This window comes from Streptomyces sp. CNQ329 (genome assembly GCF_000482585.1).
This window is the reverse complement of the sequence record NZ_AXVU01000016.1, coordinates 56,595-112,373: the sequence shown is the minus strand read 5'-3', so window position 1 is coordinate 112,373 and position 55,779 is coordinate 56,595. Positions and strand designations below refer to the sequence as shown.

The 55,779-nt window shown below is 74.3% G+C and carries 53 protein-coding genes, 1 tRNA gene, 2 pseudogenes and 1 riboswitch (2 of these 57 running past the window's edge); of the genes and pseudogenes, 26 read left to right on the top strand and 30 right to left on the bottom strand.

The features are described 5' to 3' along the window. On the bottom strand, window positions 1-104 hold the 5' end (the start) of the coding sequence (aceE, locus tag I003_RS0113305; protein WP_027771985.1) for a pyruvate dehydrogenase (acetyl-transferring), homodimeric type. Its footprint begins 2,644 nt before the window's first position; only the first 104 of its 2,748 coding nucleotides appear in the window; the start codon lies at window positions 102-104; its stop codon lies beyond the left edge, outside the window. A 374-nt stretch (window positions 105-478) separates the two neighbouring features. On the opposite strand from aceE, the gene I003_RS0113300 reads away from it, so the two are divergent. The 4 genes from I003_RS0113300 (at window position 479) to I003_RS0113285 (ending at window position 3,809) form a co-directional block, all read left to right on the top strand. After that, a complete protein-coding gene (locus tag I003_RS0113300) occupies window positions 479-919 on the top strand; it encodes a DUF3052 domain-containing protein (protein WP_027771984.1) in 441 nt (146 codons plus the stop codon). Window positions 920-1,069: 150 nt separating this feature from the next. After that, window positions 1,070-1,555: a peroxiredoxin gene (locus I003_RS0113295; protein ID WP_027771983.1), complete on the top strand. Its 486-nt coding sequence runs from the start codon at window positions 1,070-1,072 to the stop codon at window positions 1,553-1,555. Between the two features lie 282 nt (window positions 1,556-1,837). Next, a complete protein-coding gene (locus tag I003_RS0113290) occupies window positions 1,838-2,986 on the top strand; it encodes a DUF475 domain-containing protein (RefSeq protein WP_027771982.1) in 1,149 nt (382 codons plus the stop codon). Window positions 2,987-3,074: 88 nt separating this feature from the next. After that, window positions 3,075-3,809 carry a Tellurium resistance gene (locus I003_RS0113285; RefSeq protein WP_027771981.1) on the top strand — a complete coding sequence of 245 codons (735 nt, stop codon included), beginning with the start codon at window positions 3,075-3,077 and terminating at the stop codon, window positions 3,807-3,809. Between the two features lie 15 nt (window positions 3,810-3,824). On the opposite strand, the gene I003_RS0113280 is transcribed toward I003_RS0113285, so the two are convergent. Beyond that, window positions 3,825-4,619: a TerD family protein gene (locus I003_RS0113280; protein WP_027771980.1), complete on the bottom strand. Its 795-nt coding sequence runs from the start codon at window positions 4,617-4,619 to the stop codon at window positions 3,825-3,827. Window positions 4,620-4,811: 192 nt separating this feature from the next. Here I003_RS0113280 and I003_RS0113275 point away from each other — a divergent pair, with 192 nt between their 5' ends. The 4 genes from I003_RS0113275 to I003_RS0113260 all read left to right on the top strand — a co-directional run bounded on the left by I003_RS0113275 (window position 4,812) and on the right by I003_RS0113260 (window position 10,445). Further along, entirely contained in the window at window positions 4,812-5,993 is a 1,182-nt protein-coding gene (locus tag I003_RS0113275) for an HpcH/HpaI aldolase/citrate lyase family protein (protein ID WP_027771979.1), read from the top strand. A gap of 239 nt (window positions 5,994-6,232) precedes the next feature. Continuing rightward, window positions 6,233-8,962, top strand: a complete 2,730-nt coding sequence (locus I003_RS0113270) for a phosphoribosyltransferase (protein WP_027771978.1) — start codon at window positions 6,233-6,235, stop codon at window positions 8,960-8,962. Next, on the top strand, window positions 8,959-9,768 hold the full coding sequence (locus I003_RS0113265; RefSeq protein WP_027771977.1) for a hypothetical protein: 810 nt from the start codon (window positions 8,959-8,961) through the stop codon (window positions 9,766-9,768). The genes I003_RS0113270 and I003_RS0113265 overlap by 4 nt, the downstream gene beginning before the upstream one ends. Continuing rightward, window positions 9,765-10,445, top strand: coding sequence for an O-methyltransferase (locus I003_RS0113260; protein ID WP_027771976.1), 681 nt, complete (start codon window positions 9,765-9,767; stop codon window positions 10,443-10,445). Before I003_RS0113265 ends, I003_RS0113260 begins: the two co-directional genes overlap by 4 nt. On the opposite strand, the gene I003_RS32130 is transcribed toward I003_RS0113260, so the two are convergent. The 3 genes from I003_RS32130 to I003_RS0113245 form a co-directional block, all read right to left on the bottom strand. After that, window positions 10,423-11,067, bottom strand: coding sequence for a DUF4383 domain-containing protein (locus I003_RS32130; protein ID WP_078563982.1), 645 nt, complete (start codon window positions 11,065-11,067; stop codon window positions 10,423-10,425). The two genes, I003_RS0113260 and I003_RS32130, sit on opposite strands and share 23 nt — an antisense overlap. Before the next feature lie 113 nt (window positions 11,068-11,180). Then, window positions 11,181-11,399, bottom strand: a complete 219-nt coding sequence (locus I003_RS0113250) for an FmdB family zinc ribbon protein (RefSeq protein ID WP_027771975.1) — start codon at window positions 11,397-11,399, stop codon at window positions 11,181-11,183. 467 nt (window positions 11,400-11,866) lie between these two features. Then, window positions 11,867-13,132: a hypothetical protein gene (locus tag I003_RS0113245; protein WP_027771974.1), complete on the bottom strand. Its 1,266-nt coding sequence runs from the start codon at window positions 13,130-13,132 to the stop codon at window positions 11,867-11,869. A 141-nt stretch (window positions 13,133-13,273) separates the two neighbouring features. Here I003_RS0113245 and I003_RS0113240 point away from each other — a divergent pair. Next, window positions 13,274-13,345, top strand: a tRNA-Val gene (locus I003_RS0113240). A gap of 262 nt (window positions 13,346-13,607) precedes the next feature. Here I003_RS0113240 and I003_RS34790 read toward each other — a convergent pair. Then, window positions 13,608-13,956, bottom strand: a pseudogene (locus I003_RS34790) (Scr1 family TA system antitoxin-like transcriptional regulator); the annotation flags it as partial. A 411-nt stretch (window positions 13,957-14,367) separates the two neighbouring features. On the opposite strand from I003_RS34790, the gene I003_RS36035 reads away from it, so the two are divergent. Beyond that, entirely contained in the window at window positions 14,368-14,814 is a 447-nt protein-coding gene (locus tag I003_RS36035; protein ID WP_158688970.1) for a hypothetical protein, read from the top strand. Window positions 14,815-15,103: 289 nt separating this feature from the next. Here the strand turns inward: I003_RS36035 and I003_RS32120 are convergent, their stop codons facing one another. Together I003_RS32120 and I003_RS0113220 are read right to left on the bottom strand one after the other, a co-directional pair. Continuing rightward, window positions 15,104-15,469 carry a hypothetical protein gene (locus I003_RS32120; RefSeq protein ID WP_051368224.1) on the bottom strand — a complete coding sequence of 122 codons (366 nt, stop codon included), beginning with the start codon at window positions 15,467-15,469 and terminating at the stop codon, window positions 15,104-15,106. Between the two features lie 103 nt (window positions 15,470-15,572). Next, a complete protein-coding gene (locus I003_RS0113220; protein WP_037720794.1) occupies window positions 15,573-16,232 on the bottom strand; it encodes a glycoside hydrolase family 25 protein in 660 nt (219 codons plus the stop codon). Window positions 16,233-16,525: 293 nt separating this feature from the next. Between I003_RS0113220 and I003_RS0113215 the strand changes: the two genes are divergently transcribed. The 3 genes from I003_RS0113215 to I003_RS0113205 all read left to right on the top strand — a co-directional run bounded on the left by I003_RS0113215 (window position 16,526) and on the right by I003_RS0113205 (window position 17,907). Further along, window positions 16,526-16,849, top strand: a complete 324-nt coding sequence (locus tag I003_RS0113215; RefSeq protein WP_486584206.1) for a hypothetical protein — start codon at window positions 16,526-16,528, stop codon at window positions 16,847-16,849. Then, the gene (locus I003_RS0113210; protein WP_027771970.1) at window positions 16,846-17,052 is read left to right on the top strand and encodes a hypothetical protein; all 207 of its coding nucleotides are present in this window, start codon (window positions 16,846-16,848) and stop codon (window positions 17,050-17,052) included. Before I003_RS0113215 ends, I003_RS0113210 begins: the two co-directional genes overlap by 4 nt. Window positions 17,053-17,139: 87 nt before the next feature. Beyond that, complete coding sequence (locus I003_RS0113205) at window positions 17,140-17,907, top strand: MBL fold metallo-hydrolase (RefSeq protein ID WP_027771969.1); 768 nt, start codon at window positions 17,140-17,142, stop codon at window positions 17,905-17,907. Between the two features lie 188 nt (window positions 17,908-18,095). Here I003_RS0113205 and I003_RS0113200 read toward each other — a convergent pair whose 3' ends face one another. Next, entirely contained in the window at window positions 18,096-19,502 is a 1,407-nt protein-coding gene (locus tag I003_RS0113200) for a pyridoxal-dependent decarboxylase (protein ID WP_027771968.1), read from the bottom strand. Between the two features lie 434 nt (window positions 19,503-19,936). Between I003_RS0113200 and I003_RS0113195 the strand changes: the two genes are divergently transcribed. Next, window positions 19,937-20,887 (top strand): SGNH/GDSL hydrolase family protein, encoded by a 951-nt coding sequence (locus tag I003_RS0113195; protein WP_027771967.1) that lies wholly within the window; start codon window positions 19,937-19,939, stop codon window positions 20,885-20,887. Between the two features lie 67 nt (window positions 20,888-20,954). Here I003_RS0113195 and I003_RS0113190 read toward each other — a convergent pair whose 3' ends face one another. Next, window positions 20,955-21,554 carry a VTT domain-containing protein gene (locus tag I003_RS0113190; protein ID WP_037720773.1) on the bottom strand — a complete coding sequence of 200 codons (600 nt, stop codon included), beginning with the start codon at window positions 21,552-21,554 and terminating at the stop codon, window positions 20,955-20,957. Window positions 21,555-21,913: 359 nt separating this feature from the next. Further along, entirely contained in the window at window positions 21,914-23,998 is a 2,085-nt protein-coding gene (locus tag I003_RS0113185; protein ID WP_027771965.1) for an MDR family MFS transporter, read from the bottom strand. 352 nt (window positions 23,999-24,350) lie between these two features. On the opposite strand from I003_RS0113185, the gene I003_RS0113180 reads away from it, so the two are divergent. Further along, entirely contained in the window at window positions 24,351-25,433 is a 1,083-nt protein-coding gene (locus tag I003_RS0113180) for a peptidoglycan-binding domain-containing protein (protein ID WP_486584205.1), read from the top strand. 147 nt (window positions 25,434-25,580) lie between these two features. Here the strand turns inward: I003_RS0113180 and I003_RS36030 are convergent, their stop codons facing one another. After that, on the bottom strand, window positions 25,581-26,120 hold the full coding sequence (locus I003_RS36030) for a hypothetical protein (protein WP_158688969.1): 540 nt from the start codon (window positions 26,118-26,120) through the stop codon (window positions 25,581-25,583). A gap of 234 nt (window positions 26,121-26,354) precedes the next feature. Here I003_RS36030 and I003_RS0113165 point away from each other — a divergent pair, with 234 nt between their 5' ends. Together I003_RS0113165 and I003_RS0113160 are read left to right on the top strand one after the other, a co-directional pair. Beyond that, window positions 26,355-26,801, top strand: coding sequence for a nitroreductase family deazaflavin-dependent oxidoreductase (locus I003_RS0113165; protein WP_027771961.1), 447 nt, complete (start codon window positions 26,355-26,357; stop codon window positions 26,799-26,801). A gap of 206 nt (window positions 26,802-27,007) precedes the next feature. After that, window positions 27,008-27,670: an HAD-IA family hydrolase gene (locus I003_RS0113160; RefSeq protein WP_027771960.1), complete on the top strand. Its 663-nt coding sequence runs from the start codon at window positions 27,008-27,010 to the stop codon at window positions 27,668-27,670. A 45-nt stretch (window positions 27,671-27,715) separates the two neighbouring features. Here the strand turns inward: I003_RS0113160 and I003_RS0113155 are convergent, their stop codons facing one another. Together I003_RS0113155 and I003_RS32115 are read right to left on the bottom strand one after the other, a co-directional pair. Beyond that, a complete protein-coding gene (locus tag I003_RS0113155; protein WP_027771959.1) occupies window positions 27,716-28,297 on the bottom strand; it encodes a TMEM165/GDT1 family protein in 582 nt (193 codons plus the stop codon). A 193-nt stretch (window positions 28,298-28,490) separates the two neighbouring features. Further along, window positions 28,491-29,380: pseudogene (locus I003_RS32115) on the bottom strand (ABC transporter permease). A gap of 148 nt (window positions 29,381-29,528) precedes the next feature. Between I003_RS32115 and I003_RS0113140 the strand changes: the two are divergent. From I003_RS0113140 to I003_RS0113130, 3 genes are all read left to right on the top strand, one after another. Then, window positions 29,529-30,191: an HNH endonuclease family protein gene (locus I003_RS0113140; protein WP_037720771.1), complete on the top strand. Its 663-nt coding sequence runs from the start codon at window positions 29,529-29,531 to the stop codon at window positions 30,189-30,191. A 219-nt stretch (window positions 30,192-30,410) separates the two neighbouring features. Further along, window positions 30,411-31,142, top strand: a complete 732-nt coding sequence (locus I003_RS0113135; protein WP_037720769.1) for a hypothetical protein — start codon at window positions 30,411-30,413, stop codon at window positions 31,140-31,142. After that, a complete protein-coding gene (locus tag I003_RS0113130; RefSeq protein WP_486584204.1) occupies window positions 31,139-31,825 on the top strand; it encodes a hypothetical protein in 687 nt (228 codons plus the stop codon). The genes I003_RS0113135 and I003_RS0113130 overlap by 4 nt, the downstream gene beginning before the upstream one ends. A gap of 641 nt (window positions 31,826-32,466) precedes the next feature. Here I003_RS0113130 and I003_RS0113125 read toward each other — a convergent pair. After that, window positions 32,467-32,817: an antibiotic biosynthesis monooxygenase family protein gene (locus I003_RS0113125; protein ID WP_027771955.1), complete on the bottom strand. Its 351-nt coding sequence runs from the start codon at window positions 32,815-32,817 to the stop codon at window positions 32,467-32,469. A 42-nt stretch (window positions 32,818-32,859) separates the two neighbouring features. Next, window positions 32,860-32,997 carry an antibiotic biosynthesis monooxygenase family protein gene (locus I003_RS32110; protein WP_486584203.1) on the bottom strand — a complete coding sequence of 46 codons (138 nt, stop codon included), beginning with the start codon at window positions 32,995-32,997 and terminating at the stop codon, window positions 32,860-32,862. A 325-nt stretch (window positions 32,998-33,322) separates the two neighbouring features. On the opposite strand from I003_RS32110, the gene I003_RS0113115 reads away from it, so the two are divergent. Beyond that, window positions 33,323-34,228, top strand: coding sequence for an NADP-dependent oxidoreductase (locus I003_RS0113115; RefSeq protein ID WP_027771954.1), 906 nt, complete (start codon window positions 33,323-33,325; stop codon window positions 34,226-34,228). Between the two features lie 71 nt (window positions 34,229-34,299). On the opposite strand, the gene I003_RS0113110 is transcribed toward I003_RS0113115, so the two are convergent. Beyond that, entirely contained in the window at window positions 34,300-34,710 is a 411-nt protein-coding gene (locus I003_RS0113110) for a DUF2000 domain-containing protein (RefSeq protein WP_027771953.1), read from the bottom strand. A 76-nt stretch (window positions 34,711-34,786) separates the two neighbouring features. On the opposite strand from I003_RS0113110, the gene I003_RS0113105 reads away from it, so the two are divergent. Next, window positions 34,787-35,632: an AraC family ligand binding domain-containing protein gene (locus tag I003_RS0113105; protein WP_027771952.1), complete on the top strand. Its 846-nt coding sequence runs from the start codon at window positions 34,787-34,789 to the stop codon at window positions 35,630-35,632. A gap of 41 nt (window positions 35,633-35,673) precedes the next feature. Here I003_RS0113105 and I003_RS0113100 read toward each other — a convergent pair whose 3' ends face one another. The 9 genes from I003_RS0113100 to I003_RS32105 form a co-directional block, all read right to left on the bottom strand. Continuing rightward, window positions 35,674-37,203, bottom strand: coding sequence for a UDP-N-acetylglucosamine 1-carboxyvinyltransferase (locus I003_RS0113100; protein ID WP_027771951.1), 1,530 nt, complete (start codon window positions 37,201-37,203; stop codon window positions 35,674-35,676). Between the two features lie 47 nt (window positions 37,204-37,250). Next, the gene (locus I003_RS0113095) at window positions 37,251-38,093 is read right to left on the bottom strand and encodes an ECF transporter S component (RefSeq protein WP_051368223.1); all 843 of its coding nucleotides are present in this window, start codon (window positions 38,091-38,093) and stop codon (window positions 37,251-37,253) included. Beyond that, entirely contained in the window at window positions 38,090-39,748 is a 1,659-nt protein-coding gene (locus tag I003_RS0113090; RefSeq protein WP_027771949.1) for an ABC transporter ATP-binding protein, read from the bottom strand. The genes I003_RS0113095 and I003_RS0113090 overlap by 4 nt, the downstream gene beginning before the upstream one ends. Next, window positions 39,745-41,004, bottom strand: a complete 1,260-nt coding sequence (locus I003_RS0113085; RefSeq protein WP_027771948.1) for a CbiQ family ECF transporter T component — start codon at window positions 41,002-41,004, stop codon at window positions 39,745-39,747. The genes I003_RS0113090 and I003_RS0113085 overlap by 4 nt, the downstream gene beginning before the upstream one ends. Further along, window positions 41,001-41,768 carry an SCO2322 family protein gene (locus tag I003_RS0113080; RefSeq protein ID WP_486584202.1) on the bottom strand — a complete coding sequence of 256 codons (768 nt, stop codon included), beginning with the start codon at window positions 41,766-41,768 and terminating at the stop codon, window positions 41,001-41,003. Before I003_RS0113080 ends, I003_RS0113085 begins: the two co-directional genes overlap by 4 nt. Before the next feature lie 47 nt (window positions 41,769-41,815). Continuing rightward, entirely contained in the window at window positions 41,816-43,117 is a 1,302-nt protein-coding gene (locus tag I003_RS0113075; protein WP_027771946.1) for an SCO2321 family membrane protein, read from the bottom strand. A 194-nt stretch (window positions 43,118-43,311) separates the two neighbouring features. Next, window positions 43,312-43,364: riboswitch (cobalamin riboswitch) on the bottom strand. 192 nt (window positions 43,365-43,556) lie between these two features. After that, window positions 43,557-44,627 (bottom strand): prenyltransferase, encoded by a 1,071-nt coding sequence (locus I003_RS0113070; protein WP_027771945.1) that lies wholly within the window; start codon window positions 44,625-44,627, stop codon window positions 43,557-43,559. Further along, window positions 44,624-45,349, bottom strand: coding sequence for a methyltransferase domain-containing protein (locus tag I003_RS0113065; RefSeq protein ID WP_027771944.1), 726 nt, complete (start codon window positions 45,347-45,349; stop codon window positions 44,624-44,626). Before I003_RS0113065 ends, I003_RS0113070 begins: the two co-directional genes overlap by 4 nt. A gap of 291 nt (window positions 45,350-45,640) precedes the next feature. Further along, window positions 45,641-46,972, bottom strand: a complete 1,332-nt coding sequence (locus I003_RS32105) for a glycosyltransferase family 4 protein (protein ID WP_051368222.1) — start codon at window positions 46,970-46,972, stop codon at window positions 45,641-45,643. A gap of 161 nt (window positions 46,973-47,133) precedes the next feature. On the opposite strand from I003_RS32105, the gene I003_RS0113055 reads away from it, so the two are divergent. Then, window positions 47,134-47,802 (top strand): TetR family transcriptional regulator, encoded by a 669-nt coding sequence (locus I003_RS0113055; protein ID WP_027771943.1) that lies wholly within the window; start codon window positions 47,134-47,136, stop codon window positions 47,800-47,802. Between the two features lie 72 nt (window positions 47,803-47,874). After that, complete coding sequence (locus I003_RS0113050; protein ID WP_027771942.1) at window positions 47,875-48,669, top strand: maleylpyruvate isomerase family mycothiol-dependent enzyme; 795 nt, start codon at window positions 47,875-47,877, stop codon at window positions 48,667-48,669. 74 nt (window positions 48,670-48,743) lie between these two features. On the opposite strand, the gene I003_RS0113045 is transcribed toward I003_RS0113050, so the two are convergent. The 3 genes from I003_RS0113045 to I003_RS32100 form a co-directional block, all read right to left on the bottom strand. Continuing rightward, entirely contained in the window at window positions 48,744-49,616 is an 873-nt protein-coding gene (locus I003_RS0113045; RefSeq protein WP_027771941.1) for a hypothetical protein, read from the bottom strand. A gap of 211 nt (window positions 49,617-49,827) precedes the next feature. Beyond that, window positions 49,828-50,745 carry an N-acetylmuramoyl-L-alanine amidase family protein gene (locus I003_RS0113040; RefSeq protein WP_027771940.1) on the bottom strand — a complete coding sequence of 306 codons (918 nt, stop codon included), beginning with the start codon at window positions 50,743-50,745 and terminating at the stop codon, window positions 49,828-49,830. A 30-nt stretch (window positions 50,746-50,775) separates the two neighbouring features. Beyond that, entirely contained in the window at window positions 50,776-51,372 is a 597-nt protein-coding gene (locus I003_RS32100; RefSeq protein WP_051368229.1) for a class I SAM-dependent methyltransferase, read from the bottom strand. 378 nt (window positions 51,373-51,750) lie between these two features. Here I003_RS32100 and I003_RS0113030 point away from each other — a divergent pair, with 378 nt between their 5' ends. Next, window positions 51,751-53,205, top strand: a complete 1,455-nt coding sequence (locus I003_RS0113030; protein WP_027771939.1) for an MFS transporter — start codon at window positions 51,751-51,753, stop codon at window positions 53,203-53,205. A gap of 301 nt (window positions 53,206-53,506) precedes the next feature. Here I003_RS0113030 and I003_RS0113025 read toward each other — a convergent pair whose 3' ends face one another. Next, entirely contained in the window at window positions 53,507-54,697 is a 1,191-nt protein-coding gene (locus I003_RS0113025; protein ID WP_027771938.1) for a CapA family protein, read from the bottom strand. 429 nt (window positions 54,698-55,126) lie between these two features. On the opposite strand from I003_RS0113025, the gene I003_RS0113020 reads away from it, so the two are divergent. Beyond that, window positions 55,127-55,779 carry the 5' portion of a MaoC/PaaZ C-terminal domain-containing protein gene (locus tag I003_RS0113020; protein ID WP_027771937.1) on the top strand. Its footprint extends 226 nt past the window's final position, so only the first 653 of its 879 coding nucleotides appear in the window; the start codon lies at window positions 55,127-55,129; the stop codon falls past the right edge of the window.

The window sequence follows — 55,779 nt, the reverse complement described above, 5'->3', positions numbered from 1 at the left end:
TCGAGCGAGTCGAGCCACTCCTGGGTCTCCTCGGGATCGAAATCCGGGACCTGGCTGGGAAGGCCGCCAATGATGATCGGGTTGCGATCGGATCCGGAAGCCACGCTGCCCCTTTGCTGTACGTATCGGTAATCGGACTGCTCGCAGATGAAGAGGGTCTCGCGCTGATTCCCATCGTCCACCGCTGTTGCGGCTACGTCATCTCTACTGTTTGGTAACCCTGCTCCGCTTCCACCGAACCTCCACCGGGACGCCCCCGGAAGGCCCGTACGGGCTGATCGCCAGCGTACCGGCAGGCAACCCGGCCGACTGCGCCCCCTGGTCCAGGGGTGCCCTCCATAGGGCGGGATCGACCGCCGGGTACTTGCGCGATTCGCCCGGCACGTGTGGACTACGCCCATCGCCTCGCGTGCGCGCGGGTGTGATGCTGATTTCGGAAGACGTCGGAAGACACAGGCACACGAGCAGGAGGCAATCCGTGAGCGCGACCGCGGACCACGCGGAGGAGCGGACCAACCCCGCCGCCAGGCTGGGTTTCCAGACCGGAGAGGTGGTCCAGGAGATCGGTTACGACGACGACACCGATCAGGAGCTTCGCGAGGCCATCGAATCGATCACCGGGCAGAACCTCGTCGACGAGGACTACGACGACGTCGCCGACGCCGTCGTGCTCTGGTTCCGCGAGGAGGACGGTGATCTGACGGATGCGCTGGTGGACGCCACCACCATGATCGACGAAGGCGCCCCGGTCTGGCTCATGACGCCCAAGACCGGCCGTGACGGCTACGTCGAGCCCAGCGACATCGGCGAGGCGGCGCAGACCGCCGGCCTGGCCCAGACCAAGAGCATCAACGCGGGCAAGGACTGGAGCGGAAGCCGCCTGGTCACCCCGAAGGGGGCCCGCTCGACCAAGCGCTGACACGCCCTTCATCGGGACCGCCCCGGCGGTCCCGCGTTACCACGCGGTCGGAGTCCCGGCCGGCGCGACGGGATGCCCGCGCGCGGGTCGGCGCACGCCCTCGCCGTACGCTCGTGACCTCGCACTGGTTCGACGCACCGGAGGTCACGTATGGCACTGGACGGGATCGAGGCACTGGCGCCCGGCGCCGAGGCGCCCGGCTTCGCGCTGCGCAACGAGCACGGCGAGACCGTGCGGCTGACGGACTACCGCGGCGAGAAGGCGGTCGTCCTGCTCTTCTTCCCGTACGCCTTCACCGGCGTCTGCACGGGTGAGCTGTGCGCGCTGCGCGACCGCCTGCCCGCCTTCGTCAACGACGAGGTCCAGCTCCTCGCCGTCTCCTGCGATACGCCGTTCGCCCTGCGCGTCTTCGCCGACCGGGAGGGCTTCGGCTACCCGCTGCTCAGCGACTTCTGGCCGCACGGCGCCACCGCGCGCGCGTACGGCGTCTTCGACGAGCAGAAGGGCTGCGCGGTCCGCGGCACGTTCATCATCGACACCGCGGGCACCGTGCGCTGGACGGTCGTCAACGACCTGCCCGACGCCCGGGACCTGGAGGAGTACGTGACGGCGCTGAAGGACCTCACCTCCGTGTGACGGGCCGTGGCGCCTCCGTGTGACGGGCCGTGGCGCCGGACAGGAGTTCGTTCGGGTGTTCGGCATGGAGGGTGTCCGGGACCGGATTCCGGCACTATCCGGCAGTGGCGCGCCTCCGGACGCTTCCGGACCCGGGAAGTGTGGGGGCTTGACACCGCCGGGGAAGATGGGGGGCACGACGTACGTGCCGGGTCCGGGGGAGCCGTGCGGGTACGGTGACGACAGCCCGGTACCGTGCAGCGCCGCGGAGACGGACGGACACACGATGAGAATGGACTGCCAGTGTTGCTGAAAACCTTCGGCTGGTCTTTCGCGGTGACCGCCGCGGGCCTCGCCTTCGCCGCGATCTTCTGGGGGTGGGAGGCGTTCCTCCTGGTGGCGATTCTCTCCATCCTGGAGATCTCGCTCTCCTTCGACAACGCGGTCGTCAACGCCGGCGTGCTGAAGAAGATGAACGCCTTCTGGCAGAAGATCTTCCTCACCGTCGGCATCCTCATCGCCGTCTTCGGCATGCGTCTGGTCTTCCCCGTGGTGATCGTCGCCATCACCGCCAAGGTCGGGCCGATCGAGGCGATCGAGCTGGCCGTGGACGATCCCGACCACTACGAGCAGCTCGTCACCGACGCGCATCCGTCGATCGCCGCGTTCGGCGGGATGTTCCTGCTGATGATCTTCCTTGAGTTCCTCTTCGACGAGCGGGAGCACAAGTGGATCCCGTTCATCGAAAAGCCGCTCTCGCGCGTCGGCCGCATCGACGCGATCTCCGTGTGCATCGCCCTGATCGTGCTGCTGACCACCGCGATGACGATCGCCACCAGCGCGGTCCAGCACACCGGGGGACATGTGGACAAATCGGGGACGGTCATGTCCGCCGGCATCGCCGGCCTCATCACGTACCTGATCGTCGGCGGCCTGTCCGGTCACTTCGAGGACAAACTCGAAGAGGAGGAGGAACGGGAACAGGAGGCCGAGGAGGCGGCGAAGCGCTCCGGCCAGCAGCCGTCCGCCGTCGGGCTCGCGGGCAAGGCCGCGTTCTTCATGTTCCTCTACCTGGAGGTACTGGACGCCTCGTTCTCCTTCGACGGCGTCATCGGGGCCTTCGCCATCACCAACCACATCTTCTGGATGGCGCTCGGCCTGGGCATCGGGGCGATGTACGTCCGGTCCCTGACGGTCTACCTGGTCAGGCAGGGCACCCTCGACGAGTACGTGTACCTGGAGCACGGCGCGCACTACGCGATCGGCGCCCTGGCCACCATTCTGCTGATCACCATCAAGTGGCACATCCACGAGGTCATCACCGGCCTCATCGGCGTCGCCTTCATCGCCCTCTCCCTCTACTCCTCCATCCGCCGCAACCGGCGCCTCGCGGACGGTGGCGGAGACGAGGACGGTGAACCGGCCGAAAAGGAGCTTCCCTCCCGCGTGTAGGTTCCGCGGGCACCCCGATGCGGAAGGATTCCCCTCGGGGCCGGTCGTCCGGCCGGTCCCGAGGGGTTGTCACGTCTGGGGGTGCGAGGTGTCGTTCTGGGGCAACTGGCGGCGGGAGGGGGTGCCGCAGTTCGACAGCGCGGGTGCGTCGTACGCGGTGCAGCTCACCAAGCGCAAGCCGCTGCTCTCGCTGACCAAGCAGGGATCCGACACCGGCAACCTGCGCATCAACCTCTCCTGGCGGATGCGCACCTCCGACATCGGCGGTCGCACCCGCAGAAGCGGCGGGACCCTGCTGCACCCCGCCAAGCTCTTCCGGCCCGAGATGGTCCAGGCCCAGGGCCCGGCGCTGGTCAACGTCGACCTCGACCTGGCGTGCCTGTACGAGCTGGCCGACGGGACCCGCGGCGTGGTGCAGCCGCTCGGCAACCTCCTCGGCGACATCAACGACCCGCCCTACGTCAAGCTCAGCGGCGACGACCGGTTCGGGTCGGGCTCCGGCGAGACGGTGTACGTCAACCTCGACCACAAGGACGACTTCCGGCGGCTGCTGGTCTTCGTCTACATCTACGACGGCACGCCCGCGTTCGACCGCACCCAGGCGGTCGTCACCCTCTACCCCTCCAACGGCCCGCGCGTGGAGATCGCCCTCGACGAGCGGGCGCCGGAGGCGCGCTCGTGCGCGGTGCTGCTCATCGAGAACAAGAAGGGCGAGCTGACGGTGCGGCGCGAGGTGCGCTACGTCTACGGGTTCCAGTCGGAGCTGGACCGGCTCTACGGCTGGGGGCTGGTGTGGGGCCGGGGCTACAAGACGAAGACGTGAGCCTCCGGGCGGCGCTCACCGGCCGATGAACTGAGGCCCCTGCGGCGGGAGGGTGAACGCCGGGGGGTAGCCGTAGGCGATGGGGGGCGCGGGCTGCGGCTGGGAAGGCGCCGAGGGCTGAGCGGCGGGCGGCTGGGCCGCCGGCGGCTGCTGGGCGGCGGCGGGCTGGGCGCTCTGCGGGTTCGCGGCGCCGGGCGCGGGCCGGCCGCCGGACGCCGGGTCGTTCGCGGACTCCGGCGTCGGGTGGTGCCCGGTGTCGGTCTCGTCGACGGAGATGCCGAACTCGCCGGCGACGCCGACCAGGCCCGTGCCGTACCCCTTCGTCACCGCCCGGAACTGCCAGCCGCCCCCGGCCCGGCGCAGCTCGCCGCAGATCAGCGCCGACGACGTGCTGCCGTCCGGCTGGATGTCCAGGTACGCGAAGGGCTCACCGCCCGCCGCGTCGCCGCCGCCGGCGTCGTGCAGCTCGACCCGCAGGTTCCGTACCCGCGCGAGGGTGCCGCCGTCGGCCGAGGCGATCAGCACCATCCGCTCGACCGTCGGGTCCTGCCGGGTGAGCTGCGCCTCGACCGAGTCCGTCAGCCCCTCGCCCTGCCGCTTCTTCGGCAGCTTGCGGGCGAGCCCGGAGGGGTGACGCGGCTGGTTGTAGAAGACGAAGTCGGCGTCCGAGCGCACCCGGCCCTTGTCGTCGAGGAGGATGACGCAGGCGTCGACGTCCGGGACTCCGGCGCCCGGGGTCCAGCGCAGCACCGCCCGTACCGCAGAGACGGATACGGACATGTCGGATCCCTGCGCCATGGCGTGCGTCATGCGAGCTATCCTGCCCTGTCGCCCGCGGCGGCCACAATGCGGGGCGATCGGGGAACGGTGCAGCGCTCCCGGACGTCCCTTTTACCGAATCATCGCCTTCCCCCGACCTTCCTTTACCTCCATCTCTTCACCCGCGTCCCTTGACCCACGTCGGCCCCGCCCCGGCCGCGACGACCCCCCCGGGAGCACCGTATGCGCCATTTCGGGCACGTCTCCCCGGACGTGCGTGCCGCGCTGTTCCACCGCGAGCCGGCCGAGTTCACCGCCGACGCCCCGCCGGCCGAGCTGGCCATGGCCCTCGGCGCGACCCTCTACAGCCCCGCCACCCGCCCGCACCTGGCGCGCGACATCCGCGTCCAGGCGGCGCGCGGGGTGGTGTCGATGGTGCTGTGCCTGGAGGACTCCATAGCGGACGACGAGGTGCCGGAGGCGGAGGCCAACGTCGTACGGCAGCTCCGTGAGCTGGAGCGGCAGGACACCGGCGGTGTCCTGCCGCTGCTGTTCGTCCGCACCCGCGAGGCGGGCCAGATCCCGGACTTGGTGGCGCGCCTCGGCCGCGCGGCGCGGCTGCTGTCGGGGTTCGTGCTGCCGAAGTTCACCGCGGTGCAGGGCGTCTCCTTCCTGGAGGCGGTGATCAAGGCCGAGCAGTCGGCGCCGACGGGAGGCCGGCGGCTGTACGCGATGCCGGTGGTGGAGTCGCCGGAGGTGCTGCACCTGGAGTCCCGGGCGGCGGCGCTGCGGGGCATCGCGCGGGTGCTGGAGCAGTACCGGGAGCGGGTGCTGGCGGTACGGCTCGGGGTCACGGACTTCTGCGCCGCGTACGGGCTGCGGCGCTCGCCGGACATGACGGCCTACGACGTGCAGTTGGTGGCGGCGGCGATCGGGGACGTGGTCAACGTCTTCGGACGGGCGGACGGGAGCGGCTTCACGGTCACGGGGCCGGTGTGGGAGTACTTCCGCCAGCAGGAACGATTGTTCAAGCCGCAGTTGCGGAGCAGCCCGTTCGCGGCCGGCCGGGCGGAGGAACTGCGGGCGGCACTCATCGAGCATGACATGGACGGGCTGTTGCGGGAAATATCGCTGGACCGCGCGAACGGACTGCAGGGCAAGACGTGCATCCACCCCAGCCATGTGGCGCCGGTGCACGCGCTGTCGGTGGTGAGCCACGAGGAGTACGTGGACGCGACGGACATCATGCGCAAGTCCGGGGCCGGGGGCGGGGTGATGCGGTCGGCGTACACGAACAAGATGAACGAGGCCAAGCCGCACCGGGCGTGGGCGGAACGGACGCTGCGGCGGGCGCGGGTGTTCGGGGTGGCGCGGGAGGACACGACGTTCGTGGAACTGCTGGCGGCGGCGGGGCAGGAGAACTGATGGGCGCGGACACGGAAGCCGCCGTCGGCGGGGGCACGGGTGCCGTCGGCGCCGAGGGCGCGGACACGGGTGCGGGCCCCGCTGGCGGCGGTGCCGGCGCGGGTGCGGACGCGGGTGCTGGGGCCGATGCTGTGGCCGGTTCCGGTTCCGGTGCCGGCACCGGGACGGCCGCGGGGGCGGGTACCGCCACGGGCGCAGGGGCGGGTACCGGCACGGGGGCGGTCTGGTCCGGGGAGTGGGTGGAGAGCAGGCTCGGGATCGAGCTGTCGGGCCCCGCGGAACTGCGGGACCTGGTGGGCCTGGCGCTGCGCCGCAACCCGCGCCGGGCACATCTGCTGGTCTCCACCGTGCTGGGCAAGCACGTCCCGCAGACCCCGTCGCGTGTCCACGGCGCGGGGCTGCGCCTCGGCGGCCTCGCGCGGGACCTGCTGGGCGCGGAGGCCGCGGCCCGGTCGGTGGTCCTCGGCTACGCCGAGACGGCGACGGGCCTGGGCCACTGCGTGGCGGACGGCCTGGGGGCGTCCGCGTACCTGCACTCCACCCGCCGGGAGGTGGCGGGAGTGCCGCGGGCGGCGGGCTTCGAGGAGGAGCACAGCCACGCGACGGAGCACCTGCTGCTGCCGGCCGACCCGGGCCTGTTGACGGGGGACGTGCCTCTGGTGCTCGTGGACGACGAACTGTCGACGGGCCGCACCCTGCGCAACACGATCGCTGCCCTCCACGCGGCCCGCCCGCGGGCGCGGTACGTGGTGGCGGCGCTGACGGACATGCGGTCGGAGGCGGACCGCAGGGCGCTGGAGAAGGCGGCGGCGGACCTGGGCACGCGCGTGGACGTGGTGTCACTGGCGGCGGGAACGGTCCGCCTGCCACCGGACGTACTACGCCGGGGCGCGGATCTGGTGGCAACCCACGAGCCCCCGACGTCCCCTGCGCAGGGCGCAACGGGGGGAGCCTCGCCGGGGCCGGAGACCGGGCCCGCGGCGCCTGCCGTGCCCGCTGCACCCGCCGGGTCCGCTGCGCCCGCTGCCGCGGGCGGGGGTTCCATGGAGCGGTCGGGCGGCGGCCCGTCCGGCTCCGGTGCCGGGGTGCACGGGGATCCGGGGGGCTCGGGGGCGGAGCCCTCGGGGGGCGGGGAGGGGCGGGGGGCAAACCCCGCAGCCGTACGGCGCGTTGCGCTCCGGTGGCCTGCCGGTCTTCCCGACGGGGGGCGGCACGGGTTCACCGCCGCGCACCGGGACCTTCTCGACGAGGCCCTGCCCGGCATGGCCGCCCGGCTGGCCCGCGGCCTCGGTCTTCCCGCCTCCTCCGCGGAGCCGTCCCGCGTGCTCGTTCTCGGCACCGAAGAGCTGATGTACGCTCCCCTCCGGCTCGCCACCGCCCTCGAAGACCACCTCCGCGGCGAACGCGCCGACGCCGTCGTCCGGTTCTCCTCCACCACCCGTTCGCCCGTGCTCCCCGTCGACCACCCCGGCTACGCCATACGCAGCCGCATCGCCTTCCCCGCCCACGACACTCCCGCCGACGCCCACACCGGCACCCCCGGCGGCACCCGCTACGCCTACAACGTCACCGGCGACCACGCCTACGACGCCGTCGTCGTCGTCACCGACTCCGCCGCCGACACCCCCGCCCTGCACGCCCCCGGCGGGCTCCTCGACGTGCTCGCCTCGCACATCCCCCGGGTACTTCTCGCCGTGATCCCCTCGTACGTGCCCCACACCGCCGCACCCCTCCGCGGGCCCGGTTTCTCCTCCTACGCCCCCGACGACGTCGGCTGGCTCCTCCAGGACCTCTCCGCCGTCGCCCTCGAAGCGCCCACCGAAGAGCGCGAGGAGGCCATCCAGCGCGGCGGCGCGCACTACGCCGAGTCGCTGCCCGTCGAGTACCAGCCCAGCCCCGACTACGTACGCCTCTTCCACGCGGCCCTCGACACCACCGCCGGCCGCATCGCCGACGCCGTCGCCACCGTCACCGAGACCGTGCTGGCCGAACGGTCGGCCACCCCCGTGCTCGTCTCCCTCGCCCGCGCCGGGACCCCGGTCGGCATCCTGATGCGCCGCTGGGCCCGGCACGCCCGCGGGCTCGACCTGCCGCACTACGCCGTGTCCATCGTCCGCGGACGCGGCATCGACACCGCCGCCCTGCGCTGGCTCGCCGCCCACCACGACCCCGCCGACGTCGTGTTCGTCGACGGCTGGACCGGCAAGGGCGCCATCGCCCGCGAACTCGCCGCCGCCCTGCGCGACTTCCCCGCCTTCGACCCGCGGCTCGCCGTCCTGGCGGACCCGGGCCGCTGCGTGGACACGTACGGCACCCGCGAGGACTTCCTCATCCCCTCGGCCTGCCTCAACTCCACGGTCTCGGGCCTGATATCCCGCACCGTGCTCCGCGCCGACCTCGTCGGACCCGCCGACTTCCACGGCGCGAAGTTCTACCGTGAGCTGGCCGCCGACGACCTCTCCGGCCACTTCCTGGACGCCGTCACCGCCCGCTTTCCCGACCCCGCCGGCGTCCGCCCCATGCCGGCCGCGCCGGAGCGCGTGCCGACGTGGGCGGGGTGGGCCGCGGTGGAGCGGATCAGCGAGGAGTACGGGATCGGGGACGTGAATCTCGTCAAGCCGGGCGTCGGCGAGACGACGCGGGTCATGCTGCGCAGGGTGCCGTGGCGGGTGCTGGCGCGGCGCGGCGCAGGCGCGGACCTGGACCACGTACGGCTGCTGGCGGAGCAGCGGGGGGTGCCGGTGGAGGAGACGGACGATCTGCCGTACACGTGCGTGGGGTTGATCCATCCCCGGTACACGCGGGGTGCGACGGGCGCGGACGGCACCGCGGCCGGGAGCGCCACGACGGTGGGCGGGACGGCGACGCGCGGGACAGCGGCCCGTACGACGGCCGCCGACGTGACGTACCCCGAGACCGGGACAGCCCCACCCCCAGCGCCCGACGCCCCCGGGAGGTCCGCCCCGTGACCATCGTCGCCAGCGACCTCGACCGCACCCTCATCTACTCCCCGGCCGCCCTCGCCCTCGCCATGCCCGATGAAGCCGCGCCGCGCCTGCTCTGCGTCGAGGTCTACGAGGCCAAGCCGCTGTCCTTCATGACCGAGACCGCCGCCGCGCTGCTCGCCGACCTCGCCGGCCGGGCGCACTTCGTCCCCGTGACGACCCGCACCCGCGAGCAGTACCGCCGCGTCCGGCTGCCCGGACCGCCTCCGCGGTACGCGATCTGCGCCAACGGCGGCCACGTGCTGGTCGACGGCGAGGCCGACGCCGGCTGGCGGGCGCGGGTGGACCGGGAGCTGGCCGCGGGGAGCGCGCCGCTGGCCGAGGTCCGCGCCCACCTGGCGCGGGCCGCGGACCCGGCGTGGCTGCGAAAGCTGCGTACGGCGGAGGATCTGTTCGCGTACCTGGTGGTGGAGCGGGCGGCGGTGCCGGAGGAGTGGCTGAAGGAGCTGGGGGAGTGGGCCGAGGGGCGGGGATGGTCCGTATCGGCGCAGGGACGGAAGATCTACGCGGTACCGCGACCACTGACGAAGAGCGCGGCGGTGGCAGAGGTCGTACGGAGGGTGGGCGAGCCGGAGGGGCGGGACGTCCTCGCCGCCGGTGACTCCCTCCTCGACACCGACCTCCTCCTCGCCGCCGACCGGGCCTGGCGCCCCGGGCACGGCGAGCTGGCCGCCCGGGGCTGGACCGCGCCGCACGTCACGGCGCTCGGCGAGCGGGGCGTGGCCGCGGGTGAGCTGATTCTCCGGCAGATGGAAGGATGCCTTTCATGACCACTCCCTCTCCCGCGGGCGGCCGGGACAAGCGGCCCGAGCAGACCCCGGAGCTGTACCGGTACGTGCTGGACCACAACCCGCCGCTGGACCCGGTCCAGCGCGACCTCGTGGAGCTGACGCACAGCCGCTTCCCCGACTCCGCGAGCATGCAGTCCGCGCAGGAGCAGGGCCCGCTGCTGGCGTTCCTCGTACGGCTGGTCGGTGCCCGGCACATCGTGGAGGTGGGCACCTTCACCGGGTTCTCGTCGCTGTCGATGGCGCAGGCCATGGACGCCGGCGGCAAGCTGGTCGCGCTGGACGTCTCCGAGGAGTGGACCACGTACGCGCGCGAGGCGTGGGAGAAGGCCGGCGTCGCGGACCGCGTCGAGCTGCGGCTCGGGCCGGCCGCCGACTCGCTGCGGGCGATGCCCGCGGAGCCGCACATCGACCTGGCGTATCTGGACGCGGACAAGCAGGGCTACATCGCGTACTGGGAGGAACTGGTGCCGCGGATGCGGCCCGGAGGGCTGATCGTCGTCGACAACGTCCTCTACCACGGCCAGGTCGTCGACCCGGACGCGACGGGCGGGGCGGCGGCGATCCGGGCGTTCAACGACCACGTGGCCGCGGACGCCCGGATGGACTCGGTGCTGCTGACGGTCGCGGACGGACTCACCGTGGCCCGGCGCCGGTAGCGGACTCCTCGCGCTCCGCCTCCTCCCTGTTACGCATGCGCCAGTACGGGTTGTCGTAGGGGAGCCGGCCGCTGACGCGCCCGTACATCCCGAACACCGCCAGGACCACGCCGAGGATGAAGCTGAACAGCACGTTCTGCATCCGGAAGGCGAGGAAGTTGGCGCTGGTGTCCAGGAGGGCGAGGTTGACGAAGCCGCTGAGGACGAAGAGCCCGCCGAGGACCATGTTGAGCGTCGAGGCGAAGTTGCCACCGCGGATCATGCCGTAGAGCAGCAGCGCTCCGACGGCGATGGACAGGGCGCTCAGCGCGCCGTTGGTGTTCAGGCCGAGGGTCTGGTCGCCGCCGGTGTCGAAGAACCCGATCCGGTCGATGAGCCCGAGGATGCCGAACACCAGCAGGAAGAGGCCGGCCAGGCCGGCGCCGGCGCGGTAGACCCTGCTGAGGTGGTGGTCGACGGGCAGATGCTCGTCGAGCCTGGTGTGCTGGTGGGCGGGATGCCCGACGTGGACGATCTCCCCGAGGGCTTCGCGGCTGCCGGGCACGTCGCCCTCGGGCGGCTCGGCCAGGGGATGCGGCAGGGGCTCCAGGAGGTGCTCCTGCTCCTGCTGCGGCTGGGCCATGGCATGACCTCCTTACGGCGGTCGTACATCGGTGCCGTAAATCCAGGATCCGCCCGGGCCCCATACCGGGGCAAGTCGCCCGCGTGTGCGCCGTACGCCACGGCGCCCGGCGGCTACGCGCAGCAACCGCCGCCGCAGCACCCGCCACCGCCGCCCCCGCCGGCCTGCGGCGCGGCGGCACCGGCGGCTCCGCCGACGGCGACGGTGGACAGCAACTTGACGGTGTCGTCGTGGCCCTGCGGGCAGTCCGCGGGGGCGGAGGACTCGGCCATGGGCCGGCTGACCTCGAAGGTCGTCCCGCAGGACCGGCAGCGGTACTCGTATCGCGGCATGACGGACAGCATATCGCCGGTACGGGGGAGGACAGCCGGTCGTGCGGGGGCCTGGGCCGGCCGGGCAGGCGGGGGCGGTGTGCGCCCGCCGGGCGGCGGCAGGCAGGCGGCAGAGGGGAGGGCCGGGTGCCGGACGGCGGCCGACGGCCGTGCGGTGGCGGGGCCGGGGCGCCGTCGGCAGCCGCCGCCCGGGGGACAGCGACGGACGTGGGAGGGCAGGGCTGGGGTCGCGGTCAGTGGCCGGTGCCCGGGGTGACGGGCGACGTGCGCGTGGGGCGGGGCCCGGAGCCGCGGTCACCGTCGGGGGCCGGTGCCAGGGGCGGCGGGCGTGCGGGGCGGGTCCGGGGGCGCGGTCAGCGTCCGGTCCCGGGCAGCGGCCGCGTGGGGCGGGGCCCGGAGCGGCGGTCACCGTCCGGGGCTCTGGGCGGCGGTCGGCAGGCGTGCGAGGGCCGGGCCGGGGCCGCCGGTCAGCGGCCGGGGCCGCTGCCGCGTTCGGCCCGTATCGCCTGGACCACCTCGGCCACCGTCTCGCGGACCGACTCCAGCTCCTCCAGGAAGCTCCAATAGTCCGGATGCCGCCCCGTGAGCCCCGCCTCCGCCTGGTCGACCCGCTCGACGGCCGCGTCCAGCGGCCCCGCGTGGCGGGGGTCGGGGCGGTCGCGGCCGGCCATGGCGAGGCGCTGGGCGTCACGGATGGCGAAGCGGGTGCGGTTCACCTCCGAGGTCCGGTCCTTCTCCACCTCGTCGAGCCGCGTCAGCCGGTCGCGGGCGGCGTCCACGGCCTCGTCGGTCTGGTTCAGCAGCGCCCGTACGCTCGTCAGCAGCGCGATCGCGTCCGGCCAGCGCTGCTCGCGGCGGGCGCGCCCGGCCTCGGCGATCTTCTCCTCCGCCTCGGTGACGGCCTGCGCGGCGCGGTCCGGCACCTCCTGCAGATCACGCCAGCACGCCAGCGCGAAGCGCCGGCGCAACTCGCTGAGCACGGGCTTGACCTTCTCGGCGCGGGTGGTCAGCGCCTGCGCCCGGGTGCGGAGGCTGACGAGGCGGCGGTCGATCTCCTCCGCGCGCTGCGGCAACTGCTCCGCCTCGCTGCGCAGCGCCTCGGCGTCACGCTGCACGCCGACGGCGCGGTGGATGGTCTCCTGGACGCCGTGCCGCCCGGCGCCCTCGTTGAGCTTGGTCAGCTCCGGGCCGAGCGCGGCGAGCCGGGCGGCGAGATCGTCGGCCTTGAAGCCCTTGCCGCGCGCCTCGTCCAGCGCCGTCGTCGCCGCCAGCAGCGCCTGCCGGGCCCGCTCCACGGCGGGCGCGAGGCGCGCGAGCTGGGTCTCGGCCTTGTCGAGGAGGGGGCCGAGGCCGTGCGCGAAGTGATTGAGGTCGAAGCGGACCTTCTCCAGCCCGTTGGTCGCCTGCTGCAACTCCTGCCGGGCGCGGGCGGCGGTGCCGTGGTCGAGATCGTCGCGGTCGAGGTCGTAGGCGTCGACGGCCGTGATGTACGTGTGGCTGACCTCGTCGATACGCTGCCCCAGGGCGGCGAAGTCCGAAGCCGCCCGGCGGGCGGCGGGCGAATCATCGACGGCGGCGATCGTCTCCACGGAGATGCGCAGGTCACGCTGTGCGGTATCCAGCTCGTAGAACGCGGTCGCGGCGGCATCCTTGGCCGCCTGCGCCTCGGCCCGAGCCCCGTCGCCCCGGTCTCCCCAGCCCCACCGCCGGGTGCCGCCTCCGCCGAATGCCACGAGACCCCTTTCCTTGCCCTGCGCTCCCCTGGAGAGTCATTCTCCCACCAGGGCTGAACGAACACACGGCCCACGACGATCCCGCGCGGCCGACGCAGCTCGATCGGCGTCGGCGGAGCACGGTACGCTGTCCCCGCGTCCGGGCGCGTAGCTCAGCGGTAGAGCGCTGCCCTTACAAGGCAGATGTCGGCGGTTCGAACCCGTCCGCGCCCACCCGGAACTCAAGCACCCTGACGAGCAGGGGAAAGCCTGCGGTCCCTCTCCCACCGTCGGCCCGGGACCGGTCCGGTGCCGGTTTCGTGAGCGGGGGTGCTGGCGATCACCTCGTTCGGAGCCGCCGGCGCGCTGTTCCGCCGGAGCGTGACCACGGCCTCGCCGCCGCCGCGGTCACGGCCTCGCTGCCCGCTGGCGCCGCGATCGTCACCAGCCCGGGGCCTCCTCCACAGAGCCGGGCCCTGCGGGCAGCCCAGGGCTCTCAATCCAGGGCTTCGATCGCCTTGAGGATCACGGCGCGCGCCTCGCCCCCGTACACCGCGAGCTGACGCAACTGCTCGAACCCTTCGAGGTACTGGGCCACCTCGGAGGGCTGTGTGACCGTCACCCGGGCCGTCAGCAGCTCCACGGCCACCAATCTCGTCGTAGACGTGGAACGCTTCCAGCGGGCGGATGGGTCGCTCCGGCAGCCCTGCCGGAATGATGCCGAGCGACACGGCCGGCAGGGCACCCACCGTCAGCAGGTGACCGACCCTGGCGGCCATCGCCTCGGAGTCGCTCATCCGGTAGTGCAGTGCCGCCTCCTCGATGAGCAGCACGATGCGCCGGCCTCCAGTCGCACCGGTCGGCCAGCTCGACGATCGTCAGCCCTGCGTCCTGCCGCAGCTCCCGCAGGCGCCTGCCGACGGATTCGCGGGCGGCCTGCGCCGAGGACGACGGGGATGCGGGCATGGGCTGACCGTTCCGGTGCCCTCGGCTAGCGGATTTCGTAGTCGTCGTGCGGGATGGCTGCCCCCACACGGCACGGCGCGCGGGGCGCCCTGATCGTCCCCGCATGGCGTCGTGTCCGCGTGGTGTCGCCGACCCCGTCTCGGCCCGCCCGCTTCGGCCGAAACTTGCTCGCCCCTCCACGGAGGGGGAGGTGCTGACGGCACGCACGGGTACATAGACATTTCACCCACGCCAACGGCGTGAGGCCTCTCTAAGGGGGGTAAAGGGATATGCGCGCTGCAGTCTTAGCCGTGGCCGTTTCTCTGACAGTAGCGGGATGCGGGGAAGACGGAGGACTGGGGGAGATCGCCTCCAAGAGATTACCGCCCACGCTGGTTGGTTCGGATGCCTCCTCGGTCCTGATGATCCAAACGGAAAGCAGGGTCGGCGGCACCTTCATCGGCACGTATGACGTCACGGAAGCAGACGAGGACTACTTCGGATTCGGCGAGCCGGTCGACTTCCACCAGGGCGGCGTGAGCGGCACCGTCGGCGACGGCGGCCGGGTGATCATCCGCTTCGAAGGCCAGATCGGGGCCGAGTCAGCCAGGGGTACGCTGAAAGGATCTACGCTGACGGTTCACTTCCGCGAGGACGACGGCGAGTTCAGCGACTTCGTTCTGAAGCCCGGCAGCGAGGAGAAATTCAGCCAGATATCGGAAGAACTCCGGTTGATGGTCGAGGAAAACTCCGTGTGAGCGCACGCGGAGGCCAAAGGGTCGGAGGCCAGGGGGCCCAGTCGTCGGCCGCCTGGCCGGTGCCGGTGCCGGTGTCGGTGCGTGAGTGGCCGCTGTCGTACGCAACGGCCGATTCCGCGGAAAGTCCGTCGTGTTCGTGTCCTGCGCAGATCTGATGCGTGCGCCGTCGACGTAGCTGCTCGGTTCCGAGGCCGGGAAGGCCACGAGTGCGGCGGCTTCCTCGGGCAGGCCCATGCGGCCCGTGGCCACGGTCGTGGCGTCGCTGCGTCACCGCGGTGACGTGCGGGCCTCACTGCGGGGGCCTGAGCCGGTGCGCCCGGGGGGCGGGGCGGGCGGCGCGGCGGCGCCGTGTGAGGTGGGCGAGGAAGAGTGCCGGCGGTGCGGCGCACAGTGCCGTCTGTACGGTCACGGTGACCCAGAAGGCGTGAGTCGTCCCGAACCAGATGATCAACGGTGGCGTCGACAGCAGCGCTGTCGCGGTGAACGCCAGCCCCACCCTCCAGCCCAGAAGCTTTCGTCGGCTGGGGCCGGGATGGGACTTGTGTCTCCAGGCGAGGCTGAGCAGGAGGTAGAAGGACGACATCACGCCGAGGTGGGTCCACAGCACCAGCGCCGCCGCCAAGGCGACGTCGAGGAGCATATGCGGCACGTCCATACGGGAAGTGTCCGCCCGGCGGCCCGGTCAGGCATGAGTACCGGTACTCATCCCGCGGTGCCGACATCCACGTTGCGGCGGCGCCGTGCCGTGTGCCCTGCGGTCAGGTGGATATCGGTTCTTCCGTCCCGTCGCCGGTCCCGGACTCGGGCGGGCCTTCCGCCGCCGCCTCCTCCTCCGCCGCCGTGAGTTTCGCGTCGAAGCGTTCCCGCGCCCACGAGCGCAGGGCTGAACGGGAGCTGAACTTGCCCACATTCGTGTCGATCGGGGACGACGTGTACTGGTGGAAGCGCCACGACGCCTGGATGTCGGGCTTGCCCGGGTTGCCGTTGTACTGGGCGATCCACAGGCCGTCGCCGGCGTAGCTGGTGGTGTCGCGGTTGAGCCAGAAGTCGCGGTTGCAGTAGAGGAGCACCTTGTGGCGCGGGCGCAGCCGCTTCACCTCCTTGATGAAGGCGTCCTTCTCCTTGTTGCTCGCCGCGGTGCCCTCGCTCGTGCGCTCCCAGTCGCAGGCGAGCATGTCGCCCGGCTTCTCTTTGGCCTTGTCGACGAAGTACTGGGCCTGCGCCTTGATGTTGCCGGGCCAGAGGAAGTGGTAGAACCCCAGCACAAGGCCCGCCTCGCGGCCGTGCGTGGCCTGGGCGCCCTGCTTGGGGTTGACGTAGCTGCGGCCTTCCGACGCCTTGACGAAGACGAAGTTCATGCCTCGCGTGGAGTAGTTGCCTGACTGGTGTGAACTGACGTCGATGCCCTTGATGGTCATCATTCGTCCCTTTCGAGTGGGGGTCGGGGACGGGACGGTGGCCGAATCCCTCGCGCTGTCCGTTACCGTGCGTCGCTGTCTGATGTGCTCCTCCCCTCATCCCCGTTGCGGGCGGGGTGCAAGCCCCGCGGCGGGATCGAGTGCTTCCCGCGCGCGCCCCCGGGTGCGGGCGCGCAGGGGAACTCGATGCGGAGCAGGGCGTTCAGGTTGTGGTTCAGGGGGCCTGTGTGCGGGCATCTCCCGTGGGAGAAGGCCGCTTTACCCGAGGTGGCCGCAGATCGGGGGATCTGACCATGAATCTCTACATCTCTGTGTTACGCACCGTGGTTCCGCTCTTCGTCGGCTGGGTCGTGACCGCCGCCGGTGCCTTCGGTGTCGACGCCGACTCCACGACCGTGACCGCCGGGGTCGGCGCGCTGGTCACCGCCGTCTACTACGCGCTGTTCCGGGCGCTGGAGGAGTGGGCGACGAAGCAGGAGTGGAAGCCGCTGCGGCTCGTCGCGGGTGTGCTGCTGGGCTGGGCGCGTCCGCCGGAGTACCCGGCGCGGCCGGCCGCGGAGCCGGCGGTGGTGAGCGCCGTGCCGCCGCCCGACGCCGCCGAGGGACGGCCCGCGTGAGCACGGCCGACTGGGTCTGGGGCGGGCTGCTCGCCCTCGGCGCGGTGGTGGAGGTCATCGCGCTGCGGACCCCGCGGAAGGGCGACACGCTCTCGGAGCGGACCCGGGCGTGGTTCCGGGTCCGTACGCCCGCGGGCAAGGCGCTCTTCGCCGCGGTCTGGGTCGGCTTCGCGAGCTGGTTCCTGGTGCATATCGCCTGGTGACGGGCGCCGCGCGGCGCCTTCGTGCCGGTCGCGGCTACCGTGGCGTGCGGGGCTGTCCCGCCTCTGTGCGCGTACGGGAGGAACGGCATGAAGCTCACCGTGCTCGGCGGTCGCGGCGCCTGGCCGACCGCCGACGCCGCCTGCAGCGGCTACCTCGTCGAGCACGACGGGCACCGGCTGCTGCTCGACCCCGGGTACGCGGTGATGCCGCAGCTCCTGCGCCGTCTGCGGCCCGGTGACGTCGACGCCGTCGTGGTCACCCACGGACACCCCGACCACTGCGCCGACCTCAACCCGCTTCTACGCGCCCGCGCACTGGCCGACGCGCCGGCGCCCGCACTGCCGGTGTACGCCCCGGCCGGCGCGCTCGACGCCGTACTCGCGCTGGACCGGCCCGGGATGCTGCGCGGCTCGTACGACCTGCGCGCGTTCGACCCGGCGACGGAGCCGGAGTTCACCTCGGGCCCCTTCCGCATCGCGACCCGGTCGCTGCCGCACCACGTCCCCAACGCGGGGCTGCGGCTCACCGCCGCCGGCCGCGTCCTCGCGTACACCGGCGACACCGGACCGAGCCCGGCGCTCGCGGAACTCGCGGACTCGGCGGACCTGTTCCTCGCGGAGGCGACGTACCCGGAGGAGGTGCCGGAGGAGGACGCGCCGTACCTGTCGAGCGCGCGCCAGGCGGGCGAGCACGCGGCCCGCGCGGGGGCGAAGCGGCTGCTGCTCACGCACCTGTGGCCGGGCGGTGACGAAAAGGCGGCGGTCGCCGCCGCCCGGCGGGGGTTCGGCGGGGAGGTGGGGGTGGCGCGGCCGGGAACGGTGCGGGAACTGGCCGACGGGCCGGGCGGGGGGTGAGAGGGCCGCGTTGTCGCGTTGTCGCGTGGTGGCCCTGGGGCCTGGGGCCTGGGGGTCTGCGGCTCGGTGGCTCGGTTGCCCGGTTGCCCGGTGGCCCGGTGGCCCGGTGGCCCGGTGGCCCGGTGGCCCGGTGGCCCGGTGGCCCGGTGGCCCGGTGGCCCGGTGGCCCGGTGGCCCCTGAGTCTCCCCTACACCTCCCGCGCCGCCGCCACCAGCGCATCCACTGACCGGTCCGCATCCCCCGGTCCCGTACGCCAGTTGCTGAACGCCGCCCGCAGGCCGGGTGTCCCCCCGTACACCGTCGGGGTGACCACCACCTCCCCGCCCGCCGCGGCCTTCTCCGCCACCGCCGCCACCCGCTCGGCCGTCGGCGCCCCGCCGAGGGTGAAGCACACGACGTTCAGCCGCACCGGCGCCAGCAGCCGCAACTCACCGCCCGAACCGTTCTCCACCCGCTCGCCGAACCGCCGGGCCAGCGCCGCGTTGCGCTCCACCACCTCCCGGTGGCCCTCCCGTCCGTACGCCGCCAGCGTCAGCCACGCGGGCAGCGCGCGCAGCCGGCGGGAGTTCTCCGGCGTCAGGTGGACGAAGTCGGGATCGTCGCCGCCCGGCGGCGCCATGTACGCGGCGGCGTTGCGGAAGACGCGGACCTGGAGGTCCCGGCGGCGGGTGAACTGGACCGCCGCGTCGTACGGGACGTTCAGCCACTTGTGCAGGTCCACGCAGACCGAATCAGCCGCGTCCAGCCCCGCCACCAGGTGCGCGTGCCGGGGTGACAGCGCGGCGAACGCGCCGAACGCGGCGTCCGCGTGCAGCCAGAACGGGTAGCGGTCGCGCAACGCGGCGATGGCGCGCAGGTCGTCGAAGTCGACGGTGTTGACCGTGCCGCAGTTGGCCACGACGATCGCCGGCCGGCCGCCCAGCGCGTCCAGCGCGGCGGCGAGTTCGTCCACGTCCACGGCCTCCCGCCCGGGGAGCAGCGGCACCGTGCGCAGTGCGCCGCGGCCCAGTCCGAGGAGCGACAGCGCCTTGGGGACGCTGGAGTGCGCCGCGCCCGAGAGGACCGCCACCTCGCCCAGCGCACCCGCGCCTGCGTCCGCGACCGAGACGCCGAGCCGCTCGCCCAGCCACTCCCGGGCCACGGCCAGACCCGTGGCGTTCGACATGGTCGCCCCGGACACGAACGCGCCCGTGTGCGCCGCGCTCAGCCCGAACAGCTCGCGCAGCCAGCCCACCGTCTCGCGCTCCAGGTCCGTGGCCGCGGAGTCGCCGGCGACGACCACGTTCTGGTCGTACGCACCCACCAGCCAGTCACCCGCCACCGCCGCCGGCGTCGCCCCGCCGGTGACGAACCCGAGGTAGCGCGGCCCCGCGCTGCCGGACAGTCCCGGCTCCCAGCGCTCGCCGAAGCGTGCGAGGGCCGCGGCACCCCCGGCACCGCGCTCGGGCAGCGGCTCGTACGGGCCGGGTGCGTGCGGCGCGGGGGCGGCGACGGGCCGGTCGGCGAGGCCGCGGAGGGCGGCGACCGCGCGGGCGCGGGCGGCGTCGAGGACCTGCTCGAAAGTGTCGAGGTCGGCGGCGAGGGCGGGGTGCACGGTGGCCTCCTGGGCATACGGCGAAAGGGCGGCGGGCGGACGGCGGCGGCCGGTCCTCCGCAGCGCCGACGGTCACGGCACGCGCGCACCGTGCTGCGACCAGCGGCGACACCGACCCGCCGTCCGCCGTCCGGCGGCCACGTCTCGTACGCTACGGGCCCGCACCCTCTCCGGTCCGTGGCCACTTCCGCCTCACTGGCCCCGGCGCACACCGGCGCACACCGGCGCCGCCGGGCGCGGATCCACACGGGCACCGATACGGCCGCCTGCGAGCGCGGCCTCGACGCGCCGCGGCGCGAGGTGGGGGGCGGACGTGCGTCACGCGGTGTGCCACCACCGGCAGCCGACCGTGGGAAGGGGCCGAAGGGCCTCGACCCGAAGGCGGTCGACTCCCTACCCTGCTGGCCAGTTGTCACCGGGTACCGGAGGACCTGATGGACAGGAAGCGCTGGGCGGCCCCCGCGCTCGCCGTGGTGCTGGTGGTCGTGGCCGTCGGCTGGGGTGCCGCGTCGCGCTCCGACGGCGGGGACACGGTGGACGCCGCCGTACGGAGCCAGGCGCCCGACCGCTCCGATGTCACCCGGCCCGGCTCCGGCGCGTCCGATCCCGGCCCGTCGGCCTCCGGCGGCGGCGCGCCCCCGCCCACCCCGCAGGACGTGCTCTACCTCGGCGACTCCCTCGCCATGGAGGCGCAGGACATCCTCGGCGGCCGGCTTGAGGACTCCGCCGCCGTCGGCTCGTACAGCAGCGAACCCGTGGCCGGCGTGACCGTCTGCGACTACCTCCGGGGCCGCCCCGGCCGCTCCCTCGTCCCCCCGGAGGACAAGGCCGCCGCCCTGGTCGAGGAGCGTGAACCGGGCGTCATCGTGCTGCAGTTCTGGGGCAACACCTGGGGCTACACCCCCTGCATGGAGGGCGTCGGGTGGGGCACGTCCGCGTACTACGAGCGCTACGCCGCCGACCTGCGTGCCCTCACCGGGCAGATCGCCGACGCCGCGCGCGCCGCGGACGTGCCGCGGCCCCGGATCGTGTGGGTGCAGCAGCCGCCCGACGCGCTGCACCCGGATCGGATCGACCAGGTCAACGACCTCTACGAACGGCAGGCCGCCGCCTCCGGGGACCTGGTGGCCGACGGCGGGCGCGACCTGCGTGACGGCGACGGGAAGTGGACGCAGTACCTCCCGTGCAACGACCGCGAGCGGCGCACCGCCGGCTACTGCACCGGCCCCGGCGACACCGCCCGACTGCACCGCGACGACGACCCGTTGCACTTCTGCCTGGCGCCGACCCCGGAGGGCGGGCGGCCGTGCCCGGCCAAGTCCCCGGGGCTGGAGCGCTACACGCGGGCGGTCGCGGAAGAGGTCGACGCCTCTCTGCGGGGCTGAGGGCTGACGGGGGCCGGCCCGCCCGGCGCCTCTGCATGCGCGGCCGGCGCCCCGGAGTGCGCGCCGGTCAGTCGGATGCCGGCTGCGGGCGCGGCCGGCGGACCAGATACGCCGCGCCGAGCCCGGCGACGAACAGCGCCAGCACCGACACGCCCGTCGCCAGCCACCCCGCGCCCAGCCAGCGGCTGCCGAAGTACCCGAGCGTCACGCCGTACGCGGCCCACAGCAGCCCGGCGAGCGCGGACCACGGCAGGAACTCCCGTACCTGGCGGTGCATGGCCGCCGCGCCCAGCATCACCACGCTGCGTCCGGCGGGCGCGAACCGGGCCAGGACGACGATCCCGCCGCCGCGCCGCCCGCTGAGGTGGTGGCCGAGGCGCTCCTGCGCGCGGGTGAGGTAGCGGGAGTTGGCGAACTTCTCGCGGCCTCTGCTGGCCAGCCGGAAGGCGAGCATGTCGCCGAGGACGGAGGCGGTGGCGGCGCAGAGCATGAGCGCCAGCAGTTCGGCGAGGTGGTCGGCGGCGGGCAGGGTGGCGCCGTTGCGTACGGCGTCGGCCGCGGTGGTGGTGCCGGCCGCGGCGGTGGCCGCCATGATGACCAGCGCACCGCTGGGCAGCAGGGGCAGGAAGACGTCGAGGAGGACGGAGGTGGCGACGATGGCGTACATCCACGGGGTACCGCTCAGTGACCCCACAAACTCCACTGTTCCCCTGCTCCCCGTGTCCCGGCGGTCATCCGGTGGTCCTCTGCCGCGGACGAGAGCGCCGGGCGGATCACAGCGTACGCCTGGCGCGTCGCCGGAAATCGCACGGGGGGACCAGATGTAACCCGCGTCACTCCTGACTCCGGGCTCACCGGCGGTCACCCGTATGCCGCGCCGCACGGACGCGGCTGTGACCTGCGCAGCCGGGGGTACCGGGCGGTGTCGTACGGCAGTTCTACGGATGCCCGTACGGCAGCCGTGCGGCAGGCCATGCCGCAGCCCGGTGGGCAGCCCGTTACGGCACGGGCGCCGGGCGGCTCCGCTCAAGCGGGGGGCTTCGGCGGGGAGTCCGGGTCCGGCCGCCACTTCTCGATCGCCTCACCGGGCGGCGCCTCCTCGTCGGAGCCGCCCAGCTCCGCCGACAGCTCCGCCACCAACTCGCTCAGATCCGTCGGCCGGTCGGGTGTCCACCAGTCGCCCAGCATCTCCGCCAGCGCCGCCCGGCGCGCCGCCGCAAGTCGCTCCGCGGCCCGCCTGCCCTCGTCCGTGCAGACCAGCAGGAACCCGTCCCGGCGTGTCAGCCCGCGCTCCTCCAGTTCCTGCGCGGCTCCGAGGAGCACGTCCAGCGGCAGCCGGGTGCGTTCCGCCAGTTCCACCGTCTCCACCTCTTCCGTGGCCTCGTACCGCTGGACCCGCAGCAGCAGCCAGCTCGACGCGGGCAGCAGCTCCAGGCCGGCGCGCCGGGTGATGTCCTCGTACAACTCCCGGCGTCCCTCCCGGGTGCTGAGCGCGCTGAGCGCGCGGCACACCTCGTCGTGGGGCGAGCGCTCGACGGGGTTGGTGGCGACGGTCTCGCTGCCGTCCGGGACGGTGACGGTGCCGCGCAGCGGGTCCTCGCGCAGGAAGAGCGCGATGAGGAACGCGACGAAGGCGACGGGCGCGGCGTAGAGGAAGACGTCGGTGATGGACGTGGAGTACGCCTCCACCACTTCCCCGCGCAGGGAGGCGGGCAGCCGGGCGAGGGAACGCGGGTCGGACTCCAGGGTGTCCAGGGTCAGCCCGCCGGGCAGGGACACGCGGCCCAGCTCGGCCTCCAGTTTGTGGTGCAGCCGGCTGGTGAAGACGGTGCCGAAGACGGCGACGCCGAAGGACGCGCCGATGGAGCGGAAGAAGGTGGCGCCGGAGGTGGCGACGCCGAGGTCGCCGTAGGCGACGGCGTTCTGCACGGCGAGGACGAGGACCTGCATGACCAGGCCCAGCCCGAGGCCGAAGACGAAGAAGTAGCCGCTGAGTTCCCAGTCGCCGGTGTCCCGGTGCAGCCGGTGGAGCAGCAGGAGGCCGGCGGTGGTGACGGCGGTGCCGAGGACGGGGAAGATCTTCCAGCGGCCGGTGCGGCTGATGAGCTGACCCGAGCCGGTGGAGGCGAGGAGCATGCCGGCGACCATCGGGAGCATGTGGAGGCCGGAGGCGGTGGGGGACACGCCGCGTACGACCTGGAGGAAGGTCGGCAGGTACGTCATCGCGCCGAACATCGCGAAGCCGACGACGAACCCGATGGCCGAGCAGAGCGTGAACGTGCGGATGCGGAAGAGCGTGAGCGGGATGACCGGCTCGGCGGCGCGGCGCTCGGCCCGGACGAAGGCGGCGAGCAGGGCGATCGCCAGCAGTCCGGCCACGGCCACCTGCCAGGAGCCCCACGCCCAGGTCGTACCGCCGAGAGAGGTCACGCCGACGAGGCAGATGGCGAAGGCGGCGATGAAGGCGGTGCCGGGATAGTCGATGCGGTGTCTGGTGACGCGGCGCGGGATGTGCAGGACGACGGCGATGACGACGAGGGCCGCCAGCCCGATGGGCAGGTTGATGTAGAACACCCAGCGCCAGCTCAGGTGTTGGGTGAAGACGCCGCCGAGGAGCGGGCCGAGGACGCTGGTGGTGCCGAAGACGGCGCCGAACAGACCCTGGTAGCGGCCGCGATCGCGCGGCGGCACGATGTCGCCGACGATCGCCATGGCCAGCGACATGAGCCCGCCGCCGCCGATGCCCTGCAGGGCGCGGAAGGCGATGAGCTGACCCATGTCCCGGGCGATCCCGCAGAGGGCGGAGCCGATGAGGAAGATGACGATGGCGGTCTGGAAGAGCTTCTTCCGGCCGTACTGGTCGCCCAGCTTGCCCCAGAGCGGGGTGCCGGCGGTGGCGGCGAGGAGATAGGCGGTGACGACCCAGGAGAGGTGGTCCAGGCCGCCGAGGTCGCTGACGATGGTGGGCAGGGCGGTGGAGACGATGGTCTGGTCGAGTGCGGCGAGGAGCATCCCGGACAGCAGGGCCGCCATGGACAGCAGGACGGTGCGGCGGGGGAGGCCCTGCCCGGGGACTTCGGCGGCGGGCGGGGCGCCGGCGTCCTGGGACATGGGCGGCTCCCTCGGGCGGCTTGTCTGTGCGGCGGGTGGTGCTTTTGATGCTTGTGGTGTCCGTGATGCGCGGGCCGTTTGCCTCATAGTCGCCCGGATGCGGCGATACGGCCTGCCGGAGCGGTCCGCTCGGGCCGGATTGCGGCCGGGGCGCGGTGCGCAGGGTTCCGCGGGGTCTGCATAATCGCCTCCATCCCACAGGAGGGGGAGCACGGTGATACCTCGCGCATGCCGCACCTGCGGCGAGCCGCTCCAGGAGCCGGGCGGGCCGGGCTGCGCCTGCCGCGCGGGCGGTTCGAAGGGCGGTGCGGAAGCGGGCGCGGGGGGTGCGCGGAGGCGGGAGAGGCCGCTGGTGCGTCCGTACGTCATGAAGGCGCCGGGTCCGGCAGGGGGGCGGGACGGCGACGAGGGCGACGGGACGGGCGCGCCGCCTGCGCCCCGCGGGGGCGGCGCGACGCCGGAGGGCCCCGGCGGGGTGCCGCCGCGTGCCGGCGGACGGGGAGGGCCCGGCGCGACGGCAGACGGACAGGGGGAGGGGCCGGGTGCAGCCGGTACGCCCGTTTCCGGACCCGGGGGGACGCCGGGCCCCGGCGGCCCGTTTCCCGGGACACCGCCCGGCGACGCCACGGCCGTCCTTCCCTACGGCCCCGTCGGCGCCGCGCCCGAGGGGCCCGCGGACGCCGATCTCGGCCTCTTCGCCGACGACCCCGACGCGGCCCGCGGGGTGCGGGACGCGTACGACGCCGACGACCTCCGCGGCCCGTACGACCCGCGCCGCCGCCGCGCCCGCCTCGCCGCCCGCCGGCGGCGCCGGCTGACGCTCGCCCTGACGGTCGGCGGCGTCGTGGCCGCGCTCAGCGTCGGGCTCCTGGGCACCGGGCTGTTCTCGGGCGACGGGGACGACGACCGCGCCCTGCCGAAGCCGGACACCCTCACCGCCGTGCCCACCGCCGGCGGTACCAAGCCCGGCCCCGACGACTCCCGCAGCGGCGCACCGACCGACTCCGCCGAAAGCGAGGACACGGCCGAGCCCAGCGCGACCGCCTCCGACGGGAGCGGCACCGGCCCGGGCGACCCGGACGGGGCGCCCACCGGGCACACCGAAGCCGGCCAGGTCACCGCGGCCCCGCCCGACTCCGACCCGGACCCCGGCCCCTCCGGGCCCGGCGACCCCACCTCCGGCAACACCCCCGACGCCCCCGACCCGCCGCCCACCCTGCGCCAGGGCGACTCGGGCCCGGAGGTCGTCGAGATGCAGAAGCGGCTCATCGAGGCCGGCTTCGACTTCCTGGTCAACACCGAGGGAAATTTCGACTACTTCACGACCCGGGCCGTCAGGGACTTCCAGCGCGACCACGACGTCGAGGGCGACGACCGCGGGGTCTACGGCCCCGCGACGCGGCGTGCGCTGGAGGCGATCACCAAGGAACCCTGAGCACGGACGGGGGCCGGGCCGGGGCGGAAACGGCGGGCTTCACCGGCGGCCACGCGCCGCCACGCCGCGGTCGCGGCCGGCATGCCGTACGTGCGGACGCCCGCCCCGAGCAGACCCGCCGCCGGACGCGAGTCGCCGTACCGCCCCCTACTCCGCCGGGAAGAGCCGCAGCTTGGCGGTGTCGTCCGTGAGGGTGACGACCTCGATGGACAGCTCGTTGATGGTGGAGGCGCCGCCCTGGTCGGGGCGCTGGCCGAGCAGGCTGGAGGTGAACCCGGTCGCGTCGACGGACGTCAGGTCCACGCCTTCGGCGCCGACGCCGGTCACCTGGAAAGGTCCCGCCCGGTGGGCGGGCGCCGCCGGGATCTCGGTGCCCTCCGTCACGACGATCGTGCAGCTTCCGTCCGTACACCCGTCCAACTCGGCCTGCGTCGACGGCTTCAACGGCTTCACGGGGGTCGGCGACGGCGGGGGCGAGGACTTCGTGGGGGTCGGCGTCGGCGCATCGGGGGACGGTTCGGACGAGCGCGGGGAGGCCGCCGACGTCGCCCCCTTGTCGTCGTCCGCGTCGGAGCCGCAGCTTGTCAGCGCGGCGAGGGCGAGGAGAGCGCAGACGGCCCCGGCCGCGGCGCGTGCCGTGGACGGCCTGGCCCCGGGACGGCGGGCCGTCGAGTCCGATGTGGTCATACCGGGGTTCTACAGGCGCCCGCCCGGGTGGGGTCCCGGCGCACCTCCCGTCGCCCCCTCCGGAGGGATACCTCTCCGCCGGCCGAGTGGTCGGCAGAGCCCCGAAGGGTGGGCCTGGCGCGGTCGTGAGTAAGAAGGCCGCGGCGCGGATGTCGAGATCGGCGTGCCGGCCGCGTCCCAGGGGGTGTGGTCGTACGGACCGCACCCCGACCCCGTACCGGAAGGACAGCCGCCATGGCCACCGCCGCAGACCTCGACCGCGCCACCGACTCGCAGTGGGGCTGGGTCGCCGAGCACACCCGCACGTATATCGCCTCCGGCGGTACCGAGGGGCACGAGCGCGACGGCACGTACGCGCTCGTGCTCGCCACCACCGGACGGCGGACCGGGACGCCCCGCCGCACCGCCCTGATCTACGGCACGGCGGGCGACGACTACGTGGTCGTCGCCTCCAAGGGGGGCGCCGACGAGGATCCGGCGTGGTTCCTGAACCTCACGGCGGAGCCCGAGGTCGGGGTGCAGAGGGGCACCCGGCGGTTCACCGCACGCGCCCGGGTCGCGTCCGCGGCCGAACGGGCGCCCCTCTGGGCGCAGATGGTGGGCATCTTCCCGCTCTACGAGGAGTACGCGCAGAAGGCCGGCCGCGAGATCCCGGTGGTCCTGCTCACCCCGCTGGACTGACCGGGCCGCACCGATCCGGCGGCCCGGCGATGGGGGGCGGGAGGTCCGTCCGGGTCGTGCGGGTGTGGTCCGTACACGTCACGCGGTGTGCGGTCCGCGCCGCAGGTCTTCGCCCGCCGGTTAAGGGAGCGGTGTCTGGCGTGGGGGTGACGTATTTTGTATCGTGAGGGAACAAACACTGTTCTCCACCACCCTGGGGGTTACGCATGGGCAGGCCCACGGACATAGGCGCCTTCAAGGCGCTGCTCCTCGACATGGACGGCACGCTCCTCAACTCCGACGCCGTCGTCGAGCGCGTCTGGCGCCGCTGGGCCACCGAGAACGGCAAGGACCCCGAGGAGATCCTGCCCCACGTCCACGGGCGGCAGGCGCACGCCACCCTCGCGCACCTCTTCCCCGAGCGGCCCGTCGAGCAGAACCTCGCGGACAACGCGCGCATGCTCGCCTGGGAGACCGCCGACACCGGGGGCATCGTGCCCGTGCCCGGCGCGCCGGAGTTCATGGCGGCCCTGGCCGGGCTGCCGCACGCGCTCGTCACCTCCGCCGACCGCGCGCTGTCGCGGGCCCGGATGGCCGCCGCCGGGCTGCCGGTACCGGCGATCTCCATCACCGCCGAGTGCGTGAGCGCCAGCAAGCCGGACCCGGAGGGGTTCCTCAAGGGCGCCGCCGACCTGGGATTCGCGCCCGCCGACTGCATCGTCTTCGAGGACGCGGCGGCGGGTATCGCGGCGGCGCGGGCGGCCGGGATGCGGGTCGTGGGCGTCGGGCCGCGGGCGGCGGCGGAGGGACCGGACGTGCACGTGGAGTCGCTGGCGGGGATACGGATCCGGCCACTGGGCGGCGGCGCGCTGCAGTTGGCGCCGGCGTAGCCGGGGCGGTTCCGGGGAGCCGTGGGGGCGGCCCGGCGGTGGGGTTCAGCCGCTGATCGCCTCGTAGATGCTGAAGCCCGCCAGCACCAGCATCACCCCCGCCGCCACCTTCGTGATCAGCTTCAGCGGCACGTACCGCATCAGCGTCCGCCCGCCCAGGATCCCGATCGCGGCCACCGCCCACAGCGCCAGGACCGCGCCGATGCCGACCGACAGCCAGTCGTCGTAGCGCGCGGCCAGGTTCGCGGTCATGATCTGCGTCAGGTCGCCGAACTCGGCGACCAGGATCAGCATGAAGCCGGCCCCCGCGACCTTCAGGAAGCTCTGGTCGGAGGGGGCCTTGACCTCCTCCTCTTCGTCGTCCTTCTTCAGCAGCAGGATCAGCGCGCCCGCGAGGAACAGCGCGCCGACGATCGCCTGCACCGGCCGCTGCGGGAGTTGCGCGAGGAGGCTGCCGGCGGCGATGGCGAGGCTGACGTGGACGACGAAGGCGGCGGCGACGCCGGCGAAGACGTAGGACGCGCGGTAGCGGGTGCCGAGCATGAGGCCCGCGAGCGCGGTCTTGTCGGGGAGTTCGGCGAGGAAGACGACGCCGAAGACGATCACGACGGTGCTGAGGCTGAGCAAGGTTCCTACTCTCGGTCGGGCGCCGTACCGAGAGCGTATGCGGTGGGCAGACCTCGGCACGGCAGCGTCACTGGACACTGCGGCCGAAGGTCTCGCCGGCGCGGGGTCCGCGGCCCGTCCGGGCCGCGCGGATTCCGCGCTCCGGGCGCCGGCCCAGCGGGCTGGGCAGTATGTCGACGACACCGGCTGAGGGCTACTCCCCTTCAGACGCCCCCGAGTGTAGGCGACGCATCCGGCCGCGGGCGACCGGCTCCCGCACCACCGCGACCGCCACGGTCTGCACCGCCAGGAGCGCGATCAGCACGAAGAGCTGCACCGCACCGGCCTCGACCGGCGAGGTGCCGCCCAGCAGCATCCCGACGTAGGCGCCGGGAAGTGTGACCAGGCCCACGGTGCGGGTCTGGTCGAGGCCGGGATCAGGGCATCGGAGGCGGCCGGGCGGGCTGTCTCCAGCCGGGCCTCGCGGTCCGGGAAGCCGAGCGCGGGGGCCGCCTCCACCTCGCCGTGCCGGGCGGTCAGTTCGTCGAGGGCGCGGCGTCCGGCGAGTACGGTGCCGGTCAGCGCGCCGCCGATGAGGATGCCGCTGACCGGGATGAGGGCGATGCCGTCGACCGGGACCAGGCCGGTGAGCAGCAGTGCGGCGATGACCGGGGTCACGGCCGCGGCGATGGGGACGGCGGCCCAGCGCCAGGGGCGGTTGTGCGTGATGCGGCGGCCCGCGGTCCGGGTGGCGACGGCGGACATCAGCGCCACGGAGGTGAGGAGCAGGGGCACGGCGCGGACGACGCAGCCGATGACGGGGGAGACGGCGGCGAGTTGGACGGCGGCGCGCAGCCCGGCGGTGACGAGGGCGTGCGCGTGTGGTGAGCCCCCGAGGGTTCCGCGGCTCTTCCCGCCCCCTCGGCCCCTGCCGCCGGTGCCGCTTCTTCCGCTCGGCCGGTGTGCCTGTCCCTCGGCGGGCCGGGCCGCAGCGGCGACCGTGACGGTGGTCGCCCACACGGCGGTGAACACGGCCGCGAGGGTGACGTTGACGGGCAACACCGGCCGGGCGTAGCCCGGTCCGGGGGCGGGGGCGCCGGGGATGTGGCGCGAGTAAACCCGCTCCGTGGTCTTGCGGATGACATGGTCATGTCCTCAAGGTGGAGTGCCTGGCGACTGCAGAAACGACACTGCGCAGCGCCGGTGATCACGTGCACATGCACGACACCCCCCATAGATCCCGGGAGTTCGTATGTCCGGTATTTCTCGGCCGCCGCTGTCGCGGCTCAGGGTCTACGCGCGTCACCTCGCCGCGCCCCTCGCGGTGGCGGCCCTGCTGCTGACCGCGGCACCCAGCGCCCAGGCCGACCCGCCCGCCCCGCCCGGCCCCGGCACCGCCCTCGGCTACCTCGGCGAGATCACCACCGCGCCCGAGGGCTCCTCCGACGGCTACGACCGCGACCTCTTCCCGCACTGGAGCACCCAGTCCGGGGCCTGCAACACCCGCGAGGTCGTCCTCGCACGGGACGGCGACAACGTCGAGCAGGACTCCAGTTGCGCCGCGGTCAGCGGTTCGTGGTACTCCCCGTACGACGGCGAGACCTGGACCGCCGCCTCCGACGTCGACATCGACCACATGGTGCCGCTCGCCGAAGCCTGGCGCTCCGGCGCCAGCGCGTGGAGCACCGCCGAGCGCGAGCGGTTCGCCAACGACCTCGACATCGCGCAACTGCTCGCGGTGACCGACAACGTCAACCAGTCCAAGGGCGACAAGGACCCGGCGGAGTGGATGCCGCCGTCGACCGGCTACCACTGCACCTACGCGAGCATGTGGGTGTGGGTCAAGCACACGTACGGCCTGACCGCCGACGACGCCGAGAAGTCGGCGCTGCAGTCCGTCCTCTCCGGCTGCTGACGGCCTGACGAACGGCCCGGCGGCCCGGCCTGACGGCCTGACGGCCGGCGGTCCCCCGGCGGGCCGGCGGCACGCGGGCGCGGCGCGGAACCCCCGCGCCGCGCACCGCTGTTCGGACGTCGCCCTCCGGGCTCCGGGGCCCGCCCGCCGTCGCGTGCGCGGCCGGCCCGGTGCCGTACGGCCGTGTTTGCGAGGGGCGAAACGGGCTAACCGCCCTGTATGACTGTGTGGCTGATCATCATCGTGGTCGTGGCCGCCGCCGCAGCAGCGGCCCTGGTACTCATCCGCAGCGGCGGAGGCTTCCGTGGCCTCGGCCTGCCCGGCGGGCCGGGAGGGCTGCGGCGGCGCTTCGGGCCGGAGTACGACCGGACGGTCGAGCGCCACGACGGCGACCGCAAGGCCGCCGAGAAGGAACTGAAGGAGCGCGTCCGCAAGTACGGCAAACTGCGCACGGCGCACCTCGACCCCGCGGCCCGCGAGCGCTACGACGCCGAGTGGAGCCTGGTCCAGGAGCACTTCGTCGACTCGCCCGCCCGCGCCACCGCCGAGGCCGACCTGCTCATGGCCCGGCTCGCCGGGGACTGCGGCTACCCCGCCGAGGAGTACGACGAGCGGGTGGCCGCCCTCTCCGTCCACCACCCGCGGCGCGTCGGTGACTACCGGCGGCTGCACCGGCTGGCCCGGAGCGGATCCGGACGGGCGGGCGCGGAGCCGCCCACCGAGGAGGCCCGCACGGCGCTGCTGCGCACCCGGGAGCTGTACACCGAGCTGGCCGGGAGGTCCGGCGGCTCCGCCGTGCTCCCGAAGGCACCCCCGGCGCACGGGTCCACCGAGACCGCGAAAGCGGCGCCCGCCACTCGCGAGGGCGGCGGCGGGCCGCGGCTGGCCGACCGCGTCCACGTGCCGTGGGCGGCGCGCCGCCGCGACGGCCGGGGCGGGAGTGCGTCGTGACGGGCGCGAGGGAACGCGACAGGACCGTGGGCCGGGCCGCCGGCGACCCCGGGTTCCGGGAGGCGGAGGACACCGAGGCGGCGGCGCGGCCAAGCGCCGGAGCGGAAAGCAGCGCCGGGACGCACGCGCCGGACGAGCGCGGCGCGGCGGCGGAGGCCGGCGGACGGACGGCGCGCACCGGGAGCACCGCCGCCCTCGCACCGGCCCCGGCGAAGGAAGAGCCGCCGCACGACGGCCCCGCGGCGACCGGCCCCGCGGCGACCGCCGGCACGGTGGCCGCCGACCCGGTGGCGGTCGCGGACCCCGTGGCCCCCGCCCCCGGAACCCCTGCGGCACCGGCGTCCCCCGAGTCCGGCTCGCTGCCCCCGACCGCGGACGACGACGGCCGCGGGACGGACCGGCCGCTCATGGAGCCGTCCGAACGGGACGAGTTGGGGGACCGGCTGCACCGGGCCACGGGCCGCTTCCTCGACGACCCGCCGGGCGCCGTCGACGACGCCTGCCTCGTTCTCGGAGACCTCGGCGAGCGGATCGCCGCGCTCCTCGCGGAGCGCCGGGACGCCTACCGCGACCTGAGCCGCCACGCCCGTACCACCGAGGGTGCCGCGAACGCGGAGACCGAGCGCCTGCGCCTCGCGCTCCGCGACTCCCGCGATCTCGCGGAGCGGCTGCTGAAGCTGTGAAAGCTCTGCCGCGGGCCCCTGCGCCCTACCGGGCCACCCCGACACCTGGGGCGCCCGCGGCAGTCATCTCCCCGGGTCCCGGTCCGACGGACCGGGACCCGGGCGACCCCGGATCGACCGACCGGGCGAGCCGCCCCTGCCGGGGCCGGGGGCAGGAACGGCCGGGGCCCGCCCCGTCGTCCGTCCTCGGCGAGGGGCCGCGGGCCTTCCGGCGCCGGCGGGGAAGCGCCCCGCGCCACCGGCGATCCGCCGGCGGCGTCCGTCAGTTCGCCGGCCCTCGCGCCTCCGCGCCCTTCGGGCCGCCGGCCTGCTGGATCACCTCGAACGTCCAGACCTCCGAGGACGAGGAAGAGCCGGCGGAGCAAGACGGGAGCGTACGTTGGCGCGGCCCGCTGACCGGACGCGATATCAAGAGGACCGAGGAGCGGGAACGCGACGCCCGCGAGTTCGTCAGCAGCCGCGGTGGGACCCTGTACACGTCCACTACGAGCCCGACCTGTCCGAGCGCATCGGCAGAATCACTCGATATGTCAACCCCTCGCGGGGTACTGCTGGTGGTAGCGGTCGCTCGTCGCACTGCGCGCCGGTCCCCGGATGAGCGTGGCGCCTGCATGAGTCGGGCTGATCCTGACCGGATCGGGTCAGTCAGGGGGCTCGGTGGGCACGGGCGGCGTTGCGGGCGCTGCGTGCTGGATCACCTCGAAGGACCACACCTCGGAACCCGTGGCCGCAGGCCGTCGCTGCTCGCCACCCTCGCCGCCGCCCTGATGGGCTGACTTCATCGAACCCTCCATCCAGGCGCGGAAGTCCTCCTCGCTGCGCCAGCGGGTGTACACGAGGTAGTTGTCAGTCCCTTCCACAGGGCGCAGCAGTTCGAACCACTCGAAGCCGTCGGCGCTCTCGACAAGGCCCGCGCGGGCCGCGAACCGCTTCTCCAGGGTTTCCCGCTGCTCAGCAGGGACGTTCAGCACGTTGATCTTGACTACGCTCATGGCACCATCCTGCCGCATCGGCCGGTGGGGCATAGGGGGACATCAACGCACCTGTTGCGGGCGCAGCAGCTCGAACCACTCGAAGCCGTCCGCGCTTTCCACCAGCCCGGCGCGGGCGGCGAAGCGCTTCTCCAGCTCCTCCCGCTGCTCGGCGGGGACGGTCAGGGCGTTGATCTTCACCGCGCTGGGCGCAGGTCACCTCTCAGCCGACAGGGGGCGTCCACCGCGGGAACGCCGTACGCGCCGTCTTCTCCGGCGCCGGCGTAAGCGCCGCACGGTCGCCCCATCCGGCTTGCCCGGCCCGCCGCCGTGGCGTGGCGCTCTCCCGGAGCGGCGTACCGGCAGCTCGCCGATCGGCCGGACGCGGGGACCGGGGCGCCACGCACCCCGGGATTGCACCTGACGCCGGCGTGAGGTTCTAGCGTGGTGGCTCCGGCACCCGCCGGACATTCTCCCGCAAAACCCACGCGCGGCCGGCTCCGGCCGCCCGGAAAGGCAGAACGTCATGCGCGCAGTCCGCTATCACGAGTACGGCGGTGTGGAGACCCTCGTCGTCGAGGAGGTGCCCGACCCGCATCCCGGGCCCGGCGAGATCCGCATCCGGGTGGCGGCGGCCGGCGTCAATCCCGTCGACTGGAAGGTGCGCTCCGGCGCGGTGCGCGAGGTGATCCCGGTGGACCTGCCCGCGATCCCCGGTCGTGACGCCGCCGGCGTGGTCGACGAGACCGGTCCGGGCGTGCGGGGGGTGAGCGTCGGCGACCGGGTCTTCGGGCTGGGCGGCGTCACCGGCGCGACGGCGGAGCTGGCCGTGCTCTCGGCCTGGGCCCCCGCCCCCGGCACCTGGACCGACGAGCAGGCCGCCGGCGCCGGCCTGGCGTCCGTGACCGCGCTGGCCGGGCTGAACGCCCTCGGCCCCCTGCGGGGACACACCCTGCTCGTCGAGGGCGCCGCCGGAGGCGTGGGCAGTGCCGCGGTCGAGATCGCGGCAGCCCGGGGTGCGACCGTCCTCGGGACGGCGAGCGAGCGCAACCACACGTTCCTCAGCTCCCTCGGAGCCGTTCCCACCGCCTACGGCCCCGGCCTTGCCGAGCGTGTCGCCACCCTGGCGCCGCAGGGAGTCGACGCCGCGCTCGACACCGCCGCTTCCGGGTCCCTGCCCGATCTCCTCGTGATCGTGGGTGACCCCGCCCGCGTGGCGACGGTCGCCGACCACACCAACGCGCAGCGCCTGGGCGTGCATACGGCCAATGCGCAGAACGACCCCGCGCTCCTCGCCGAGGCGGCCGAACTCGGCCGGCAGGGCCGCTACTCGCCGCGCATCGAGCGGACCTACTCGCTGGACGAGACCGCGGAAGCGCACGCGTACGCCGAGCGCGGCCACACGCAGGGCAAGATCGTGATCCGCATCTGAGCCCGCCGCCGCCCGGCGCCTCCCGGGCGAATCCGGCCGCCTCGCCGGAGGACCCGGGCGGGGCGCGTCGCTCAGGTGTGCAGGGACAGGCCCTTGACCGTGCGGTCGACGGCGTTCCTCGGCCCGTAGACCGCCAGCCCGGCCAGGGACAGGTCGCCGGCGGCGACGTCGCGGACGGCGGCGCGGTTGTCGTCGTCGTTGCCGGTGGCGAACAACTCGTCGGTGTAGACGGCGGTGGCCAGGCCGCGGGACAGGGCCCGGGTGTGGGTACGGGTCAGGCCCGCGGCGTCGGCGGCGAAGACGAGGACGGGCTCGCGGAACATCGGCAGATAGGAGTTGCCGGAGGCGTCCTCGTACGGCTTGCCCATGATGTCGTCGGCGGCATGGGCGACGCCGCTGCTCAGGAAGGCGGTGACGTTCAGCCGCTGCCAGGCGGCCAGGTCGTGCCGTACGACCACGGCGATCTTGGTCTCGAAGCGCATGCCGGAAGCCTGCCGCGGCGGGACGGCGGACGTCTTGAACGCTCGTGCGCCGGGAAGGCCACGCCGGTGCGGCACCATGGAGGACGTGAGCGACTGGGTCTCGTACTGGCGGGACGCGCAGCGGCCGGTCGAGGCCATGCGTGCCCACTTCGAGGAGCACGTCTTCCACCGCCACAGCCACGACGCGTACTCTTTCGGCCTCACCGAGACCGGCGCCCAGCGCTTCGTCTGCCGCGGCGGCTCGCACACGTCGGCCGCGGGCCTCGTCATGACGTTCAACCCCGACGACCCCCACGACGGCGAGGCGGCGACGGAGCTGGGGTTCACGTACCGGATGGTGCACATCGGCCCCGATGTCGTACGCGACGTCCTCGCGGACGTCGCCGCGGGCGCCGGCACCCGGGTCGCCCTCCCGCTCTTCGCCGACCCCGTGCACCGGGACCCGCCGCTGTGGCGCGCCCTGCTGCGGCTGCACACGGCGCTCACGGAGGGCGCGGGCCCGCTGGTACGCGACGAGCGGCTGACCGCGGCCGTGACGGCGATGGTCCGCCGCGCCTCGACGGCCCCGCCGCCCGAGCGCACGCTGCGCCCCGGCGGCTCGCGGGCGGGCGCCGCCCGCCGGGCGCGGGCGGTGCTTCAGGAGCGGTTCGCCGAGGAGATCCCCGCGGCGGAGCTGGCCGCGGCGGCGGGCTGCAGCCGCTACGCGCTGTACCGGGCCTTCCAGGCGGAGTACGGCATGTCGCCCAGCGACCTCCAGCGCCTCCTGCGCCTGCGCGAGGCCCGCCGCCGGCTGACGGCGGGGGAGAGCGGCGCCGAAGCCGCGGCGGCGGCGGGCTTCGCGGACCAGAGCCACCTGCACCGCTGGTTCGTCCGCACCTACGGCATCACCCCGGGCGAGTTCGCCCTCGCCGGACGGCGGTGAGCCGGCCGCCGAGATCCCGTGCCGCGACGAGCCCCGCCGCCTCAGATGTCGCGGAACGTCTTGATGCGGGCGCCCACCGAGTTGAGGCGGTCGGCGAGCGATTCGTAACCCCGGTTGATGACATAGACGTTGCGGAGCACCGACGTGCCCTCCGCCGCCATCATGCCCAGCAGTACCACCACCGCCGGGCGCAGCGCCGGCGGGCACATCATCTCCGTCTCGCGCCAGCGCGTGGGGCCCTCGATCAGGACGCGGTGCGGGTCGAGGAGTTTGACGCCCGCGCCCAGGCGGGTCAGCTCCGTGAGGTAGATGGCGCGGTTGTCGTAGACCCAGTCGTGGATGAGCGTCGAGCCCTGGGCGGAGGCGGCGATGGCCGCGAAGAACGGGACGTTGTCGATGTTGACGCCGGGGAACGGCATCGGGTGGATCTTGTCGGTCGGCGCCTGCAGCTTCGACGGGCCCACGGTCAGATCCACCAGTCGCGTACGGCCGTTGTCGGCGGCGTACTCCGGGGAGCGTTCGAGGTCGAGGCCCATCTCCTCCAGCACCGACAGCTCGATCTCCAGAAACTCCACCGGCGCCCGGCGCACCGTCAGCTCCGACGACGTGACGACCGCCGCCGCCAGCAGGCTCATCGCCTCCACCGGGTCCTCCGACGGGGAGTAGTCGACGTCCCGGTCGATCTCCGGCACGCCGTGCACGCGCAGCGTGGTGGTGCCCACACCGTCCACGCGCACGCCCAGATGCTCCAGGAAGAAGCACAGGTCCTGGACCATGTAGTTGGAGCTGGCGTTGCGGATCAGGGTCACGCCGTCGTGCCGGGCGGCGGCCAGCAGCGCGTTCTCGGTCACGGTGTCGCCGCGCTCGGTCAGCACGATGGCCCGGTCGGGCGCGACGTCCGGGACCACCTCGCAGTGGTAGACGCCCTCGGTCGCCGTCACGTCCAGCCCGAAGCGGCGCAGCACGGTCATGTGCGGCTGCACGGTCCTGGTACCGAGGTCGCAGCCGCCCGCATAGGGGAGTTTGAACCGCTCCGCGCGGTGCAGCAGCGGGCCGAGGAACATGATGACGCTGCGGGTGCGGCGCGCCGCCTCGTGGTCCATGGAGTCGAGGTCCAGCTCGGCCGGAGGTACGACCTCCAGGTCGCCCGCGTCGTTGAGCCAGCGGGTCTGCACCCCGATGCTGCCCAGCACCTCCAGGATGCGGAAGACCTCCTCGATCCGCGCCACCCGGCGCAGCACCGTGCGCCCGGAGTTCAGCAGGGTGGCGCACAGGAGGGCGACGCAGGCGTTCTTGCTGGTCTTCACGTCGATCGCGCCGTGGAGCCGGCGCCCTCCGCTGACCCGCAGGTGCATCGGGCCCGCGGTACCCAGGGCGACGATCTCGCTGTCCAGTGCCTCACCGATGCGCGCGATCATCTCCAGGCTGATGTTCTGGTGGCCGCGCTCGATGCGGTTGACGGCGCTCTGGCTGCTGCCCAGCGCGGCGGCGAGCTGACTCTGCGACCATCCCCGGTGCTGCCGGGCGTCACGGATGAGTCTTCCGATACGCACGAGGTAGTCGTCTGCCATGACTTGGACGTTATCTCACCTATGAGATGTCCGCCCATTCAGGGGTTTCATGCCTCGAATGTCACGGGTGCTCCAAATGCGGCCTTTCGCGTGGCGCGGCGCAGCGCCGCCAGCACGGCCCTGCCCAGGGTGAGCGTGCACACCGCCGTCACCGCCGCGCGCGGCAGGTCCCAACCCAGCGATGTGGCGAGGCAGTAGGCGACGAAGCGCGCGAGGTTCTCCGGCAGCGGATCGCCCGCGACGAACGACACGCCCGTCGACATCCCGCTCAGATACGGCCACCCCTGGAGATTCATGATCGTCCCGTAAAGAACCGAGGCGATTACGCCATACGAGGCAAGCAGCCACAACTCCCGCCGCCCCCGCAGCCGCTCCGCCCCCGGCAGCAGCCCGGCGCCCATGGCCACCCAGCCCATGGCCAGCATCTGAAACGGCATCCAGGGCCCCACCCCGCCCGTGAGCAGGGCGGAGGCGAACATCGTCACGGCCCCGAGCACGAACCCGAAGCCCGGCCCCAGCACGCGGCCGGAGAGCACCATGAGGAAGAACATCGGTTCGATCCCCGCCGTCCCGGCGCCGAGGGGCCGCAGCGCGGCTCCCACGGCGGCGAGCACGCCGAGCAGGGCGACGGCCTTGGCGTCGAGCCCGGAATCGGCGATCGTCGCGCCGACGACGGCGACGAGGAGGGGCAGGAGGGCGGCGAAGAGCCAGGGGGCGTCGCCGGAGTGGGCCAGACCGGAGCCCGGGCCGGCGAGCAGCGGCCAGCCGAAGGCGGCGACGCCGACGGCGGAGACGAGGAGCAGGGCGGCGGCGGAGACGGGGCCGAGACGGACGACGCGCAGGCGCGCCGTGCGGGCCGCGGGTGCGGCTCCGGGCTCCTGCGCGGTCATGCAGCCGCCTCCAGGGCGCGGCGGACCTGGGTGACCGTCAGCCACGTCGTTCCCGTCGCCGTATCGCCGCCGGCGGGGCTGAGGATCTTCGCCACCTGCGGGGCGAACGACGGCGAGGCGACGACGACCTCGGCCGTCGGCCCGTCGGCGACCACCTCGCCGTCCGCGAGGATCACCACCCGGTGCGCCAGTTCGGCGGCCAGCTCCACGTCGTGGGTCGCCAGCACGATGGCGTGGCCCGCCGCGGCCAGCTCGCGCAGCACGCCGACGAGCCGGGCCTTCGCGGCGTAGTCCAGGCCGCGGGTCGGCTCGTCGAGCAGCAGCAGCCGGGGACGGGCGGTGAGGATCAGGGCCAGCGCGAGGGCGAGCCGCTGGCCCTCCGACAGGTCACGGGGGTGGGCGTCGTCCGGTACCCCGGGCAGCAGCTCGGCGACCAGGGCACGGCAGGTGCCGGGCGCGGCCCGCGCGTCGCCGTCGGCGGCGGCGCACTCCGCGGCGACGGTGTCCGCGTACAGCAGATCCCGCGGATCCTGCGGTACGAGCCCGGCGTGCCGCAGGAGTTCGGCGGGGCGGGTGCGGTGCGGGACGAGGTCCCCCACCCGAACGGCGCCGGCGGCCGGCCGGTGCATGCCGGCGAAGCCGGCCAGCAGCGTGGACTTGCCGGCCCCGTTGCGGCCCATGACGGCGACCGTTTCGCCCGCCGCGACGGACAGCGACACCCCGCGCAGCACTTCGGCCCGCCCGCGGCGCACGGTGAGCCGCTCGGCGACGGCGGCCGGCCCGGTGACAGAGGCGAGAGGGCTGAGCGCACCGCCGTCCGTGCCGCCGCGCGGCGTCACGCCGGCCAGCCGCTCCCGCAGCGGCGCCGCGCGCCGGCGCGCGTCCCGTACCGTCAGCGGCAACGGCGTCCAGCCCGCCAGCCGGCCGAGCGCGACCACCGGCGGGCGTACCGGCGAGACCGCCATCATCTCCGCCGGCGCCCCCGCCGCGGGGGCCTCGCCCGGGGACGGCAGGACGATGACCTGGTCCGCGTACTGCACCACCCGCTCCAGCCGGTGCTCCGCCAGCAGCACCGTCGTCCCCAGGTCGTGCACCAGTCGTTGCAGCACCGCCAGCACCTCCTCCGCCGCCGCCGGATCCAGGGCCGACGTCGGCTCGTCCAGGACCAGCACCCGCGGGTGCGGCGTCAGCACCGAGCCGATCGCCACCCGCTGCTGCTGGCCCCCGGAGAGCGAGGCGATCGGCCGGTCGCGCAGCTCTGCCAGGCCCAGCAGATCGAGCGTCTCCTCCACCCGGCGCCGCATCGTGTCGCGCGGCAGGCCCAGCGACTCCATGCCGTAGGCGAGTTCGTCCTCGACGGTGTCGGTGACGAAGTGTGCCAGCGGGTCCTGGCCCACCGTGCCGACGATGTCCGCCAGTTCGCGTGGCGGGTGCGTACGGGTGTCGCGGCCGTCGACGGTGACGCGGCCGTGCAGGGTGCCGCCGGTGAAGTGCGGCACGAGCCCGCAGACGGCGTTCAGCAGTGTCGACTTGCCGACTCCCGACGGGCCGACGAGCAGCGCGAGTTCGCCCTCGGGGACGGTCAGGTCCACCCCCCGGATCGCGGGCTTCGCGGCGCCGTCGTAGACGACGGACACCTCCTCGAAACGGATCACGGGGCGGTCTCCTCGGTGGTTCGCGGGGCCGGTGGTTCCTTCGACGGCTGCGGGTGCCGTGGGCTTTGCGGTGCCTGCGCCCGGGGCGGTACGGGCGCGACGAGCGCCGGCAGCAGGCCGAGCAGGCAGCCCGCGGCCGGCCACAGCGGCAGTTCGGGCCAGGTCAGCGGTACGACGGTGGGGTGCAATGACGCGGGCGCGTACGAGGTGGCGTAGATCATCAGACCGCCGACGGCCGCGCCGGAGGCGGCGACCAGCCAGGCGCGCGGGCCGAAGCGGTCGGGCCGGTAGCGGCTGCGCACCGCGCGGCGCCCGCCGAGCCACAGCCCGCCGGCCGCGGCGGCGGTGCCGAGCGCGAGCACGGGCATGCCGTAACCGGCGCCCGAGGAAGCCAGCAGCCCGTACGTGCCGGCGCAGACGCCGAGGAGGCCGCCGAGGGTGAGGGCGGTGGTGGTGAGCCGGACGGCGCGCGGGAGTTCCGCCGTACGGCCGTAGCCGCGCGCGTCCATCGCGGCGGCCAGCGCCACCGAACGCTCCAGCGCGCCCTCCAGCACCGGCAGCCCGACCTGGAGGAGCGCCCGCGGCCCGCGGTCGTCGCGACCGCGCAGCCGGCGGGCCCGGCGCAGCCGTACGACGTCGGCGACGAAGTGCGGGGCGAACGTCATCGCGACGACGACGGCGACGCCGAGTTCGTACAGCGCGGCGGGCAGGGACTTCAGCAGGCGGGCGGGGTTGGCGAGGGCGTTGGCGGCGCCGACGCAGATGAGGAGGGCGGCGAGCTTCATGCCGTCGTAGAAGGCGAAGGTCAGTTGCTCTGCGGTCACCCGGCCGCCCAGGCGGACGCCCTGTGCCCAGTCGGGGAGGGGGACTTCGGGGAGGGTGAACAGAACACGGGTGCCGGGGATGGGCGAGCCGAGGAAGGTGGCGAAGAGGAGCCGGACGGCGATGACGAAGAGGCCGAGCTTGAGGAAGAGCGCGTAGGAGCGGGCCCACGGCGCGTCGGAGCGCCGGGCGGCGACGACGTATCCGGCGACGGCGACGAGGAGGGCCAGCAGGAGCGGGTTCGTGGTACGGGAGGCGGCGGTGGCGAGACCGAGGGCCCACAGCCACCAGGCGCCGGCGTGCAGGGCGTTGGCCCGGTCGGCGCGGGGCGGGCGCAGAACGCCCGCCCCGCGCACCGGCCGCGCGGGTGCGGGCGCACCCCGGCCGTCGGCGACGCGGGGCGAGCCGGGACGGTGGGGAGCCTCGCGGGTCATGTGCGGCGGCGGCGCAACTGCCAGACCGTGAGGCCGGCGAGGACCGCGACCATGACGACGCCGCCGACGGCGCCGGTGGACGGGCCGGAGTCACCGTCGCCGGCGGCCTCGCCGGCGGAGGCGGAGGTGCTGGCCTTGTCGCGCGCCTCGCCGGCGCCCTCGTCGGACGCCGGTTCCGCGCAGCCGCTGCGCGGGTAGCCGTCGACGGCGCAGAGCAGCCCGTTGGAGTCGTAGCGCAGCGGCTGCGCGACGGCGGCGAGCGCGTCGCCGAGGGTGGCGTCCTCGGGGACCGCGGCGCATTCCGTACGGGCGGGGGGCGGCGTCCGGCCGTCGGGGGCGTGCGCGGCGGTGCCGAAGTCGAGGACGAGGGCGACGCGTTTGCCGCCGTCGCCGGCGTCGGTGCCGCCGCAGATGGCGTCGAAGTCGGCGGTCCCGCGGGGACGCGCCCCGTCGCCCGACTCCTCGCTGACCGCGAAACGCAGGCCGTGCACCTCCCCGTCCGCGGGCCGCTCGATCCCGGGGCCCTTGGTGGCGTAGACCCACGAGCCGCCGTCCCGCTCCCAGAAGGACCAGTACCGGTACCCCTCCGCGGCCTGCGCCGCGGGCGCGGCCACCCCGAGCACCGGCAGGGCACTCCCGGCCGCGAACACGACCGCCTGCAGCAGGGCGGTGCGGCGGCGGCCGGACCGCGACCCGCCCGCCGGGACGCCCGCGCGGTGCCCTACCGCGTCCGTCCGTGCCGCCGAGTCCCGTCGGCCGCCCACGGGCAACCGACCCCCGGGGTGTCCGCGCCGCGCCCGGGCCCCCGCGCTCATTCCCGCCTCTTTCTGCGCGCGCTCGCCAGCAGGCCGATCCCCGCGCCCGCCGCCAGGCCCACCGCCAGCAGGGACCACACCGCCACACCCGGGCCGTCGTCGTCCGACGACTCCTCGTCCTCCGCCGCCGTGTCCGCCGCCGGCTTCTCCGCCGTCGGCTGCGGGCCCGTGGCGTTGAGCCGGGCCACCAGGTCCGTGTCGCCGGCGAAGGCGCTCGGGTCGGCGTCGACCGCCGCGGCGGCGAGGATCAGGGTGGCCAGGGCCGCCGGGTTCTCCTTCGACCAGGCCAGGGTGCTCTTGTCGCGCTCCAGCCAGCCGTACGGCTCCCGGGCCGCGCTGCCGTGGCCGCCCGCGGCGAGCGCCAGCACCGCGACGCCCGTGGCGTTGTGGTCGGGGCCCTCGCCGGTCGCCATCGGGAGGTGCCCGTCGCCCTGCGCGAGCTTCTGCGCCAGGTACGCCGCGCCCGCCTCCGCCGCCTCCGCCGGCGACGGATCCCCGGCGCACGCGCCCGCCTCGACCGGCTTGTCCTTGCCGCCCGCGGCGCCCTTCTCCGCCAGGCCGAGGCCGAGTCCGTTGCCGGTGCCGGCGAGGACGGCCGCGGCGGTGGCGTAGTCGTTGGGGAACAGCGCGCCGTCGTCCTCCGGCTGGTACGCGTACGCCCCCCGCTCCGCCTTCTTCGCGTCGCAGCCGAGTTGCAGCGCCGCCAGCGCGTCGTACGGGCTGCCGCCGCCCGCCGTCGTCCTCTCCGGCTTCTCGCCGACCGCGGCCAGCGCGCCGACGACGACCGCGGTGGAGTTGGCGTCCGTGGGGCCGCCGGGGTTGAAGCCCCAGCCGCCGTCCTCGTTCTGGATCTTCTTCAGCCAGGCCACGCCCTTGTCGACGGCCTTGCGCTCGCCGCCCGTCGCGCTCAGCGCCTGCACGGCGGCGGCCGTCGCGTTGGTGTCCTCGGTGGCCGCGTCGCAGGGCTTGGAGACATCCGGGCGGTACGCGGCGAAGCCGCCGTCCGCGCACTGCTGCCCGGTGAGGAAGCCGACCGCCTCGGGCGCCGGGCGCAGGCGCTGGGTGCGCTGGGCCAGGAGGGCGAGCGACTGCCGCCAGACGCCGTCGAACTCGGGGTCCGCGGTGCCGTACAGCCCTGCGGGAAGCTTTTTCTGTGCGGGTGCGGCGTGTGGAGCGGCATGCGGCGCGGTGGCGGCCACGGCCGCCGTCGCCGGGCCGGCGACGGTCAGGGGCAGCAGCACTGCGGCGGCGAGTGCCGCGCGCGTGCCGCGGGCGGCGGTCCGGCCTATCGGAGCCATGGCGGGGCGGGGGCCTTTCGGGACGGCGGCCGGCACAGCCGGCCACGGCCGCCCGCCCGCGCGCGACGCGCGCCGGAGGTGCCGGGGCTCAGCTCCGCGTACCGCGACGGACGGGGCCCGGGCCGGCGTCGGTACCGGGCGGGGCCCCTTTGAGCCTGCCGCGCCTCGCGGGTGCTCCGGCTCGTACGGCCACGGGGTGGCCGCACTCACGGTTGCGGGTCAGCGCCGGATTCGCACCGGCTTCCCCCGCGGGGCGCAAGTGAAGTTGTCGCCGCCCACCTTATCGTCTTGTACCCGCGAAGGTCAGTGCCGGCCCCGGCCAGAGGGCGCCTGACGAGGGAGGTTACGGCGTGACCGCCCGTACGGGCGGTCGATCCGGGGCCCGTTCGGGCCGGAGTCCCCGGTGCCGCACAGGCGGGCGCCCCCGGCCCGGCCCTTCTCAGCAGCAGTCCGGGTCCAGCCCTTCCGGCAGCCCCGCCCCGCCGAAGACCGCCTGCGTCGCCTCCTCGCCGCCGACCGCCGCGAGCGCCAGCAGCAGCGCCCCCGCCGTCCACGACGTCCGCTCCGCGGGCCAGATCGCGTCGTCCTCGAAGACGTACCCCGTCCAGTACATGCCGTCCTCCGCCCGCAGGTGCTTCAGCGAACGCAGCACCTCCAGCGCCCGTTCGCCGCTGCCCGCCGCCCACAGCGCGAGTACCAGCTCCGCGCTCTCGCCGCCGGTCACCCAGGGGCGGTCGCTGACGCAGCGCACGCCGAGACCGGGGACGACGAAACGGTCCCACCCGCGCTCCAGGCGCGCCAGGGCCGCCGCGCCGGTGACCGCGCCGCCGAGCACGGGGTAGTACCAGTCCATCGAGAACCGGTCCTTGTCGAGGAACCGCTCCGGGTGCCTGCGGATCGCGTGCGCGAGCCGGCCGAGGGCCAGCTCCCAGCCGGGCTGCGGCTCGCCGAGGCGCTCGGCGGCGGCCAGCGCGCAGCGCAGCGCGTGGTGGACGGACGACGAGCCGGTCAGCAGCGCGTCGGTGAGGACCGCGCCCGTGGCCGCCTCGCGCTTCCAGCCCACCTGCCCGCCCGGCTGCTGCAACCGCAGCACGAACTCCGTCGCCCCCTGCACCACCGGCCACATGCGGCGCAGGAACGCCTCGTCGCCGGTGGCCAGATAGTGGTGCCAGACGCCGACCGCGGGGTACGCGCAGAAGTTCGTCTCCCGGTCCCGGTCGGTGGGCCGGGCCGCGTCGCCGTCCGCGTACGCCGCGTACCAGGAGCCGTCCGCGAGCTGGTGCCGCCGCAGCCACTCGTACGCCCCCTCCGCCCGCGCGTGTTCGCCCGCGGCGTCCAGGGCCATCGCCGCCTCGGTGTGGTCCCACGGGTCGAGGTGGTGGCCGCGGAACCACGGGATCGCCCCGTCGTCGCGCTGCACCGCGGCGATCCCGGCGACGGTCTGCGCCACTTCGGCGGCGTCCAGCACGCCGGGCAGGACCAGGTGTTCGGTGCGCTCGGAGCTCGTCACCGGCCGCCCTCGTGGGGCTTGGTCGCGTAGACGACGACGCTCTTGCCCAGCACCGGGTCGAGGAGCCGCTCGGCTAGGCGGGTCGCCAGCGGCTTCTTCATGATGTCCCAGACCAGCAGCTTGTGGTACGCGCGGACGGCCGGTGACCTGTCGTTGTCCACGCCGACGGCGCACTTGATCCACCAGTACGGCGAGTGCAGCGCGTGCGCGTGGTGCAGGCCGTACGGCCTGAGGCCCGCCTCGCGGATCCTGCCGACCAGCTCGTCCGCCTTGTAGATGCGGATATGGCCGCCCTCGACCTCGTGGTAGGCGTCCGACAGCGCCCAGCAGACCTTTTCGGGGCCGTAGCGGGGGACGGTGACGGCTATCCGGCCGCCGGGGCGCAGCACGCGCACCGTCTCGGCGAGCACGCCCTTGTCGTCGTGGATGTGCTCCATCACCTCCGAGACGATGACGACGTCGAAGCTGTCGTCGGGGAAGGGCAGGGCGAGGGCGTCGCCTTCGACGGCGGTCGCGGTGGCGCCCGCCGGGGCCTCGCCCTCCTCCTTCATCGCCGCGAACCAGCGTGCGACTTCGCGGATCTCGTCACCGTTGCGGTCGAGGGCGACGACACGGGCACCGCGCCGGTAGCACTCGAAGGCGTGCCGTCCGGCGCCGCAGCCCAGATCGAGCACGCGGTCGCCGGGGGCGAGCGGGAAGCGGGTGAAGTCGACGGTCAGCAATGCTCCTCCGGAGGGGTGGGCGGGAGGCGGGGCGGGGCGGGGGAGAGGAGTGCGCGCATGCGCGGCCGGCCGGGGCGTCGTTGCCACGGAGCGGGAGGGTGCGGGGGGTGAGGGGGCGGGCCGGGGCTGCCGTGTCGTGGGGCCGTGCCCGGTCGCGCTTCGGTGTGCCGCTCGGCACGCGCGTCCGGTCGTGTTCGTCGCGGGCGGGTGGCCGGGCTCGGTCCTGGTCGCCTCGGTGGTTCCGGGCGGTTCCCGGGGCGGGGTGGTCGTGGGCCGCCGGCGCGGGCGGCATCAGTGGTCACCGCCCGCGGCCCGCATCCTCGCCGTCGCCCCGCCGCCGCTCGTCCGGGGGCGGGCGTCCGCGGCGGTGTGAGCCGTGATCGTCTCCCGGTAGCGCTCCGCGGTCTGCTTCGCCGCCTGCGCCCACGTGAAGCGGCTCAGCACCCGCTCCCGGCCCGACGCCCCCAGGCGGTCGCGGAGGGGGGCGTCGGAGAGCAGGCGGGTGAGGGCGGCGGCCAGGGCGCCCGCGTCGCCCGGCGGGACCGCCAGGCACGTTTCGCCGTCCGGACCCGCGACCTCGGGGATCGCGCCGCCGGTGGTGGCGACCAGGGGTGTGCCCGTCGCCATCGCCTCGGCGGCGGGCAGCGAGAAGCCCTCGTACAGCGAGGGGACGCACGCGACCTGCGCGCCGCGCAGCAGGCCGACCAGTTCCCCGTCGCTGATGCCCGTGACGAACCTGATCGCCCCGCCCAGCCCGAAGCGCTCGACGGCCTGTGCGACCGGCCCGTCCTCGGCCCGCTTGCCGACCACCACCACGTGCGCGTCCGGCTGTTCCGTACGGATCTTCGCCAGCGCCTCGACCAGATGGACCAGCCCCTTCAGCGGCACGTCCGCGCTCGCCGTGGTGACGATCCGGCCCGGCACCCGCGGCACCGCGGGGTCGGGGCTGAACAGCTCGGTGTCCGCGCCGATCGGGACCACGTGGACCCGCTCCGGCCGCACCCCGAGCTGCTCGGTGATCTGCGTACGGGACGATCCGGAGACCGTCAGCACCGACGGCAGCCGGCGGGCGACCCGGCGCTGCATGCGCGTGAACCCGTACCAGCGGCGTACCGAGGAGCGCCGCCGCCAGCCGGACGCGGCGGCCAGCTCCAGGTCCCGGTCGACGGTGATCGGGTGGTGCACGGTGGTCACGAGCGGGGCGCCGAGGGCGCGGGGGCCGCCGAGAAGGCCGTAGCCGAGGGTCTGGTTGTCGTGGACGACGTCGAAGTCACCGCGGCGGGCGGCCAGATGACGGCGGGCGCGGAGGCTGAAGGTGAGCGGCTCGGGGAAGCCGCCCGTCCACATCGTGCCGACCTCCAGCAGGTCGATCCAGTCGCGGTACTCGCCGCGCGCGGGGGTGCGGAAGGGGTCGGGCTGCCGGTAGAGGTCGAGGCTGGGCAGCTCCGTCAGGGTGACGCCGGGGTCGAGGACCGGATAGGGCTGGGCGCCGATCACCTCGACCCGGTGGCCGAGGCGGGCCAGCTCGCGCGAGAGGTGGCGGACGTAGACGCCCTGTCCGCCGCAGTAGGGGTTGCCCTTGTAGCTGAGCAGGGCGATGCGCAGCGGCACCTCGGCGGTCACGTACGGCCCCCTTCTCACTGCAGTTTCGCCGGAGCGTAACCGCTCGCGCTAATCTAGAACAAGTTTCAGGCAGACGTTCGGCGGCTTCGAATCTACCGGTTGGTAGCCAGAACCGCGCGCCGGATCTGCCGTCGGGGGAAGCACGGCACAGATCGGGACACATGACGACAACATCGAGGGCCGGCGTCCCGGGCGTCCCGGGCGGGTCCGGCCAGGGACCGGGCCGGCCGCGGCTCACCGCGCGGCAGGAGGCGCGCCGCCGCCGCATTCTCCAGACCACCGCCGAACTGGCCGCCCGCGGCGGCTTCGACGCGGTGCAGATGCGCGAGGTCGCGGAGCAGGCGGGTGTCGCGCTCGGCACGCTGTACCGCTACTTCCCGTCCAAAATCCACCTGCTCGTCGCCACGCTCCAGGACCAGTTGCTGCAGTTGCAGGAGACCCTGCGCAAGCGCCCGCCGACCGCCGCGGAGCCGGGCGCCCGGGTGGCGCAGACGCTGATGCGCGCGTTCCGAGCGCTCCAGCGCGAGCCGCAGCTCGCGGACGCGATGGTGCGCGCGCTGATCTTCGCCGACCGGTCGGTGGGCCCGGACGTCGAGGCCGCCTCCCGGCTGACCTCGGCGATCATCCTGGACGCGATGGGCGTCGAGGGCAGTCCTGCACCGGAGCAGTCGGCGGTGGCCCGGGTGATCGAGCACACGTGGCACTCGGCGCTCCTCACCTGGCTGTCGGGGCGTGCGTCGAGCGCCCAGGTGCGGATCGACATCGAGACGGTCTGCCGGCTGGTCGACGCGCCGGGGGACCCCGATCACGCCGATCAGGGGCCCGATTAGCGCACGGCGACGCAGGCCGCGGGCCGCGGGGCGTACGGCCGCGAGCAGGCTGCGGGTCCGTAGAGTCGCCGCATGAGACTCCCTTACGACCGGTACTGCGCCGAAGTCGTCGCGCAGACCGACCTGCTGCGCCGTACCGTACGCGGCGCCGATCTGTCGGCCCGCGTGCCCACCTGCCCCGACTGGGACCTGGGTGAACTCGCCGTGCACGTCGGCGGCGCACACCGCTGGGCGGCCGAACTCGTCCGTACGCGCGCCACCGCGGAACTGGCGGACGAGGAGGTGCCCGGTTTCACCGGCCCCGAGCCGCGCACCGCCGCCGCGCTCGACGGCTGGCTGGCCGAAGGCGCCGGCCTGCTCGCCGCCGAACTGCGGGCGGCGGGGGCCGACGCCGCGGTGTGGACATGGGCGGAGGAGCAGCGGGCCGCGTTCTGGGCGCGGCGGATGGCGCACGAGACGGTCGTGCACCGGGCGGACGCGGACGGCGCCGCCGGGGTGGAGTTCACCGTCGAGGCGGACCTGGGGGCGGACACGATCGACGAGTGGCTGGAGATCCTGGAGTTCGCGCAGCGCGGCGGTGACGCGGACCTGGAGCCGCTGCGCGCCCCGGAGATCGCGGGCTCGGGCATCCATCTGCATGCCACGGACACCCCGCCGGAGGCGGGCGCGGAGTGGCTGATCGAGCTGGGGACCGAGGGGTTCGGCTGGCGCCGGGAGCACGCGAAGGCGGCGGTGGCGCTGCGCGGGCCGCTGGCAGACGTGCTGCTGGTGTTCCACCGGCGTTTGCCGCCGGACAGCGACCGGGTCGACGTACGGGGGGAGCCGGAGTTGCTGGACAGGTGGCTGGCGGCGACCGCCTGGGGGTGAGGGGGGCGGACACGCGGAGGCCCCCGCCCGAAGCTTCGGGCGGGGGCCTCCGGGGATGTGCCGGGCGCGGCCGGTCAGGCGCCGCGCTGGATCCCCGTGGTGTCCTGCAGCACGCCGCGGCGGCCGTCCTGGGTCTGCGCGACCAGCGCGGCACCGCGCTGGTCCACCGCCAGGTACCAGATGCCCGGGGTCAGCTCGGCGATCTGGGCCGACGAGCCGTCCTCGGCGAACAGCGGCCGGGCCGCCGGCACCGCGAACCAGAACGGCGCGAACGAACCGCCGGCCGCCGGCTGCGGCGCGGCCTGCGCGGCCTGCTGCGGCCGGGCGCCGGCCTGCGGGCCGCCGGGCTGCGGGGCACCCGCACCGGGCTGGCCGCCGAACGGCTGCTGCTGACCGCCGAACGGGCCACCGGGCTGCGCGCCGCCCGGGCCGGGCTGACCGCCGCCGGGGTAGCCGTAACCGGGCTGGGGCTGGGCGCCGCCGTACGGGGCGCCGGCCACCGGGGCGCCGGGGCTGGACAGCAGGCTCGCCTTGAGCGCCGGGACGGTGTGGCCGAGGACCGCCGCCGCGGTCATCGCGAGGTTCGCGATGAGCGCCAGGATCAGGCCGATGCCCATACCGAAGATGTCCTGCCCCACGGCATCGTTGGCCATGTTGCGCGCGCCGCCGAAGAGCATGAAGAGCGAGCTGAGGAGCGCGGCGGCCGACAGCGCGGTCCCCCACTGGTCGAGCCGCAGCCCGCCGAACTCGCGGTCGCCGGTCTTCGTCCGGCCGACGAAGATGAGCGCGGCGGCGATGACGCCCGTCAGGAATACCGAAGGCAGCAGGGGGAACTGGTCGGAGTCCCAGCCGTTGGGCACGTCCCCGCAGTCGGCCCCGCCGGGGCAGTCCACCGAGATGCTGCCGAGGAACGAGGCGATAATCAGCAGCAGCGCTGCTCCGATCACTACGCCGTCGCCCCGAGTGAGTGAGCGGATGTTCACGAAATGTCCCTTACGTATTGGTCGTTGTCGCTGTTGCTGGTGCGGATTCCTGCGCCGCGGAGCGTGAAATGCCGCCCCATCGTACGGGTCCGCGGATCGGCCACATCGGGCCCCCTGGCCACGAGTCCCCCTTGTTCCCCCGGTGTGCATTTCCCGGTCTGTCGACGGCTTGCGCCTACCCTGCCAGGAAAGCCCCGATGCCGTTCGTGATTCCGTGCGCCGCCCGCTGCCGCCATGCGGCGTCCGTCAGCCGGCCTGCGTCCTTAGCGTCCCGCATATTGCCGCATTCGATGAAGACTTTGGGCACAGTCGAGAGGTTCAGTCCGCCCAGATCGGTGCGCACCGTGAAGCCCGTGCCGTCGCCCACATAGTTGGACGGCTTGCTTCCGGTTTCCTTCGCGAAGTGCGCCTTCACCTCTTCGCCCAGCTTCCGCGAGGGTGTCACGATGGCGGTGGTGTCCGCCCTTCCCTCGTGCACCCTGCCCGGCAGGATCACGTGGAACCCGCGGGCGCCCGGCCCGCCGCCGTCGGCGTGGACGGAGACGACCGCGTCGGCCCCGGCCTCGTTGCCGATCTCGGCGCGCTCGTCGATGCACGGCCCGAACTCCCGCCGGCCGTCCTGCGTGAGCCGCACCTCGGCGCCCTGGGCGCGCAGCAGGGTGCGGGCGCGCCGGGTGACGTCCAGGGTGAAGTCGGCCTCGGCGTAACCGCCGTTGGTGGCCGTGCCGGTGGTGTCGCACTCCTTGCGCACGGTGCCGGCGTCGACCTGGCGGTTGATGTCGGCCGTGTGGTCGCGGTTGTTCGGGTTGTGCCCGGGGTCCAGCACGATCACCTTTCCGGCCAGCGGCTTCTCGCCCACCTCCGGGTCCTTCGCGTCCTCGGTGTTCTTCGAGCCGTCCGGATCCGCGGAACCCCCGGCGGTGGGCCGGTTCGGGGAGGAGGACGCCGACGAGGCCCCGCCGGGTTCCCGCCCGTCCGCCGCGGAACCGCCGCCGTCCACCGACTGCCACACGAGTACGCCGGCGAAGGCCAGCGGTGCCACGGGTGCAAGCAGAAGATAGGCGCGGAGAGGCCGCCGGTTCTGGCTGGACATCCGTGCGACCGTAGCAGAAGTCGCCGACGCTCAGATTCCCGTGCCGGTACGGCGCAGCACCCTGAGGCTCCGGTGGGCGGCGGTCTCCGTGAACGCGCCCGAGTCGAGCGCACGCCGGTAGACACGGTACGGTGCCTGCCCGCCGTCCGCGGGGTCGGGGAACACGTCGTGCACGGCGAGCAGTCCGCCCGGTGCGACGTGCGGGGCCCAGCCCTCGTAGTCGGCGGTGGCGTGCTCGTCGGTGTGCCCGCCGTCGACGAAGACCAGCCCCAGCGGCCGGTTCCACAGCGCGGCGACCTGCGGCGAGCGGCCGACGACGGCGACGACGTGGTCTTCGAGGCCGGCGGCGTACAGGGTGCGGCGGAACGTCGGCAGGGTGTCCGTCCGCCCTGTCGCGGGGTCGACGAGCGCGGGGTCGTGGTACTCCCAGCCGGGCTGCTGCTCCTCGCTGCCGCGGTGGTGGTCGACGGTGACGGCGACGACCCCCGGGCGGGCGGCGGCACGGGCGGCGGCGGCGAGCAGGATCGTGGAACGGCCGCAGTACGTGCCGACCTCCAGCAGGGGGAGGCCGAGAGCGGCGGCCTCGGCCGCGGCGGCGTGCAGGGCGAGCCCTTCGTCGCGGGGCATGAACCCGGGGGCGGCCTCGAAGGCGGCGAGGACGGCGGGGGAGGGGGCGGCGCCGGAGACGAGCGGGAGGTCCCGGTCCCGTTTCCGGTCCTCACCCGGGTCCTGACCCCGGTCCCGGTCCTCGTCGTGGTCCCGGTGCCGGTCCTCGTTCCGGTCGCCGGCGGTCCCGGGGACGGGCGCGGGGCCGTGCCCGCCCGGGTGCTGCCGCTCGCGTTCCAGCTCCATCGGCGGTGCCTTTCGTCGGTCGGTGGGCGTCGTGGCCGGGGCGGCGCCGCCGGTGCCGCGCACCCGCCCGATCCTGCCCCATCGGCCTACGACCGGAGTCGCATGGCCCGTACACCGCTGTGCCCGTGCGCGGTGTCGCGGGCCGGTGCGACGATGGATTCCATGCACAAGTCACTACCCGGCACCCGGCCGCCCGCGGCGGCCGGGCGCAGTGCCGGCGCGCCGCTGTGGGTCATCGTCCTCACGGCGTGCGCCGGCCAGTTCCTCGTCGTGCTCGACGTCTCCGTCGTCAATGTCGCGCTGCCGTCCATGCGCGCCGACCTGGGGATGAGCGCGTCGGGACTCCAGTGGGTGGTGAACCTGTACACGCTGGCCTTTGCCGGCCTCATGCTGCTCGGCGGCCGGGCCGGGGACATCTTCGGCCGCAAGCGCGTCTTCCTCATCGGGCTCGGGCTGTTCACCGCGGCCAGCCTCGCCGGCGGCCTGGCCCAGGACCCGTGGCACCTGCTCGCGGCGCGGGCGGCGCAGGGCGTCGGCGCCGCCGTGCTGGCGCCCTCGACGCTGACGCTGGTCACCTCGTCCGTGCCCGAGGGCCCGGCGCGGGTGCGCGCGATCGGGACGTGGACGGCGGTCGGCGCGGGCGGCGGGGCGGCCGGTTCGCTGGTCGGCGGGGTGCTGACGGACGCGCTGTCGTGGCGCTGGGTGCTGCTGATCAACGTGCCGGTCGGCGCCGTGGTCCTCACCTGTGCGGCCCTGTGGCTGACGGAGAGCCGCCGCGGCCCCCGGCGCCGGCTCGACGTCCCGGGCGCGGTCCTGGTCACCGCCGGGCTCGGCGCCGTGTCGTACGGGATCGTGCAGACCGAGAGCCACGGGTGGACGTCGGCGGCGGCGCTGCTGCCACTGTGCGGCGGGCTGGCACTGGTCGGCGTCTTCCTGGCGGTGGAGGCCAGGACGCGGGCGCCGCTGATGCCGCTGGGGCTCTTCCGGCTGCGGTCGGTGTCCGCGGCCAACACGGCGATGTTCGTCACCGGCGCGGCGATGTTCTCGTCCTGGTACTTCCTGTCGCTCTACATGCAGAACGTCCTCGGCTACACGCCCGTCGAGGCCGGCCTCGCCTTCGTGCCGCACTCGCTGACGATCGTGGCGGCCTCGAAGCTGGCGCCGCGGGTACTGGCCCGTACGGGCGCGAAGACGCTCGCGATCGCGGGCGTGCTGATGGCGGCCGGCGGCTATCTGTGGCAGAGCACGGCGGACGCGGGCGGCACGTACGTCACGGACATCGCCGGGCCCGGGATCCTGATGATGGCCGGGGTGGGCTTCATGGCCACGCCGCTGGCGCACCTGGCGACCTCCGGGGCGCCCGCGGGCGACGCGGGCGTGGTCTCCGGGGTGATGAACACCTCCCGGACGATGGGCGGCTCGCTGGGTCTCGCGGTGCTGTCCACGGTGGCCGCCACGCGCATCGGCGGCGGGTCCGGGCCCGAGGTGCTGGCCTCGGGGTACTCGCTGGCGTTCCAGACGGGCGTCGGGATCCTGCTGGGCTGCGCCGCCCTGATGCTCATAGCCCTGCCGCGCCCGGCCGCCGTGCCGGAGCCGGCGAAGGCGTGATCCGGGCGGGGCGCGGAGGGCCGGCGCGACGCTGCTTGCGCGCCCGCGCGGCCTCGCGCTGCTCCAGCACCGGCCGTACGAGCGTGCCGACGGCGCTGTGGAGATCGGCGCCGCGGTCCGAGATCCCTCTCCGGCGTGACGCGCAGGACGACCCTCGTGCCGTCGTCGGCGTGGCCGCCGCTGAAGGTGTCGAAGTCCTGGCCCGTGTGCTTCGGCGACAGTTCGTCGATCAGCTCCCGGCCGCCAACGCGCGTCCGGCCGGAGGCGCGGGGCGCGGCGGAGCGGTGCGGGCCGCCGGGAGTCAGCGGGGCGTGGTCAGCCCGTCCGCGCCCGCGCCGCGGCTGAGGACGACTTCGCTGATCCGGTCGTGTACGCGCCGGTAGCGCTCCGGGGCGTCGCCGCGGGCGAGTTCGGCGCCGAGGTCGACGACCCGCGGCGGGCCCGCGCGGTGGTGGTCCATGAGCTGCGGGAGGTGTTCCGCCTTGGTCACCCGCCAGCGCGCGCTGTCCCGCTCGGGCGGGGAGAAGGTGAAGCGCGCGATGGTGCCCTGGTTGCCGCGCGGCTCGCGGTCCCCCTCGTGGTTGATCATGCGGCCGGCGATCTGGTCGCCCATGCCGTAGACGACCCAGGTGCCGTTGACCTTCTCGAACGCCTGCGGCACGTGCGCGTGCGTACCGAGGATCAGGTCGACGTCCGGCGCCCCGGCCGAGCGCGACGCGGTCAGTTCGCGGGCGAGCCGCTGCTGCTCGGCGTCCGGCGCGTCCTGCCACTCCGTGCCCCAGTGCAGGCTGACCACGACGATGTCGGCGCCCGCCCGGCGGGCGCGGCGGGAGTCGGCGACGATCCGCTCGGGGTCGGTGATGTTGACCGCCCACGGCTTGTCCCGCGGGGAGGGATTGCCGTTCGTGCCGTAGGTGTACGCCAGTTGGGCCACCGTCGCGCCGCCCGCCTGCAGCAGCGCGGGCCGGAGGGCCTCGGCGGGGGTGCGGGCGGAGCCGGCGTGCGCGACGCCGGCGGCGTCGAGGGCGTCGAGGGTGCGGCTGACGCCGTCGAAGCCGGCGTCGAGGGTGTGGTTGGAGGCGGTGGAGCAGGAGTCGTAGCCGGTGTCCTCGGCGGCGGCGGCGAGCTGCGGCGGGGAGGCGAAGGAGGGGTAGCCGGTGTACGGGCCGCCGGCCGGTCCGTAGACGGTCTCCATGTGGCAGATCGCCAGGTCGGCGGCGGAGATGACGGGCTTGACCCCGGCCAGCATGGGACGGAAGTCGTAGCCCCGGCGGCCGGCGTCCCGGTGTGCCTGCTCGATGACCGAGTCGTGCGGGAGAATGTCGCCGGTGGCGACGAGGGTGAAGGGCGACCGGGCCTCCTTGCCGGGGGCCTTGCCCTCGTCGGACATCGTGCGGACCGGCCCGTGGGCGCAGGCGGTCGCGGCGGCGAGCAGGGCTGCGGTGAGTGCCAGCGCCGCAGAGGTACTACTAGTCCTTTTATATCCGCGCATGTGTCGAATGCACAGCAGAGGGAAAAGGCATACAAGAAGCCCGGCCGGTACTGTCCCCCGAACGGCGGCGCGGGATCCCGCGTTTGCCTCACCGACCCCCTGTACTCGAATGCTGACGGAGTGTCAGTAAAGATTCTTTACGGTCTTCCCAACCGCGGGGGACTGCGTTATACATGTATCGCGGTAAGAACGTGTTCTTGTCGCACGTTTGGCCGCGACCCGAGAGCGACCCCGGCGTGCCGACTGGTGCGGACGGCACGCCGGGGTCTTCGCGCGCCCTTCGCCCGGTCCACCTCACCACGCACCCGTCACCACGGTCGTCCGGGCCCGCGGCACACCGACCCCTCGACCCGCCGACCTCTTGGCCCACCGGCCCCCGGTGTCCGGGGAGCGGGCGGGCCCCGGGCCACCGAAGGAGCCCGTCCCACCATGCCCATCGACGCCGCCCGGGCCCTCGCCGCCGCACCCCGCGAGACCCGGATCGCCTGGACCCGCAAGGACGTCCTCCTCTACCACCTGGGCATCGGTGCCGGCCGTCCCGCCACCGACCCCGCCGAGTTGCGCTACGTCCTGGAGGACCGGCTGCGCGTGCTGCCCAGCTTCGTCACGGTGGCCGGCGACGGCGGCGTGGCCGGCGAGGGCGCCGGGCTCGACGCTCCCGGGGTCGAGGTCGACCTCACCGCCGTACTCCACGGCGCCCAGCGCATCGACGTGCACCGCCCGCTGCCTCCCGCCGGCGAGGCGGCGCGCACCTCGCGCATCGCCGCCGTGTACGACAAGGGCAAGGCCGCCGTGCTGGTGCTGCGCACCGAGGCGGCCGACGGGGACGGGCCGCTGTGGACGTCCGACACCCAGCTCTACGTGCGCGGCGAGGGCGGCTTCGGCGGCGAGCGCGGACCGTCGCCGCGGCTGCCCGCGCCCGAGGGGCCGCCGGCGTACGTCGTCGACCGCGGCATCCGCGAGGACCAGGCGCTGCTCTACCGGCTTTCCGGCGACTGGAACCCGCTGCACGCGGACCCGGAGTTCGCCGCGCTGGCCGGGTTCGACCGGCCGATCCTGCACGGGCTGTGCTCGTACGGGAT

Bases quoted from the DNA above. Each gene is read 5' to 3' on its own strand.
- I003_RS36030 (WP_158688969.1), bottom strand. From the start codon at position 26,120: ATGACCACATCGGACTCGACGGCCCGCCGTCCCGGGGCCAGGCCGTCC.
- I003_RS0113260 (WP_027771976.1), top strand. From the start codon at position 9,765: ATGACCACTCCCTCTCCCGCGGGCGGCCGGGACAAGCGGCCCGAGCAG.
- I003_RS0113295 (WP_027771983.1), top strand. From the start codon at position 1,070: ATGGCACTGGACGGGATCGAGGCACTGGCGCCCGGCGCCGAGGCGCCC.
- I003_RS0113040 (WP_027771940.1), bottom strand. From the start codon at position 50,745: ATGTCCAGCCAGAACCGGCGGCCTCTCCGCGCCTATCTTCTGCTTGCA.
- I003_RS0113250 (WP_027771975.1), bottom strand. From the start codon at position 11,399: ATGCCGCGATACGAGTACCGCTGCCGGTCCTGCGGGACGACCTTCGAG.
- I003_RS0113205 (WP_027771969.1), top strand. From the start codon at position 17,140: ATGAAGCTCACCGTGCTCGGCGGTCGCGGCGCCTGGCCGACCGCCGAC.
- I003_RS0113115 (WP_027771954.1), top strand. From the start codon at position 33,323: ATGCGCGCAGTCCGCTATCACGAGTACGGCGGTGTGGAGACCCTCGTC.
- I003_RS0113280 (WP_027771980.1), bottom strand. From the start codon at position 4,619: ATGACGCACGCCATGGCGCAGGGATCCGACATGTCCGTATCCGTCTCT.
- I003_RS0113275 (WP_027771979.1), top strand. From the start codon at position 4,812: ATGCGCCATTTCGGGCACGTCTCCCCGGACGTGCGTGCCGCGCTGTTC.
- I003_RS0113085 (WP_027771948.1), bottom strand. From the start codon at position 41,004: ATGACCCGCGAGGCTCCCCACCGTCCCGGCTCGCCCCGCGTCGCCGAC.
- I003_RS0113135 (WP_037720769.1), top strand. From the start codon at position 30,411: ATGACTGTGTGGCTGATCATCATCGTGGTCGTGGCCGCCGCCGCAGCA.
- I003_RS0113190 (WP_037720773.1), bottom strand. From the start codon at position 21,554: ATGTACGCCATCGTCGCCACCTCCGTCCTCCTCGACGTCTTCCTGCCC.
- I003_RS0113195 (WP_027771967.1), top strand. From the start codon at position 19,937: ATGGACAGGAAGCGCTGGGCGGCCCCCGCGCTCGCCGTGGTGCTGGTG.
- I003_RS0113110 (WP_027771953.1), bottom strand. From the start codon at position 34,710: ATGCGCTTCGAGACCAAGATCGCCGTGGTCGTACGGCACGACCTGGCC.
- I003_RS0113220 (WP_037720794.1), bottom strand. From the start codon at position 16,232: ATGACCATCAAGGGCATCGACGTCAGTTCACACCAGTCAGGCAACTAC.
- I003_RS0113105 (WP_027771952.1), top strand. From the start codon at position 34,787: ATGGAGGACGTGAGCGACTGGGTCTCGTACTGGCGGGACGCGCAGCGG.
- I003_RS0113095 (WP_051368223.1), bottom strand. From the start codon at position 38,093: ATGACCGCGCAGGAGCCCGGAGCCGCACCCGCGGCCCGCACGGCGCGC.
- I003_RS0113025 (WP_027771938.1), bottom strand. From the start codon at position 54,697: ATGCGCGGATATAAAAGGACTAGTAGTACCTCTGCGGCGCTGGCACTC.
- I003_RS0113165 (WP_027771961.1), top strand. From the start codon at position 26,355: ATGGCCACCGCCGCAGACCTCGACCGCGCCACCGACTCGCAGTGGGGC.
- I003_RS0113075 (WP_027771946.1), bottom strand. From the start codon at position 43,117: ATGGCTCCGATAGGCCGGACCGCCGCCCGCGGCACGCGCGCGGCACTC.
- I003_RS0113030 (WP_027771939.1), top strand. From the start codon at position 51,751: ATGGATTCCATGCACAAGTCACTACCCGGCACCCGGCCGCCCGCGGCG.
- I003_RS0113050 (WP_027771942.1), top strand. From the start codon at position 47,875: ATGAGACTCCCTTACGACCGGTACTGCGCCGAAGTCGTCGCGCAGACC.
- I003_RS0113055 (WP_027771943.1), top strand. From the start codon at position 47,134: ATGACGACAACATCGAGGGCCGGCGTCCCGGGCGTCCCGGGCGGGTCC.
- I003_RS32100 (WP_051368229.1), bottom strand. From the start codon at position 51,372: ATGCCCCGCGACGAAGGGCTCGCCCTGCACGCCGCCGCGGCCGAGGCC.
- I003_RS32120 (WP_051368224.1), bottom strand. From the start codon at position 15,469: ATGGACGTGCCGCATATGCTCCTCGACGTCGCCTTGGCGGCGGCGCTG.
- I003_RS0113100 (WP_027771951.1), bottom strand. From the start codon at position 37,203: ATGGCAGACGACTACCTCGTGCGTATCGGAAGACTCATCCGTGACGCC.
- I003_RS0113185 (WP_027771965.1), bottom strand. From the start codon at position 23,998: ATGTCCCAGGACGCCGGCGCCCCGCCCGCCGCCGAAGTCCCCGGGCAG.
- I003_RS0113125 (WP_027771955.1), bottom strand. From the start codon at position 32,817: ATGAGCGTAGTCAAGATCAACGTGCTGAACGTCCCTGCTGAGCAGCGG.
- I003_RS0113160 (WP_027771960.1), top strand. From the start codon at position 27,008: ATGGGCAGGCCCACGGACATAGGCGCCTTCAAGGCGCTGCTCCTCGAC.
- I003_RS32130 (WP_078563982.1), bottom strand. From the start codon at position 11,067: ATGGCCCAGCCGCAGCAGGAGCAGGAGCACCTCCTGGAGCCCCTGCCG.
- I003_RS0113140 (WP_037720771.1), top strand. From the start codon at position 29,529: ATGTCCGGTATTTCTCGGCCGCCGCTGTCGCGGCTCAGGGTCTACGCG.
- I003_RS0113215 (WP_486584206.1), top strand. From the start codon at position 16,526: ATGAATCTCTACATCTCTGTGTTACGCACCGTGGTTCCGCTCTTCGTC.